Here is a 57,671-nt window from a genome sequence, read left to right as displayed (position 1 = left end):
TCGACTTCTTTGATGCGTTCGTTGTTTTGTTGAAAAAGTTGTTCGAGCTTGGTTTGAAAATCCATATTTTTCCTCCTCGATTACTGACTGCAAGCGGCATTTTTTATGCGTTTTGAAGGCATAAAAAAAGTCCCTCTTCAAAAGGGACGAAGCGTCGCGGTACCACCCTTGTTCATGGTCACACTGATCCATGCACTCAACAAGGTAACGGCCAGGCCGGAGCTTTCTAAGTGTTGCCACCTCAAAAGTCAACTCGGAAAGTGAAGACAAACATTTTGGTAAGAGACGTCTCGCAGTCTTATGAACGTCACTCCCTGTCTTACCAGCCTGTTTGGGCTTTCGTCATGGTTTTTATGTTTTTAGATAAAACAAGCTTAGCAAATTGAGCGCTGGCGTCAAGAGCTGATTTTTCAACTGGCGCCCGTTAATAAAGAAAAAACGCGTGAATTACGCGTTTTTTTGAGTCTCATTGGCGTGGCACTCTTCATCTGTAACCCAGGCATCGCCCCAAGCATGCGCCGCTGCCATCACTGAATTCAAAGCACGGCCTTTATCTGTCAGTGCATACTCGATTAACGCCGAATCCTTGTGCGTCAACCGATTAATCAAGCCTTCGCCCTCAAGTTCTTTCAGGCGCTCAACCAAAACCCGGTCTGAACAACGCGGAATCAGCTTCGCAATATCCTTGAACCGCGAATTGCCATTGTTTAATAGCACTTCCAGGATCAAACCGTTCCACTTCTTGCCTAGAATTTCAAACGTATGTTGAAATTTAGGACAAAGAGCGACTTGCTGACTTTGACAATCGGTTGTACTGGTTACTGTTGCATCCACTCTACTCACCTCATTATTCCCACTTACTTACATTTAGATAGTGCTAGCATACCACACTGGCAAAATATTACAACCCGATGTATAAGAAAGTCCAGACAAACTTGGTAAATTAGCTAATAAAGTAACTCACTAGGTTCGAATGGGACGGTCTTCCCTAAAAAAGAACCGCAGATAAATATCCGCGGTTCTCGTGTGGACGGTGGCAACTACCACCGTCATATCACGATCCTAATTTAAAGCTTTTAAGTGGGTGTGGATCGGATGCCGGAGCTTGTGCATCCATGGTACGACGACCTCATCCATCGCAGCATAATCATCAACTAGAGACACAACAAAACTTTCCTTGTATTTAGGCAAGCCAACTGTTGCGCCCCACATGTGCTTGATGATAATGTCTTTTTCCATCGGTGACAATTCGGTCAGCTTCTCAGCGTTCCGTAAAGCAATCCGGGGATGGATAAAGGCATGCGTCCCCAAGTCAAACTTGGTTTTGCGCCAATCATAGTAAAACAGATCGTGCAACAAGCCTGCTCGGGCGATCGCACGAACATTCAGATGCAGCCGTTTCCCGATCAGATAGCTCTGATAGGAAACACTGATCGAGTGCTCCAATCGGTTAGAATAATGATGTTGCGGGTGTTCTGCCAGTCGCTGAACCTCAGGCTTGGCCAATAAATCAGCCACATACCCTACATACTCAGCATCCGATTGCCAATCGCGTTTTTTGCTCAAGACATCTGCTCCTTTTGTGGTTTGATGAACACACTTATAGTATAACAGCTTCCACACCTAAAAGGCACCTTCATAATAGATTCTTAATCCCCAACTAGATGGAACATCATGATCGCCGCGGCGACCGCAACATTCAACGATTCCGCTTGGCCGCGAATAGGAATATATAAATTTGTATCGGTTTGCTTTAAAAGAACAGGATCCATACCGTTACCTTCGTTGCCGACAATCAACCCGAATTGCGCACTTGGCTGAATCTTGCGATAACTTTTAGCCTCCTCATTGAGTTCCGACCCATAAACCGGAATGCCGGCCCGTTGCAGTGCCTTGATAATCGGCATTAACTTGGCGGAAACGATGCGGACGTGGAACTGGCTTCCCTGCATGGCTCGCAAAACTTTAGGGCCAAAAGCATCTGCCGTTCCCTGCCCGAAAATTACCGTCTTAATACCGGCAGCGTCTGCCGTACGCACCAAAGTTCCGACATTGCCAGGATCCTGAATCGCATCTAACAGCAAAAATTGTCCGCTCAGCGGCTCAGGTAATTGCTCAGCCTGTCGGGGCATAACCGCAAAAATGCCTTGCGGTGTTTCGGTGTCACTGAGATGTTCCGCGACCGATTCCGAAATCTGGGTGATCTTGTCATAAAACGGCTTGAGCGCCCGGTCATCCAAATATTTTTCGGTTGCATAAATATCGTAAGGCGTCTGACCACTTGCCAGTGCCTCCTGAACCAAATGACGCCCTTCCAATAAGTAACGCCCGGCATCTTTTTGGTGTTTCTTAACGGTTAATTTTTTAGCGGTCTTGATTCTGTCATTCTTAGGTGATGAAATATATTCCATAAAATTCTCCTTCTGGCGCCAACGTTCGGCGATGCGCATAGTTGCCAACGCGTTCATTTTTAAAAATCAAACTTTAGTCCGTTGTCGCCTCATTCATAAGCCTTATGCTACACTAGTATGGACTGTGGAGAAAGCGCCGAGGAAGACTTTAGTACTTTTTCACAGACAGTTTTCTCACGAAACGAGCGCCTCCAGAAGCTTTCCGGTATTAAGGGCGCGTGATAGTAAGAAAGGAAGTGTCTTTTTGGTCAAACTTGCTAAACAAATCGTCGTCCGTGGCCGGGTGCAAGGCGTCGGTTTCCGCTGGGCCACGAAGATGATTGCGGATAATCTGAACATTAGCGGCACCATCGAAAACCGCTCTGACGGCTCTGTTTTTATTCAGGCAGCCGGCGAACCGCTTAATCTGGCAAAATTTGTTGCCCAGGTTAAAGCCGGCCCTAATCCTTATGCCAACGTTTCGACTTACGAAGAAAAACCACTGGAAAACATTCCTGACTTCCATGGTTTTCGCGTCACCGGTTGAATCCGTTCAGCCCATACAGTATAGTTAAACCCGATGACATTTTGAAGGGAAATTATTCATGCACAAGTCGAAAAAAGTATTTACACTAGGGATTGTGGGCTTATTGCCCTTACCATTAGCCGCGTGTGCTCCCACCACGAAACAAGGGGTCACGCTTAAACCGCCAACGGATCCATTCTTTGGCACTTTTTATAAAGTCATTGGGCTGCCACTGCAGCACTTGATGGAGTGGATTGCCGGGTTTGTCGGCACGACCAGCAGTTACGGGATTGCGATTATCGTCATCACCCTACTGGTCCGCTTGATCGTGTTACCGCTCATGTTACGGCAACAACGGACCATGACGGCTTATCAGGAAAAGCAAAAAATCCTCCAGCCACAACTGAAAATTGTCCAAGAAGCGACCAAAAAAGCCAAAACCCCGGAGCAACAATTAGCTGCCAATAACTACATGCGGAAAATTTATTCCGCCAACGGGACGAGTATGATTCCGTCCATGGGTTGTTTGCCGATGCTCATTCAGTTGCCGATTTTCTCAGGTCTTTACCAAGCCATTGCGTACTCACCGGAAATCTCGCGGGCAACCTTCTTTGGTATTCAACTAGGCCACTCCAATTTCATCGTCACAATTTTAGCCACCTTGCCGTATATTGTGGTCAGCTTGATCATGTTGCAGGGCGTGCCGCCGGAACAGCGAAAAGCAATGCAGACAACGGCCTTTTTGAACCCGATCATGACGTTTATTTTTTGTATGATGTACAATGCCGGCTTAGGTCTCTATTTTGGTGCTGGCGGCATTATCCTCATCGTTCAACAAGCCATTGTGACGTACATTGTAACGCCTAACATTCGCAAGCGGCTCGATGAGGAAATGGAAGAAAATCCACCAGTCATCGTCGTTAACGAACATACCTTTGATGACTGGGGTAAAGTCACTGCGACTGCTGGTGCGACAGGCAGCAGTCACCAGCCGGCAGATCCCGATGCCATCGACCATAACAAATTACGTAAGCGCAATGCCGGTAAGCAGCAACGACCACGCAAATAAACCTGTCAATTTCTTAGTCGTCCGTTTTCGCGGGCGGCTTTTTTGATACTGGAGGCGATTACGATAGCCGCTTTCATTACGTGTTAACGGAACCCAGACGTGGAAGGTGCGGTCAATCACTAGGGCACCGAAGGCTACTTAAATTTTTTGAACGTAAGACAATAAAAGAGAATGAGCCATAATTCATAGCCACGCTAAAAAAGATGAACGTACTCTTGTCGTTATCGAGAGTATGTTCATCCTTTGTTTCTATGGAGTAATTCGGTGAGACTATTTAAGATATGAGTGCCAAGGCGGAGCAATCGTAGGCCAGATGGGGCTCAGCTGTGAAATTGATGTTGGTGGGGCGCTTTTTGCCCCGCCTACATCAAGGCCGAGCTTAGAGACTCTGCCGGTTTTGCAGAGGCTCTAAGTCGTGCCCTCCGCTCTAGCTTCGCGTCGCAAGCCCCAGCTGGCCGGAGATTGCGGAGTTTGGCGCGGCCTGGAACCAATTGCTAAACCTTTTCTGTATCGTTCGGAATTTCTTAAACTGTTAATGATCTTACGGAATTATGGCTCAGCATCCTTTGCGTGAGAAACGCTAACAGCTTTCAGTCAACTTGGAAGTCACAAATTACTTTTAATCGTGGTATCGCTCTTTGGCGCAGCCGCTTGTTTGGCTTCTTCCTGAGCCTTAAGCGCCTTCGCTTTTGCTTCGGTAATGGTCGGCAAGTCGATTCGGAAAATAGAGCCGTGCCCGAGGGCTGAATCGACTTCAATTTGTCCATGGTAGCTTTCGATTAACTGTTGGGCGATCGATAATCCGAGCCCATTGCCGCCTTTTTCCCGACTACGAGCCTTGTCAACGCGGTAGAAGCGATTGAACACTCGCCGCCGATCCTTTTCGGCAATGCCTTCGCCAAAGTCCTGCACGGCCAAAGCAACACCATTGCCACTGCTTTGCGCCATTGATACATGAATCTCTTTCCGGTTAGTCGAATATTTGACCGCATTATCCATCAAAATAATCATGACCTGCTCCAAATGATTACGATACATGCGAACAAACGTCGTCTTCTCAAGATCATCATCCAAAGTAAATGTGAAGTCGGGATGGATCATCCGAAAATCAGCGACAACCTGCTGAACGGTTTTATGCACATCGACCACGGCATTTGGAAACTGAACATCCACCTGATCAGCCCGGGTCAAATCCAACATTTCCTGAATCAGGCTCTTCATACGGGTGATTTCCTGCAACGATGCCTTCAAGGACTCATCTAAGACCTCAGGATCATCCTTGCCCCACCGGTTCAACAGCTGCAGGTGGCCTTCCAAAATAGCAACCGGCGTCCGCAGCTCATGCGAGACATCCTGCACAAATTCACTTTGCTGATCAATGTAACGCTGAATGCGATCTAACATACCATTAAACTCAAGCACTAGATCACCAAGTTCATCATTACGTTTGAGCGCCGGTATTCGAACGGTACTTTCCGGCTCCTCATTCACGACATCAATAGCATTCGTGATTAATTTAATTGGTTTCAAGAAGCGCGTTGCCAAAATATAACCAATCAGAATCGAAATCAACACCGCTGCCAGGCTTAAGCCCACGATTAGTAACGTGATTTCGTGCATCGTTGCATGGAACGCCGTTAGTTTATTTGTTACCTGCACATACCCGATCAGGTCAGAAGTCGTGGCTGAATAAATCGGCGCAGTGCCTACCAGACCATTAAAATCGCCAATATGGCTCTCCTGCACTTCGGTACCATGAACCTTGCCTAACGTGATGGGTGTATCCCGCGACTGAAAAATATTCGTACGATCGCGTGAGAAAACCGACACACTCACATCAGCTTGCGCTAACTTTTGAATCACCGAATCGGAAAAAATCCGCTCACGTGATTCACTCGGTGCTGGTAACGAAGCTTGGTCAGACGCCGCTGTACCTTCCAACCGCGGAACAACCTGGGCAATGGTCAAATCGCCACTGACTGGGGAAAGTCGTTGGACGACAGTACTAAGCGTGTCCGTAACAGTTCGGCGCTCCTGATTCAACAGAATCTGTCGCATCGCGCCGTATAGGATCATCGAAAAAGTGACAAAAGTGACAAAAATCCCGACACCAACCGTTACGGCCCATTTGACCTTTAACGAGATGCGGGGACTTTTCTTCTTTTGCCCGGTACTTGTCTGTTTAATCGCCATTACGAACGCATGACATAGCCGGTTCCCCGAACCGTCTGAATATAACTTGGTTCACCCGGCCGATCAATTTTATTACGAATATAGCGGACGTATACATCGACAACATTCGTTTCAACATCGGAGTTGTAACCCCAGACTTTGGAAAGCAAGACATCACGAGCCAAGACCACGTTGACGTTCTCCATCAAAGTCAGAAGCAATTCATACTCACGCTTGGTCAGTTCGATAATGTCATCACCGCGGCGAACAACCCGGTTTTCCTTCTCGATCACAAGGTCGCGATATTTGATCGTGGTTTGTTTAGCGGTGTTGTTTTCGCCTTCGATACTAATTCGGCGTAACAACGCACGTAACCGGGCCAACAATTCTTCGATGGCAAATGGCTTGACAATGTAATCATCGGCGCCGTGATCCAAGCCACTAACACGATCAATCACAGAATCACGGGCCGTCATCATGATAATCGGCGTATTCTTAACCTGGCGTACCCGCCGGCAGACTTCAAGGCCATTCAACTCTGGCAACATCAAGTCGAGCAGGATAGCATCCCAATCTTCAGCCAACGCCGCCTCAAGTCCCGTGCGGCCATTGAAATGGACTTCCGTTTCGTAGCCTTCGTGTTTTAATTCCAACTCGACAAACCGAGCAAGATTTTTTTCATCTTCAATAATCAATATTTTACTCATCAGGGTCTCCTTATGCTTTCTTAGTGGCACCACACACGCAACGCAACTTTATTCGTGATTTCTCATTAAAAAACGATGCTAAGCTAGTTTAGCACAGTTTTCTCATTTTGGCTATAAGCCGCGCAATGATGGGCACAATCGCCGTTGGAAAAAGTTCGTTCGGTGGTTTTCTCATTTTTCAATCCGGATAGATTCTCATAAACAGGTCCACGCTCATACTTAACCGAGCTACCCACTCGCTCAGCACTTCTCTAATTTTATTTTCATAAGTGGTCTATCGCCAATTACCATTAAGTCATCAACGTACATCATTGGCTCAGCCTTTAACCCAAAAAGAGCCAATCCGGCATGTTTACGGATTGACTCGATCAATTGGTCATTAAAATTTTAAGCTTCGTGGTACCAACTATAGTGGAAAATCCCGTCGCGATCGGTTCGTTCGTAAGTGTGGGCACCGAAGTAATCGCGTTGCGCCTGGGTCAGGTTAGCTGGCAGCACTGGCGAACGATATGAGTCGTAGTAGCTGATCGCTGCGGAGAAACCAGGAACCGGCACACCGGCTTTAACGGCGAGACCAACCAGATCACGGACACTTTCCTGATAATTCTTGGCGATATTCAGGAAGTAATCGTCTAGCAAAAGGTTTTGCAAATCTGGCTTTTTGTTGTAAGCATCGGTGATGTTTTGCAAGAAGCGGGCGCGGATGATGCAGCCGGCACGCCAGATCTTTGCCAGTTCGCCATATTGAAGATTCCAGTCGTATTTTTCTGAAGCAAAACGCATCTGTTCAAAGCCTTGGGCGTATGACATCAGTTTACTGAAATACAAGGCCTTGCGAATCATTTCGATGGCTTCTTTTTTGTCGACTGAAACGTTGGCCACTGGCTTTGGCAAGACTTTGCTTGCTGCCACCCGTTCCTGTTTCATGGCACTGATGTAACGCGCATAGACAGATTCGGTGATCACACTCTGAGGAACGCCTAATTCAAGCGCTGACTGAGATGACCACTTACCTGTGCCTTTATTGCCGGCACGATCCAGAATCACGTCAACAATTGGCTTGTCGCTGCCGAGATCATCCTTACGCGTCAAAATGTCGGCTGTAATGTCAATGAGATAGGAGTCCAGTTCGCCTTTATTCCAGTCACTGAAAATGTCGGCAATTTCCTTAACATCCAAGCCAAGCAGGTTACGCATCAAATTGTAACTTTCAGCGATAAGTTCCATATCGCCGTATTCGATGCCATTATGCACCATTTTGACATAATGGCCAGCACCATTTGGCCCAATGTAAGTGACACATGGTGCGCCATCGTCAGCTTTTGCGGAAATGGCTTCAAGAATTGGCGCGACCAGATCGTAGGCTTCTTTTTGACCGCCCGGCATGAGGGAAGGACCATGCAGCGCCCCTAACTCGCCACCGGAAACGCCCATGCCGATGAAGTTAATGCCGGATTTGTCCAATTCGGCACTCCGGCGCATGGTGTCTTCAAAGAAAGTGTTCCCGCCATCAATTAAAACGTCACCTTTATCAAGCAACGGTAACAATTCTTTAATGACCGCATCGGTTCCGGCGCCAGCCTTAACCATCATGATAATGCGGCGCGGCTTTTCGAGCGAAGCAACAAAGTCCTCGATCTTATAACTTGGTACCAACTTCTTATCTGGATGCTCGTCAACAACCGCCTTGGTTTTACTTCCGGTTCGATTGTAGATTGCAACGGTATTGCCGCGGCTTTCAATGTTCAAGGCAAGATTCTTGCCCATCACAGCCATACCGACAACGCCGATTTGTGGTTTATCCATTACGGAAACCTCCTCATTAATTTCAACATTTACTCCATTCATGTTAGCAGAAACAGCCTTGATTTAACAGTCTTCAGAAGCCTTCGCAGGCAGGTAAAATGTATTATTTTCAAGTTCGCCAAATTCAGACTAAGTGACCAGGCAAATAAAAAAAAGCATTGCCCGACTTATGCCAGTGAGCACTGCTTAATTCATGATTAGAACCTAGTATCTGTTCATATTTTATCATTCAGGTTTGCCTGGTGCTTTTTAGCAACAAGCGTACCCATCACGATTCATCCTGATCCGGGAACATCCCCTTCAACTTTGCAAAGGGATTATCTGCCTTCTTTTTCTCTTCTGTCCGCTTCTTGTATTCATCTTCGGCGAGCACTTCCCATTCATCTCCGGCAGGCATATCACCGGTGGCTGCTTCTTCCGGTGTGAGCACCTGCATTGGGATGCTGAGCAACAGGTGATCTTCGACTGCCGGCAAAAGGTTCAGTTCGGATTCTTCGAGCGGCATGAGGATTTCGCCGTCTTCATACTGATCCGCATGGCCTTCATCGGTTAAATAGATTTCGCTGAAGGTAAAATTCTGCGGCATTGTCACTGGCTTCAGACTGCGGGTGGAAGGTACCACGAGCGTACCTGTCAGATTAACACTGACCAGAAAATCGCCGCGATCATACAACACATCCCCACTCACCTGGATGGGACTCACATCAAGAATCTCCGGATCGCGATCCTGCAGATCAGCCTTGACATCTAACGTGGTACTAAAGTGTAACGGTTGCTCATCATGTTTCATTAATTCCTGAATAGTCCATTTCAGCATGGCAATCCTCCTTAAAAATACATTCGAAAGCCCAGGACCTTCGGATAAAAATCGATTCATACGCCTCACATGAGTGGCGGTCGACCATAATTCTGTTCGACGCCGCCAATGGCTGTGATTAATCGATCCGCGCGATGGGTCATGGCCAAGACCCCATACGGTGCAAGCATATCAGCACTGACACGTGTGAGCAAGGGGTAAGCCAAGTGGTGTTTGACAGTGCGCAGATATTGCCGGCCAGTCGGTGTAAACCCAAGGACATGCAGTTGTGGCAAGTGCCGAGCTTTCGTGACAGCAGCGGTCGTCATATTCAGCGTGATGGCTAAGGCGAGCCGGCGTAATCGAGCATAGGTATAGCGCTTTGACTTAACCCGGTGCAAAAATTCGGTCATATCATGAGCACCATCAATCTGCTGGGTGAACCGATACTCCAACCCCTCTGCCATCGTCGCCACTTGCCGCAACTCAGCTAAATCAGCTGTTTGCAGGCGATATTTTAACCACGGGAAAAATTGCGACCAGCCATATTGCGGTTGCTCAGCATAAACCGAAATCAAATCTGCTGGCACAATACCTGTGACAGGCTCCCCTTCCCGCAAGTGTTGTCGCACCGCCGACGCACTGGCAAGATTGGCTTTGATCTTCTGGTCATCATGTCCAACACCCTGTCGGCCGAAAGGGTAAAGCTGCATCGGCACCTGTAATGCCAAAACCGCCTTGGCATAGCTCAAGCCCAACATAAAGTTTGGGTCCGTCTGCGTAATCCCCGCCACCTTTGCATAGGCAGCATTAAGCTGGGTCGCGTAAGTCTGCGTATAATCGGCAAAACCCGGGTCCGTGATATCAGTCGCCACTAATTGCCGGGCAAGATCTAAATAATCTAACTCAGGGTGTTCGGTACCAAATGCCAGTGCCGATACATGCAACGCTGCTAACGCCGACACACCGGCCTGGGCGAATTGATCGGCCGCTTGAACGGCACCGGTCACCGGTAATTCAATCACGATATCGGCACCATGAGTCAGCGCTGCCTCCGCACGTACCCACTTATCAAAAATCGCCGGTTCGCCGCGTTGCACATAATTGCCTGACATGACCACCACGACGACATCTGCGTGCGTTAAATTTCGCGCTTTAGCCAATGCAAAAGCATGGCCTGAGTGAAACGGATTAAATTCCGCAATCATGCCAACAGCTTGCATACGCACCTCCAGAATCGCCTTCGTCAGTCAAATCAGAATTCGTTTTTGCCTACCGCTTCTTGGCGTGAAAGAACCAGCGGGTACTCTTGGCCGAAACCGGTTGCGTCCCAAAATCAGCCGTGACTTCAACCTTTTCAAAACCGGTTGCCTGCAGCGCCGCCAGATAATCTTCCAGCGGATAAGTTCGCTCCTTGTGGGTTTCGGTTAGCGGCTTGTAGGCATCTAAGTCCTCGTCATAAATGAAAAACGTCAGATCGTGTTCGATACTATGCGGTTGTTCACCGACAAAACTGTTCCATAAAAAAGCAAAGTCATCGCTTTGATAATTGTACATATAGCCTGGGAAAACCTGATCCATCTGGTACAGCGAATGGGCATCAAAAAGAAAATCCCCGCCTGAAGGCAGCAGTGCCGCCACCTGGGCGAAGACATGCTTAACTGCATCAAGATCGGGCATATAGCAAATGGAATCATCAAAGCAGGTGACTACGGGAAACTTCGGCAAGTCATGTAAATCCCGCATATCGCCTTGGATCAACGTTAAATCGACATCGGCAGCAAGTGCTTTTTCTTCGGCCAACGTCAACATGTCATCTGACAGATCGAGATCGGTGACTTGATAGCCTGACTGTGCCAACAACACGGCGAGAAAACCCGAACCGCCAGCAAGCTCCAGCAAAGGCTGATTGGCTGACGCTACCCGCTGTTTAACGTAATCCCGCCACCGTAAATACAGTGACTGATCCATCAATTTGTCATAAACTTCGGCAAAAGTGGTGTAGATCATGCCTCGACCCACTGATCCACGTTGACAAGCGGGGCGCTTTGCCACAATTTCTCAAGGTTATAGAATTGGCGCTCTTCCGGCATAAAGACATGGACAACCACATCATTCAAGTCGATGAGCATCCATTTTGAACCTTTCTGGCCTTCGATTCGGCGAATATCGACACCGGCAGCTTCTTCTTTTTCTTCGATTTCATCCACAATCGCCTGTACCTGACGATCCGAAGTGCCGCTCATAATGACAAAATAATCCGCCAATAAGCTCACACCGCGCATATCCAAAGCGACAATATCCTCGGCCCGCTTTGAATCACCGGCTTTAACAGCAATTTCCAACATTGTTTTTGCGTCGACCATAAACTACTCCTTTGATAAAAATGCGTTATAAGTTAACAGTGTTTTAGGAAAGACCAACTTGCGCGCGCCGATCAGATACATCAACGTATTTTCCAGTTCGATACGGCTGGCCTCTTCCAGATTCGTTTCGGCAGCCTTGCGCGCCTTGGCTTCGACAGGCAAAGCCCGTTGCGGCTCAATAAAATCGCCGACAAAGATACATTCATCTAATGGCGTCATTTCCGGATCTCCGGTTGTATGCCGCGCGATCGCGGTCAAAACCTGCTTATCCGTAATCCCGACTTCGGTTTGGATAAAATGAACGCCGACGACCCCGTGCCAGACGCCTCGGCCATATTGCAATAAACTAGGATCAAAGCCATCTTCGACAATCACCCGTTTGTAGGTTTCAACCGGGATTTCTTTGCCATAATCATGCAATAAGCCAGCCAAACCGGCGCGATCAACGTCTTGATCAAACCGCTTGGCTAGTTCAATAGCCGTTTGTTCCACGCGCAGGCAATGCTCATAACGCGGTTCGTCCAGGCGATTGCGTAAGCGATTTAAGATTTCTTGGCGGCTTAAGCCGTGTGTCAAGCTGTCAGGGTACTGATGTTCATTCACGATATAATCCCTCTTTTTGAATATAGTCAATAACTGGGTCTGGTACCAAATAACGCAGGCTGCGGCCATTTTGCACCCGTTCACGCACCGCGGTCGAACTGATATCGATTAGCGGGGCATCGACCCATAAAATCGGATAGCGACTGGCCGGTGTATAACCGCGGCGCTTAACGCCCACGAAAGTCACAAGTTTGACCAGTTCATCAATATGAGCCCATTTGGGTAAATAATCGACCATGTCAGCGCCGATGATGAAGTAATAGTCGGTATCCGGATGCAGGCGGCGTAATTCCTGCATGGTTTGATAGGTATAACTAATACCGCCTCGGCGAATTTCAATGCCTTCCAATCCAAAAAGCGGATTGTCGGCAATGGCCAATTGTACCATGTTCACCCGGTGCCTTGCCGAAATTGCGGTTTTAGTATCGACGTGCGGCGGCTGATTATCCGGCATGAAATAAACTTTTTCCAAGCCGAGTTCGGTACCCGCTGCCTCCGCCATAATTAAATGGCCATTGTGAATTGGATTAAAGGTTCCGCCAAACAGTCCCACCTGCTTGCGACGATGCACACCTAGAATCTGTTCGCGCATCGCCACTGAGATGACTGGCTGAGTTAAGGTGACACTCTGCGTCTTTTCCATCGCAATCCCTACCGTGCGTTCACTTCAAGACTAATTCGGCGATGCTCGGTTTTGGTTGCTTCTTTGTAGACAATCACCGTGCGGCCGATAATCTGGGCCACTTCCAAGCCGGTAATCGCGGCCTGTAAAGTGTCGGCAACTTCCCGCGGGGTATCATCGGCGGTTGGCAGCAAACTGATTTTTACCAATTCTCGTGTTTCCAACGCATCTTTGACACCAGCGACAAACGCATCACCAAGGCCATTTTTACCAACTTGAATCAAGGGTTTGGTCGTCATCGCCAGGCTCCGTAAATAGCGTTTCTGTTTACCAGTTAACATATTTTTAAAACAACTCCTCTGATGACACTTTCGTCAACTTTGACTCAACTGCGGCCAGTCACATCGTTGCGGTCGTTGCGGTCGCAATCAAACTTAAATAAATGCTTTTCGCAATAGAACGTCCACACCTTTAGGCGCATAGCCGGCGATCGTAACGCCAGCCGGCACGGTAATCCAGCCAAGACCGGCAAAAACGAGATCCGACTTTTCCTTTGGGGTGAATTCAAACCGTACCAATGGCGGAAATTGGGCCACTTCATCGGCTTGCGGTGGTGCAAGCAGACCACCAACATGTTTATGATAAAAATCATCAGCGTTGACCAGCTTGGTGCGGTGCAACGGCAATTGATTATCCGTGTAGATCACGAACGACTGACGGCCGCCGCGAAGATAGTCGAATCGCGCCAATCCGCCAAGAAAAATTGTTTGTCCTTCGTTTAACTGATAGGTGGCCGGCTTGATCACCGATGTCGGGGATACCAGTTTTAAATCCTTAGGTCCCACAAAATGTGCCATCTGATGCCGATGAATAATACCTGGTGTATCAATCAGCGACTGGCCGTCATCCAGCGGAATCATAATCCGATCCAGCGTTGTGCCTGGAAAACGCGAAGTGGTGATCAGGTTCTCGACACCCGTTAATTCCTTAATAATTCGGTTAATTAGCGTCGATTTACCGGTGTTCGTGACCCCGACAACGTAGACATCGCGATGTTCCCGATATTTTTCAATGGCTGACAAAAGTTCATCAACGCCAAATCCTTTTTTTGCACTAGCTAACATCGTCGCAACCGGGCGCAACCCCTGTGCTTTGGCTTGTTGCTGTAACCAATTTTTTAACCTGTTCGGATTCAGTGATTTGGGCAGGACATCGGCTTTATTGCCCACCAAAATGACCGGATTATCGCCGACAAATCGATGTAATCCGGGAATCACACTGCCATTAAAATCGAAAATATCAATCACATTCACAATTAGCGCGTTACTCTCACCAATGGCGTTCAACAAACGTAAAAAGTCGTCATCCGTCAACGTGACTGGCGCAATTTCGTTATAATGCCGCAACCGAAAACACCGTTGACAATAAATATCGTCTTCAGTGTCAGCTTTAGCTAAAGTAGCGGCAGGCAAGTATCCGGGTTGTTTTGGATCCGTTGTCTGTAAAATAGCGCCACAGCCTATGCAGCGGCGCTCTTCATCATTTTTGATGGTGTCCATGAATGTCCTCCTGATAATTCAGCTGCCGTTTTTTCGCAAGTGCTTTAAAAACGAAGCCTTCAAAAAAACGATTGATCCGCGTATTCCACGCATCACTTTCGACCAGTGGCTGCGTGAGGATCGTGCGCACGCCGGCAAGGTTGCCAGCCCAGATATCAGTCAGGAGCTGATCCCCGACCATTACCACTTCCGAACGTTTCAAGTCTAATTCCTTACGTGCTTTGGTAATCCCCAGCGGCAACGGCTTCAATGCCCGCGCCACATACGCGACCTGAAGCTTGGCCATTGCCTTGTGGATACGATTAGCGTTGTTATTTGAGACGACAACCACTTGAATGCCACCTTTTTTCAGATCTGAAAGCCAGCGAGTCAGTTTAGCCGTACCTTCCGGATGATCCCAAGCCATCAACGTATTATCAAGATCCGTCAACACGGCTTTAATGCCTTGCTGTTTCAGACTGGCAGGCGTCAGACTGAAGATATTCGTTACCAGCCAAGTCGGCTCAAAAACTGCCACAAATCTTGTCCCCTCTCCGGTTGTTCATATCCTTATATTATAGCGGAAAAGATGCCTAAGCGCGAGGCCGTTTGCCTAATACGACAACGCATCCGGAATGAAAACGCTATTTTAAAAAGACGAAATAATCGCCTTATTGTTGCAAACAAGGTACGATGAATTTGAAATCAAACGCTCGCATTCCGTTATTAAGCCTGTTATACTTATTTTTAGTAAGTGTTTCGAAAATAGGAGGCATCACCATGACCCGTTTGCATCATGTCTCGCTTTTAACTGGCGACGCAACCGCGACCATTCACTTTTATACAAATGTTTTAGGACTGCGGTTGGTCAAAAATACGGTTAATCAGGAAAATATTCACGTCCGGCATCTGTTTTTCGGTGATTATCAAGGAACGCCTGGCAGTGTCGTGACTTTTTTCGTCATTGACCGGCTTGGCCACCGTTATGATGGACGCAATCAATTAGGTGGAATTGATTTGGCGATCCCGAGTGATTCTTTGCCTTTTTGGTTTGAACGGCTGCAGCAGGCCGGCTGTGTGATTTCGGAAGCTGCGGATCGTCTTACGTTGGTTGATCCTTCTGATACGCCGGTTCGGCTAATTACCTTCCAGAAGACTTTGCCAGATCATTTAACGGTTCCTAACGACATCCCCGGCAATCGGCAGATCACCGGCCTCATCAATGTTGACATCCCCGTTGCTGACCACGAAGCCGAGAAAGCCTTCTTCGACGCGATGCTAGGCCAAACCGCCGAACACGAACAGTTTAAGCTGGCAGCGGGCAACACTTTGACACTAAAACCGAGCCTGACTCACGATGTCAAACGGTTTGGCCGTGGCAGCATGGATCATTTTGCTTTGACCGTCGATCATGAAGAAGCGTTGCCGCGGCTGGGAACCATTGCCGCACAACATGGTTATGAAGTTGAAGAGTTTGCTGATCGCGGCTGGTTTAAAAGTCTTTATGTTCGTGACCCGGCGGACAACCGCATTGAATTCGCCACCCAGGCACCCGGCTTTACGTTAGACGAGCCGCTTGAGCATTTAGGTGAGAGACTGGGCCTGCCGCCAAAGTTCGAAGCGCGGCGGGCGACCATTGAAAGTTATTTTAAAACCAAAGGAGTGGATTTCCATGATTGAACATCCGTTACTCGGCATGAACCACGTCACCGCCATGGCAAGTGATCCTCAAGCCATTTTTGATTTCATGAGCAAAACGTTAGGCCTGCACTTGATTAAGAAAACGGTGAATCAGGATGCTTTAGACACCTATCACTTCTATTTTACCGATGACCAAGGCACTGCCGGCACTGACATGACCTTCTTCACGTTTCCTAATCAGGAAAAAGGCAAAAAAGGCACCAATATGATTTCCCGGGCCAGCTTCCGAGTACCAAGTGATGCTGCCTTAGATTACTGGCTCAAGCGATTTGCGGAAAAAGGGGTCGCAAACGATGGCATCAGCACGCAGTTTGATGCCAAAATTATTAATTTTCACGATCAGGATGATCAGCAGTTTCAGCTTATCTCCGATGAACACAATCACGGGGTCGCAGGCGGCACCCCGTGGAAACATAATGACGTGCCGGAAGAATTTGCCATCACCGGTCTTGGGCCGGTCACGGTTACCATTTTCAACCTCGGCCATATGCAATATGTGCTAACGGAAATTATGGGTTATACCAAGATCGCCGAAGACGGCAACTGGTCACTTTACGAAGTGGGTGAAGGCGGTCATGGTGCGCAGGTCATTCTGGAACACCGCGAAGATCTGCCGATTGCAGTTGAAGGCTTTGGCAACATTCATCATGCGGCCTTTTCAACTGACACCCGCGAAACATTAGGCACGTGGATTGATCGCATCAAGCAATATCGCCTGCCGCAATCCGGTTACGTGGATCGCTTCTACTTTAAATCCGAGTACTTCCGGGCAGCACCGCAAATTCTTTTTGAAATCGCAACAACCGGACCAGGCTTCTTACAAGACGAAACTTATGATGAAGCCGGCATCCACCTTGAGTTGCCGCCATTCTTGGAAAGCAAGCGTGATGAAATCGAAAAGCAGCTCACGCCAGTCAAAACCGATTGGCGCGGTCGTTAATTTGTGGAGGTAGTTATGGCTGAAGAAAACGTCAATTATACTTTTGTAAAAGGTGACCCCACCGTCTCCCCTTTGTTATTGCTACACGGCCAAGGCGGCAATGAAAATGATTTACTGCCGATTGGCAAATACCTGTCCCCCAACAGTCCCATGCTGTCGATTCGCGGACGCATACAGGAACAAGGAATGAATCGTTATTTTCGGCATTCGGAAAATGGCGGCTTTGATTTGGCCAATCTTGAGCAGGAAACCACTTGGCTTTTTTCGGTTTTAAACAAGCTTTGCCAGAAGTTCAACATTGACTATAACCGCTTTGTGGTCGTTGGCTATTCAAACGGCGCCAATGTTGCCGCACGCGCATTGTTGACGCGGCGCGATACTTTTCACACCGGCATCTTTTTCCACCCGATGGCACTTTCGACGGTTGATTCCCAGCAAGATCTACAAGATCTAAGTGATGTCAAAGTCTGGATGTCCCATGGCGATCAGGATCCGATCGTGCCGGCCCAGAACTTTAAGGTATTGACCACTTACCTCAAAGAGCAAGGGGCGGACGTGACGATTTTCCGGCACGGGCAAAGCCACAATTTAAATGAAGCTGAATTGGCAAATGCCAAATCCTGGTTGGCGAATAGTGGCCGACTGCAGGATTGGCAACGGAGGTGAATCCTATGCAACGTTTTGGGTTTGAGGAATATGGCAAACCAAGTGTTTTTAAAAGTATTGAAGCACCGGTCCCGGAGCCAAAAGCCGGACAAGTGCAGCTGCAAGTCTTGGGTTTTGGTCTGAACCCTTATGATGCTTCGCTGCGCCGCGGTGAACAGGCAGCGTTTCGAAAAGTTAAGTTCCCCGTGGTACCAGGGACGGATGTGGTCGGCCGCATTACCGAGCTAGGTGAAGGCGTCACTGATTTTGCGGTTGGCGATGTCGTTTTGAATTATCGTCCGATCGGCGGCTATAGTGAATTTGTAACGGCCTCGACCTCCAAAGTTTACAAAAAGCCGACTGCGCTAAGCTTTTTAGATGCCGCGGCGTTACCACAAGTTGGCTTGGCAGCTTTTAACATTCTTCACTATATGTTGAATCTTCAATCCGGAGAAACACTGGCTGTTGTCGGTGCCAGCGGTGGTGTCGGCGCCATCTTGGTGCAGATTGCCAAGTTTGAAAAGCTACACGTCATTGCCGTGGCTGGTGAGCAGCATCGCGAGTATCTGCGGCAGTTAGGTGCCGATCAAATCTTCAGCTATACCGACGATTTGCCGGAAGATGCAGCCGATGCTGTGGTCAATGCCGTGTTTGGTGCTGCCGATCATGGCGCTGCATTAAAACTCGTTAAGCCAAACGGTCAGTATGTCACAACCGCCTATGCCGATGTTGATCTCAGCAGCAAACCAGACGTGACCCATTTGCAGTTAAATCCGTCGAAGGACTACTCGGTACATGATGGCTTTGCCTATCTCACGGATGTCGCACAAAAATGGGGATTACAGGTTCGTGTCGCCCAAGCTTTCCCATTTAGTGTTGACGGTGTGATTGCCGGTCACGAAATGTTAGAAACCCATCACGCGCCAGGCAAGTTAGTCGTCATGCAGGATCGGCATGTCATCCACCCGATTCGCAAAGAGGTTAATCACCTGTAACACCATGGAAAATAGCTTGCGACCCGCCTTTTCCCGCCGTATGATAACAACATGCACGGAAAGGCGGAAAGATATGAAAATTGCAATCTATTGCGGTGCCAATCATGGCGTTAATCATGCATTTCTTCAGGCAGCTACACAGGTCGGTGCCTGGATTGCCGAGCGTGGTGATACTTTAATCTACGGCGGCGGCAAGCTAGGCTTAATGGGTGCGGTTGCCGGCAGTACGCTTCAACATGGTGGCAAAGTCATTGGCGTCATGCCTCAGGTGTTAGCAGATCGCGGTCTGGCAATGCCTGACCTGACGGATTTGGAAGTTGTCGCGGATATGGGCACCCGTAAGGCTCGAATGATTGAACTGGCCGATGTCGATATCGCCTTACCTGGCGGCCCGGGAACATTAGAAGAAATTACGGAAGCCATTTCTTTTTCCCGGATCGGATTAAACGCCAGCCCCACCATTTTATTTAATCAAAATGGTTATTACGAGCCGCTGCATCAGATGTACCAAACCGCTGTAGCTCAAGGATTCTTCGACCAGGATGCATTTGACAACCTGTTGTTTTCATCCGATCTGCAGGAAATCAGCACGTTCATCGCTAATTACCAACCGCTTGGGGTGCGCCAGTATCATTAACCGTCAAGCTGGTAGATGACTCATAAAAAAACACGCCGTTTCATTCAAAGCGAATGGAATGACGTGTCTTTTTATATGTAAGCGTAAACTGACGCAACTGAAACCTACGCCAGTCAACAGGTTACATGCTGATTAAGCCAAAGCCTTTTTAGCGGTATCCGCCAAAGCCTTGAAGCCGTCTGGGTCGCTGACAGCAAGATCAGCGAGCATCTTACGGTTCATGTCGACATTAGCGAGTTTCAAGCCGTGCATCAACTTGCTGTATGAAATGTCATTCATACGTGCAGCTGCGTTAATCCGGGCAATCCAAAGACGCCGGAAATCGCGCTTCTTGGCGCGGCGATCGCGGAATGCATAGCGATACGAAACCATGACCTGGGCACTTGCTGCCTTAAACAGTAAATGCTTGGCACCACGATAACCCTTAGCGAGCTTCAGTACCTTCTTACGACGCTTACGAGTAACTGTTCCACCTTTAACACGTGGCATTAGAATTCCTCCTCAAATCAAATCCGATAGCTTATTATTTCATCTGGCTGAGCATCTGGCGGATCCGCTTCATATCTGAGTGGGATACGAATGCTGACTTACGCAATTGACGACGCTGCTTCTTCGTCTTGCCGTGGAAACGGTGTGACGTGTATGCGTGACCGCGCTTAAGGGCACCTGATGCGGTTTTCTTAAAACGCTTTGCGGAAGCGCGGTGGGTCTTGAATTTTGGCATGTCTTTTTCCTCCTCTAAACATCAATGCGCGCACGACTACTTAAAGCCGTGCACGCCTTTGTAACATTCGCCGATGATTATTTATCGGCTCGCGGTGCAAGCATTAAGAACATGCTGCGACCATCCATCTTTGGATGAGTTTCAACAGTAGCAATTTCCTTAACGGCATCCGCCATCTGCTCAAGAACCTTACGACCAAGATCCTTGTGCGTAATTGCTCGACCACGGAATCGAACGCTCACTTTGACCTTGTCCCCTTTTTTCAGGAACTTCGTCGCGTTCTTAAGCCGGGTATTGAAATCTGCTTCACCAATGGTCGGGCTCAAGCGGATTTCCTTAATGGTGACAGTCTTTTGTTTCTTCCGAGCATCGCGCTCTTTCTTCTGCAGCTCGAATCGGAATTTCCCGTAGTCCATGATGCGGGCAACCGGTGGCTTGGCATTAGGCGATACTAAGACAACATCTAAGTTTGCATCCTCGGCAATGGCCAAGGCGTCACGCGTACTCTTAACGCCGAGCTGTTCACCGGTCTGGGAGATCAATCGAACTTCACGTGCGCGAATACTGTCATTGACTATCAGATCTCTTGCTATGGTTGTTCACCTCCGTGTGAATTTCAGAGAAAAAACAAAAACAGCGTGGCCGCAAAGACCCCCGCTGTTCATTAAATACCGAACTAATGAGCCTAGAGGTCTAAAGACGTGGGCGAGAAGCGGGAACTTCTGCTTTTTCTCAACATCAACTACTATACAGGAGCAACCTGCCTGCGTCAAGAGGGGCGCTATCGATGTTATCGTTGGTAAAAGGGCGAAAACTCACCGCTGACATATCGGCCGAGTTCATTATCGGTTGGACTGACATGAAATTGCTGGGTTTCCGGTAAATAAGCTTCCGCAAAACCAACCAGTGCGTGTAAATCAGCGTCTTTGTCAGCATCGACAACCAGTAGCAAACTCTGTGCGTCATCCGCACGCATCATCGTAACCAGATAAGCGGCGTGCACAGTTGGCATTTTTGGCAGGTATTCCCGCAGCTGCTCAACAAGATCAGCCGTTTCGCGAGGTGGCTCGCTAATTCGAACCGCCTCGCCATGTTTAGCCTGATCCGGTTTGGCCACATAAAATAAATTGGCCCGAGACAATACCATGTTTTCGTCATATGGATTGATGACCACGCCGAAAATATCGCGATCCTCGTATAGGAAATTGGCACAATCAGCAATCGTCGCAACCGCAAAATGATCGTGATCCGGGCTCTTGGCAAAGTTTGCCTGATCCGTAAAAATCGGTAAATAGTCATGCCCATTGTCATCAGTGAGCATCACCACAGTCGGGTCGCCTGTGCGTGCCGTCCCTACTGGCAACATAAACTTAGCACTTTTCAAGCCAGCATAAAAAGCCGCTTGCGTGTCATCATTTTGATCCGTTCTTAAAAGCCGCATTAGATGAATTAACTGGGGATTTTGAACTTGTGGCTCATTGGTCATCGTCATCTTCTCCTTTATTTTGCTGCTGGTTGAGGTTCATTTTATTGCGAAAACTCCGTAATTTTTTAGGTGAGCCGATCAGCCATGACAATAAAACGATGCCGACACTGCCGAAAACCGCAACGCCTTGAGGTTGAAATTCAATTTTGCCGAACCACCAATTGGCAATGCAATACGCGGCCAGTGCCGTTAAAAGCATCACGATCCCCATCAGCACCAGCAAACCGCGACCACGATGGGCAATGAGCCAGCGGCCGCGCTGACTGGGGGTCCGCCACGGCAACTTCAAGTAAACCAGTAGAACAACAAAATACAAGCTGGCTGCCAAAACTTTTGTGACGAAAAATAAAACGAGCCATGAAGCCCATAACGCAATAACCACCTAGTCACCCTTTCTTTGCTGTTTGTCGTAAATGTGTCCAGTGTATCATACATAAGTGAAACCAGTCAGATTCTGTGATAAGTTGAAAGCAAATCTCAAATTGACCGCGTTAACTTGAAGATTGCCAATGATTAAGGGGATATCTATGACAATAATTGATCTGATCAGACATGCTGAATCTGACATGACAGTCCATGATGATTTTTCTCGACCGCTTACACAAAAGGGATATCGTAAAAGTCAGCAACTCGCTTACAATCTACGGCAGATACCTTACAGCAAAATTTTTTCGAGCCCGTTTAAACGTGCAGTCGATACAGTTGTCCCCATCGCGCGCGATCATGATTTACCTATTCAAACTGATGACAGACTTGTCGAGCGAAAAATGCCTTCGTGGGTATCCGACTTTTCTGAATATGTTGCTCACCAATGGCGTGACCTGACATTCTTTAAAAGCCCTGGTGAGTCCATTCTTCAGGTTCAAAAACATTATCTTTCTTTTCTGTTCAGTCTGCCAGCTACTTCATTCGTTGCAATAGGCAGCCATGGAACAGCAATAAGCAGTGTCATTGAGTCTGCAATGCCTGGTAAGGGTGCTGATTTTTTCAAAAGCTTATCCTATGCAGCCGTAACTCGGCTTGAAGTCTCTGATCATCAAATCGTCCGTCTCGCTTCTTGGTCGGAAAATTTCAAAACATTTATTTCGATAAAATAGTTTTCGACTTCAATTCAATCTTACGCACCTGACCAATACGCTATTTGTGCAAAACAAAAGGGAGCCTCATCCAAGGGTTCCCTCTTTGTTCACTTCAACAAGCTATTTATCGCCTAAAACCTTCTTTGCCTCGGTGGGCTTGGTTTTGCCATCGCGACTGTAGTTCTTGACTTCGGCGACCATCGCGTCAATGAACATGTTACCGGCTTCTTCTTCGGTGTGCTCATCGCCGTAACGCCGAACCGAAACGGCAGCATCGTTGAGTTCTTTGTCACCGACAACGACCGTATATGGAATCTTCTTGGTTTGGGCTTCACGGATCTTGTAGCCCATCTTTTCATTCCGATCATCGACTTTGACCCGCAAGCCAGCGGCCAACATCTGGCGCTTAATGCGGTTGACATAGTCTAAGTGCAGATCATTGTTAACCGGAATCAAAACAGCCTGCGTCGGGGCTAACCAGGTCGGGAAGGCACCCTTGTAGATTTCGGTCAGATAAGCGATGAACCGTTCCATCGTGCCGACAATCCCGCGGTGAATCATGACTGGTCGATGTTCTTCACCATCTTTGCCGACATAGGTCAGGTTGAAGCGTTCTGGCAACATGAAGTCCAACTGGATGGTCGACATCGTTTCGTCATTACCCAAGGCCGTCTTGGTCTGGATATCCAGCTTTGGCCCATAAAAGGCAGCTTCACCTTCAGCTTCGTAGTAATCAAGATGCAGATCATCCATCGCACCTTTAAGCATGCTCTGGCTGCGGGTCCACATTTCATCGTCATCAAAATACTTTTCGGTATTCTTGGGATCACGGTATGAAAGCCGGAAGCTGTAATCGGTAATGTTGAAGTCTTCGTAAACGTCCATGATCAGGCGCAGAATCTTTTTGAATTCTTCTTGAACCTGATCCAAGGCAACAAAGGTGTGACCATCATTTAACGTCATTTCCCGCACACGTTGCAAGCCGGACAGTGCGCCGGACTTTTCATAGCGGTGCATCATGCCCAATTCAGCAATGCGCAGCGGTAATTCACGATAAGAGCGGATATGATGGTTGTAAATCTGAATGTGGCTTGGGCAGTTCATCGGCCGCAATTCAAGCATTTCACCATCGCCCATGTCCATTGGCGGGAACATGTCTTCGCGGTAGTGATCCCAGTGACCGGATGTCTTGTATAAGTCGAGGTTGGCTAGCACCGGCGTATAAACGTGTTCATAGCCGTCTGCGATTTCCTTGTCGATAATATACCGTTCGATCACCCGCCGGATTGTTGCCCCGTTTGGCATCCAGTAAGGTAAGCCAGCACCGACTTTAGGATCAACGAAGAAAAGATCCAAGTCGCGGCCGATAACCCGGTGATCATGCTCAGCGGCTTCCTGACGGCGTTTAGCATCATCCTCAAGGCCTTTTTCACTCCAATAAGCCGTCCCGTAAATCCGTTGCAGCATCGGATTGCTGCTCTTGCCTTGCCAGTATGCGCCGGCAACTGATAATAGTTTGAAATGCTTCAGATCTTTGAGACTTGGTAGCAGGACCTTTTCTTCAAAATCAACAAAGTCGCCGAGCTTGTAACCCTTAATCGGATCACCAGCAGCTTCGACCAATTGCTTCTTGAAAGGATCATCTTTGAAGCGGGCAAAGGCATCGGCACGACTGAGAACAACCGGTTCCAAAGCAGCGTTGGCCTTAATGATTTCTTCCATTTTCTTTTGAACCGTTGGCAAATCATCGACACTCACCTGGCCATCTGCCCGATCGGTATCGTAATAGAAGCCATCCTCGGTCGCTTGACCCTGCCCAAAATGAATATCAGGATACAAAGCTTTGAGTGCTGCAGCCAAAACAAACGCAGCCGTTTGCCGGAGAACCGTCAGCCCCTCAGCATCGTCTTTAGTCATAATCTGCAGTTTGCCAGAATGGGCAATCGGTTCGTCATAGGCGATCAACTCGCCATCCAACTTGCCGGCAACCGCCTTTTTGGCCAAACTATTACTGATGCCTTCTGTAATAGCTTTCACCGTTGTACCATCTGGAAATTGTTTAACATTGCCATCTGGAAACGTAATATCTAATGCCATAAGTAAGCTCTCCCTTGTTGTTTTTTCGAAGAAACCATCCGTTCACCGATGCAGAGACCTGTGTGAGGACCTTGGGTGCAATGACCAAGGCACTGCGGCTTTCCGCTTTCGATAACGCGTTCGCCAGCCCAGAAACCTGCGTGTAAGGACCTTGGTCGCAATGGCCAAAGACCGGCCATCACGCCCAAGGCCACTTACACTCCGGTTTCTAACCGGGCTGGCTCACGCTCACAAAAAAATCGCCCCTAATATCTCCTAAGAGACATCAGGGACGATTTGTGATCGCGGTTCCACCCAGGTTGCCGACAGTCTTGCTGCGGGCCACTTCATTAACGCGTAACCTGCGCAACTGGGCCTTTCGGCAATCTCGAGAAGTGGTTCGGATCAGATCTTGCAAGACTTTCAGCCGCGGCCTTGCTCTCTGTCGGATGATCCTTTATTGCTTCCGTCTTCGATAGCTACATTGAACCACATTGCGCGGCTGGGTGCAAGCGGTTTTCTGAAAATTGCGTTATTCTTTTTTGAATCGCACTTAATTAGCCAACGGATTACGGCGATTTTCTCCGCCAACCGTTACTTCCTTAGCGAGAAAACGAATCCGCTCCATGATGCGTTGGGCTTTTAGCATCTCGGAATTGCCGCGGTCAGTTCCGGCCAAAGATTCGGTTAAATCGGCCATGCTTTTGTTGGAGCTAAAGAGCGTCGGCATTTTTTCCTGCATGCGATATTGCAAAATGATGCCAAGCACATCGTCCCGCACCCAGGGACTGATACTTTCGGCACCAATATCATCAAGCATCAGCACTTGCGCGCGTTTGACACTATCGATTTTTTTCAACACCGTATTACTGCCAATGGCACTTTTCATTTCAACAACAAAGGTCGGGACATGAATCAGCGTTGTGGCAATGCCGCCTTTGCTGGCAAGATCATTGGCAATGGCGCCTAGCAAATAGGTTTTACCGACGCCAAATGGGCCGCTTAGATATAAACCTTGATGAAATGTTTTGGGATCGGCGACCACTGCCAAGACAAACCGATTTGCGGCCAAAAGCGCATCTACGCGCTCATCAGTCGGATCGTAATTCGTTAGGCTTGCATCGTGAATATCTTTAGGCATATTAACCGAGGTCACCAGCGACGCCTGCTTCGCCTCTTCATCAGCCGCAAGCTTTGCATCTGTCGGCTCATACGCAACATCAATCAGCCCGTTGGCAACGACCAGCGTAGGTTGATATCCGGGTGCCAATGGTAATTCACCACGGGCAATCTTGTTACGCTCACTGACAAATTCATATATTTTGGCCGTGCCGCGATCAATCGCATCATCAGCCAAATCTGCCTCGTGTTGCTTAAGGAAGGTCTGGACATCAGGATCTTGCAAGGCTGCTTTGACCATCTTAAAATACCGCTCCCGCCACTGTCGAGAGTCCATTAACATTGCCAAGCGTTTGCGCATATCTTCCATTACTTCGTCCCTCCCTTATCACCGAGTTGCCGTAACTTTTCCAGCTGAGCAGCCAACGTCTGACGATCTGCCTCACTGACTTTTTTCTTCTTGGGTTGATAGCCTTCCTTAGCCCAATCTGGCAGCTTCTCCTGCCGCACGCCTTTGGTTGGGCTTTGAAAACGCCTTTTTCCGGTGGCTTTTTGCTCTTCAAACGTATGAATTTGCTGCAACGCTGCTTCCGGGCTCGTCACATTGGCCTTCAACCAGCTGTTGGCAATGGCATCCATCAAGGCTTGATTGATACTGTCATTTGTTCGGAGAATATAATCAATCAAAATATTAATCGTAGGCGCATCAAAAACGTTGCGTTCACTCAGGCTCTGTACCGCGCGCAATTCATTATTGGCTGGATACATCCGGTCATTCTTAGCCTGTTTGGCTGCGGTTAAAAACTGGCGCGGTGGCATACTTTTCGCTCTTTTTAGCAGCGCCTCGTCCGCACTGGCCACTTTTGGCGGTTTGGTTGCTACTGGTTGCGCCTTGGTTTGTGGCTGCTGACGGGTATAACTTTGCTCAGCCAGCCGCCGAAGCGCATTCAAGTCAATTTTACCGGTCATCACATCGGTTGCGCGACTGATCAGCCGCGCAAAGTCAGGCGGTTGAATCCCGTAAAACCCAGCGATTTGATACAACGCCTCTTGATGTTTAGCTAATTGACCTGACTGAATATTGCTGTTGGCTAACAGCGATTGCAGAAGTTCCCAGTCATAGCCTTCGCCATTACCAAGTCGTGGTAACTGAGGCTGATTTTGATCCATTGCTTTTTTGGCCGCAACCACCGCACTTGGTTCCCCGCTTAGGTTGTGGTCAAAGCGAAACACATCCAAAAAGTTTGCTGTGATCTCCTGCCATTCCGGGCGGCGAACCGGTTTCAGACTGAACTGCGCAACCAATTCGTCATACCGCTTTTCACCGACCTTGTCATACAACAGTAAACCCAACAAATCGTCTTTAAAAAAGGCATCCGGCCGCACTGGCGGGTAAAGCTCGTAGGCATAATAGCGTCCAAGTGAATCAACTTGCGTATAGGTCCGCAATAAGCCAACTGCTTCCAGTTTGACGCGGGCCACGAAAAGTTGATCAATATCGATATCCAGCAAGTCCAACAGCCAGAGTTGTGGGCGCCGATCCGTCACCAAAGCGCGGTCTTTGACCTCCTGCCATAGACTTAGATAAAGCGCCATGGCAATCGGCCCCACGAGCGGTTGATAAAGCGAGATGGCGATCTTTTCATCAAAGTCGCTAAAATAACCGGCCTTGGTCAATACAAAGCCTGCTTGTGGCATAAACGTATCCGGACGCTGCATCGCAAATTCACCTCTTTTCAGACAACGGACCTGAGACAACTGCCCCAGGTCCGTTTGTTTCGCAATCACTATTTCTTAGTCTTTTCCTTCTTCATCATATCCTGAAGCTCTTGCATGAAGACGGACATATCTTTGAACTGCCGATATACACTGGCGAAGCGAATATAAGCCACGTCGTCAACATCTGCTAGCTTGGACATAACATACTCGCCAATGGCTTGACTGGAAACTTCATTTTCACCAATCGCCCGCAATTGGTTTTCAACCGAGTCAACGATTCCTTGCATTTGCTCCATGGTGACCGGTCGTTTTTCTGCCGCCCGGATCAGTCCTTTCAGAATCTTCTCACGATTGAACTCTTCTCTGGTACCGTTTTTCTTAATTACCAATAACGGGGTTTGCTCGACTCGTTCAAAAGTCGTGAAGCGAAACCCGCAATTCTCGCATTCGCGTCGGCGTCGGATCGCCCGACCGCCGTCTGTTGGACGCGAATCAACGACCCGCGAACTATTATGATGGCAATGGGGACATTGCACGACTCCACCTTCTTAATCAAAGTTTGATAGCTTATTATAGCACGCGCACGCCGCTTATGATAGGTGCTGCAGCTGACGAATCAAGGCTTTTGCCTGGGCGATGGTTGCTTCCGGTCGCCCATTATTATCGATAACAAAATCAGCCATAGCCGCTTTTTTCGCCAAAGGTATCTGTGATGCTATCCGTTCCTTGGCTTCGGCTTCTGTCAGACCATCTCGGGCCATCAACCGGTCCAACTGAACCTTGGGATCAACGGTTACCACGGCAACACCATCGAATGCATCGACATAATCGGCTTCGTAAAGGAGTGGAATGTCACCAATCACAATCGCAGCACCGCCGGCTTTTGCCTGGGCTAATGCTTGATTAATCGCCGCGCGCAAGTACGGTCGATTAATTTGGTTCAGTGCCTCTAAACGCCGCGGTTGGGAAAAGACAATCTCACCAAGCTTGGCACGGTTAAGCTTACCATCTTCGCGCAGCACTTGTGGCCCGAACGCCTGAACGATACGGGCGAGTGCTGGCCGTCCGGGTTCGACAATCCGGCGGGCAATCACATCTGCATCCACGACTGGAAACCCAGCTGCTTTAAAAACCCGGCTTACCGTTGATTTGCCCGATGCAATCCCACCTGTCAAGCCTAATAAATAGGTCATGCCGGACGCCTCCTTTGATGCAGAGGTTGGCAGTGGGGACAATAGTGGGTGCCGCGTTGGCCGACTTTGATTTTAACAATGAGTGTGCCGCACCGATCACAAGGCGTCCCTTCCCGATCGTAAACATGCAAGGCATCTTGAAAAGAGCCGCGGTTACCTTCTGCATCAACATAGGTATGAGCGCTGGTGCCGCCAGCAGCAATGGCCGCATCTAACTCCTTGATAATATTATCATGTAAAGTGTGGATTTCTTTTTTGGTCAGCGTATCAGCTGGCTGCAGCGGGTTCAAGCGACTGAGCCATAAAACTTCGTCTGCATAAATATTACCGATGCCGGCAACAACGGTTTGATCCAATAAAACCGACTTGATCGCTTTATGATGGCGTTTTAGTTTTTGGGCAAATGCCGCCTCGTCAAACGTCGCAGGGGTCGGCTCCGGCCCTAATTTTGCCAACGCCGGTACTGATTGTTCCTGACCAGTGTGAATCAAGCGCATGCGGCCAAATTTGCGTAAATCCCGGTAGCGCAGTTGGCTCCCATCCTGGAACGTAAAGGTGACATGATCGTGCTTGTCAAATGGTGTATGGGCATCACTAACAACGTAATAGCGGCCTTCCATGCGTAAATGGCTGACAATCGTTTCGCCGTTGTTCAGCCGAATCAACAGGTATTTCCCGCGGCGATCAATCGTGGTGACAGCAGCGCCCACGACCTCTTTTTGAAAAGTCGGTAAGCCATTAATCAGAATTTTCGCCCAATTCGTACTAATCGCGGTGATCCGTTTGCTTTTGATAAGTGGCAATAATGAACGGCGAACCGTTTCGACTTCAGGTAACTCTGGCATTCCCGATCTCCTTATTTCGCATCAAACCAAGTCGGGCCGTAGTGGCTATCGACTTTCAATGGCACGTCCAATTGTACGGCAGAGTCCATGATTTTAGGCACGAGCTTGCCAAGCTGCTCCATTTCCGCAGTTGGGGCTTCAAAAATAAGTTCATCGTGAACCTGCAACAGCATTTTGGCTTGCAGATGGGCATCGGCTAATGCTTGTTGCATGCGAATCATGGCAACTTTGATAATGTCCGCTGCACTGCCTTGAATCGGCGTGTTCATCGCGGTCCGCTCGGCAAATTTCCGTAAATTAAAGTTACGTGAATGAATTTGCGGCAAATAGCGGCGGCGATGGAACAGTGTCTCGACGTAACCGTCTTCACGTGCCTTTTTAACCATATTGGCCATGTAATCATGAACCTTGGGATACTGTTCGAAATAACCATCGATAAAGGCTTTCGCTTGCTTGCGGGAAATCCCGATGTTCTGTGCTAACCCATAATCACTAATACCGTAGACAATCCCAAAATTCGTCGCCTTGGCCTGCCGACGCATATCCGGCGTGACTTGATCCGGTGAATCCAAGCCAAAAATTTTCATCGCAGTGTTGGCATGAATATCAACGCCATTTTTAAAAGCTTGTTGCATATTTTCGTCACCGGAAATATGGGACAACACGCGTAATTCGATTTGCGAATAGTCCGAGCTGAAAATCTGCCAATCAGGATGGGACGGCACAAACGCCTTCCGAATAATTTTGCCTTCGTCTCGCGCTGGAATGTTTTGCATATTCGGATCAACGGAACTTAAGCGGCCAGTCTGGGTTAATGTCTGCAAGTAACGAGTGTGAATCTTGTGATCCGGCATTTGCGCCTTCAATAACCCCACAACATACGTCGAATTCAATTTCGACCAGCCGCGATAATCCAGAATGTCTTGGACAATCGGGCTGGCAGATTTCAGCTCGTTTAGGACATCGACACTAGTGGAGTAACCTGTCTTGGTCTTTTTGATGACCGGCAGATTCAGCTTTTCAAATAGGATTTCGCCCAGTTGCTTCGGCGAATTCAGATTGAACTTGACGCCGGCCTCACCATAAATCTTTTCTTCCAGCACCTTGATACTTTGTGAAAATTCTGTGCCCATGTCTTTTAAAGTCTGGGCATCAAGCGTGATTCCCTGAATTTCCATTTCTGCCAACACCCGCGCCAATGGCATTTCCATGTCCGTGAAAAGATCAGTCTGTTCCTGCTTAGCCAGATCTTCGGTTAGGTCGGGCCGTAACGCAAAAAGGGCCATCGACTTGCGGGCAAATTGAGCAAATAGCTTTTTATCTTCCGGAACCTGACGCTTGGCTCCTTTGCCATAAACATCTTCATCCCGCGGTAGATCGTGATAATCATGGTCTTCGGCGATTTTGCCTAAATCATTGCTATTTTCGTCCGGATTGATCAAGTAAGAAGCCAATAAAACGTCAAACGCAATGTCCGGTAACTTTAATCCTAAGCGATGGGCGGCCACAATGTTGCGCTTGCCATCGAATACCGTCAAATCCCGTTTCGAATCACCTAGCCACTTGGCAACTTCCGGAATCGTCAGCAAAGAAACGTCCGTGCTGACATAGGTTTCGTCTTTCGTGCCAATAAAAAAGCCAATCTGGTCAGCAATATGATAATTGTCGTCCAACATTTCGATTTCAAAAGTGAGGGGGTCCGTGATTTTCGTCAATGCCAGAATGGACTTATCGTCTAACACCGAAAAATGAACCGGCTGCGTGGGTTTAGCCACATCCCCGCCGATCTTTTTCAATAACGAGTTCATGTTCATCTTGGTATAAAATTCCCGCAATTTAGCTATGTCAGGCCCGGAATAAGTGACGTCAGCCAGGTCGATTGTGACGGGAGCATCGCGATCAATCGTGGCAAGTTGCTTACTGAGATAAGCCTTATCCTTATCATTGATCAGATTCTCTTTCAACTTGGACGTTTTCATCCCGTCAATATTCGCATAAAGGTTGTCAATGCTGCCATACTGCTTCAGCAACTTCAATGCGGTTTTTTCACCGACTTTGGTAACCCCAGGATAATTGTCAGAGGTGTCACCCATTAAGCCTTTCAGATCGATGATTTGTGTCGGCGTAATTCCCAGCTTTTCTTTAACATGCTCCGGCGTATACGCTTCAAGTTCATTAACACCTTTGACGGTCACCTGTACCGTCGTCTGATCGGTGGTCAACTGGGTCAAATCCCGATCACCGGTCACGATCGTTGTCTGCCAGCCAGCGTCATCTGCCCGCTTCGCCATGGTTCCGATAATGTCGTCAGCTTCGTAATCTTTTAATTCATAATGCTGAATGCCCATATCGTCAAGCAATTCTTTGATATACGGCAGTTGTTCCAATAACTCGCTTGGTGTCTTGGCTCGGCCACTTTTATAATCAGCGTACTTCGCGGTTCTAAACGTCGTCTTACCGGCGTCAAAGGCAACCAGCGCCGCGTCAGGTTGAACAGACTTCAAAACAATTTCCAGCATGTTGTTGAACGCGTAAATCGCATTTGTATGCAGCCCATCCTGATTGGTGAACCGGTCGAGCTGATTGTATAAGGCAAAAAAAGCGCGAAACGCAATCGAGTTGCCGTCAATCAGCAATAATTTAGTTTGACTCGTCATATATGAGCTTCCTTTTCTTCTCAGACCACCTCTGAAGATGTCATGAGTTAATTGTCACAATCATTGTACCAAATTCTGAGTTTCTGTGGCGCACGGTTCACATTTGGTGCGCGCCCCTAGCCTTAGGTTTGGACAGAAAAAAAGCTGGCGCTTGGCCAGCTTTTGATTGCATTTAATTATTATTGTTGCCAACGCCCAGAATCTGCAGAATGGCGGTGAATAGGTTCAGGAAATCCAGATAGAGCATCAACGCTCCGACAACAGCTAGGGAATTTTCTGAAATTGCCGCCTGACCGTCACTGCCGGTTGTCAGGTACAGGTTCTTTAAACGTTGCGTATCCCAAGCGGTCAAGACGATGAAGATAATCAAGATTGCATAGGAGATCAGCATCTGCAGACCATTCGAACCCATAAACATGTTGACCAAGGACATGATGATCACGCCAAACAACGCAACAAAGGCAATGTTGCCAGCCTTGCTGAGATCACGCTTGCCAAAATGGCCAACCATCGACATGACGAGGAAGACCACCGCCGTTGTTGCCAAAGCAACTGCCATGTTCGAAGTCCGTGCGACCATTGCAACCATTGCAAAGGTAAAGCCAAAGCTTGCGGACATCAGATAAAACATCAACGTTGCATAACCCGCACTTGCCTGGGCGCGTCGTCCGGTGACAAAGAAGGATAAAATCAGCGGCAAAGCAAGCATAATCCAGAAAACAATCGGATGTGCCCCTACAAAGTTCGTATAATCTGTTTTAAAAGTAACTCCAAGTAAATAACTGACGAGCGCCGTCACAACCAGCCCGCTTCCCATCAACGTGTAGATGCGGGAGAAGAACTGTGTTAAGCCGGCCTCGTTCACAACGCGGCGTTCTTGCATATTGCGTTCATTCCTTTCAACTATCTGTATCTATTATAACTGCTATTGTAGCATTTGTCAGTCCGTCCAACGACCGATCTTATCTTGTGCCACTGGGCTTGACGGCCGATAATGCTCTCAATATCTTGAAGTGCAGTAATTTGATTGTAACGTTTAATGACGCAGATAAACAGCAAAAAGCCTCCTCATTCACTCTAGAACGAGTGCGAGGAGGCCTTCTTTCTTAACTTACGGCAATAATTTTCAATCTCATTCAGGCAACTTCGTCATTGAACAGAGTTGGTAAGTCAGGTTACCGTTTTCGGCGGCAAATTGACTGAATTTTCTTGAATCCGACATAAAGACTGATGCCTAACACAATGCCGCCGATGAGAATCAAGTACCACGGTATCGACGCTGCTGGGGTCTCTGGTTTAGATAACGCGTGTAACTTATCGGCATCTTTCTTGGAAATGGTAAACGTCCGCGTCAGGTTCCACGTGCGCCCGCCTCCCTTGGCAATCAGCTTAAGTCGATATTTTCCCGGTATCAACGGTCCTTTATCAAGATTCAACTTGAAATTAAAATTGGAGTTCGGCGCCATGTTGATGCGACTTTTTTCGGATCGATAAAGCGCTTTTCCCCCTGACTGGCGATAAAGATAACCGTTCACATGCAAATTGCGTAGGATAGCCGCTTCAAAGTTCTGGATGTTAGCCCGAATTGCCGGCTGGCCGTGGTCGTTATCCGCCGCCACCTGCCGCAATTTCAAATCCGGTACGACCGGCTGATCGGATTCTGACAACATTAAGCCGACTGCATAAACATAGCGATTGGTTACAGCACCTTTTTCGTTGCCTTTATCATCAGGCTTGGCCTTGAACTGTAACCCGCCAAGCACCGTTCCTGAGAAAGGCTTGGCCGGCATTTTTAGGTGAATCTTAACCGTTTGTTGGCTCAAGGCAGGAATCGTCACTTCAGCCGGCAACGTCACAATGTCCTGCAGGTTGACCGGTAAAGTCGAATCAGCCGGTTTAGGAGACTTGCCGTATTCAACGACCCCGTTATCATTGGTGAAAGCTGAGTGGGCAGCCAGCAAAACTGTCAAAGGTGCTGTGTTGCGGTTTTGAATCACGACCTCTAGATCCTGCTCCTGATTCGGCGAGACCCGCAAATCAAAATATGTCTGACTTGTATCCCGCTGGTTAGCCGGCAAAACCGTTTTAACGGTAAACCCGGCTTCGTCGGCAGCCAACACCTGTTGTGGGTGCACGCCAATCCAAAAAACAACCAATCCTAAAACCAAGCTCAACAAAAGCCCATTTTTCCTAATCATTCTTCGTCTTGAAACCAGCCCAAAAGGTTAGTTGCCGCGCCAACACTAAGCTTGTCAGACGCCGCTATTTGCATTGGGTCTTATCCTTTCTTTAAAGTTAATCGATCCGTACCCTTTTTCCGACCAAACATTAAACTCGCAATTAAGAGAATGCCGCTGCCCCAAACCATCAAACCATTTTTTATCAATTCGTTTAGGTTAGGCAGATATCGTTCATTTCCACTGTCAGCACGCGATGACGGCGATCCAGATTCGGTCATTTTCGCGCTCATAAGTTGTTGCGGCTTAAAGTCAGGCAATGGCAACGTTTCATCATGTAAATCGGATGCGTCAACAACGATCTGGACGCGCGCTTCGGTTTCAAAGGTTGCTGACGCCGCAACTTGCCCAGGTTGACTGTTCACCAAGAAGGCAAAAATGAGGAACAAGCCTTTGATACCTTTCTTCATCATCTTAACTAAATCGGCGCACTGGTCAGCGTCCATGTCAACTTGGTGGTAAATTCAGCTGACTTCAAGCCCTTCGTCGTGTAACTTTCAGCCGGAACGGTCAATGACACACCTTCCCCTGCCTTAGCCGGATTAAAAAGGTTAATAAAGGTTCCCTTGGCGACATCCTTGTCGTTGACCGCCAAAACGTCAGTCGCTTGGCCGTCACCCATATAAACTTTAATGGCTTTACTTAGGCCAAAATGGTTGCTGGCATCCCGAACTTGGCCATCCACAACGCTGCTTTCCAGCAACGTGATGAAAGCATTCTTCAGCTTGACCGTATTCCCTTGGCTATCCTTTTCCTCTGATTTAAGATCGGATGCCGACAAGCTAACCTTCCAAGCGTCTGCTCCTAACCGCTTATCCGTCACCTGGAAGCGATTAGGCACCGAAATCGTTTTGCCATCCTGGCCTGTCCACTGATCAGGTTTGGCATAAACCGTTGTGGCAGCATTTGGATCCAGCTTTAACTGGCCAAAATCCAGCTGCGACACATAATCTAACGTCAAGCCTTCCCCGCCAGCGTTTTTGGTGTTGTCGCCATTAGCCACCGTACCTGGCGTCTTGTCTTTTGGGTCAAGTGGATTTAAAACCCTGGTCGGCGCATCTGACTGCATAATTTTGACGCTGCCGTCGGTTGTCACCGTGCGGGCGTCGTCGGCATGAACAACCGCTGAGTTCGCTGCCATCCCCACCGTCAACGCTGCAAGCGCCATGAACTTTAATTTTGTGTGTGTCTTCATTTGTCATCTTCCTCCTGAATAAATTCTTTACTTCTTAGACTGGCGTGTCGCCTAACGTCCATTGCAATTTAAAATCATACGTGTCAGCCGAAAAACCAAACATGTTTTCCGGTATGCGGAGTAGCAATCCTGCTTGTGGGTCATAAGTAAAGCTATGATCGATTTGTGCATTGGAAACTTTCTTAATCCGTTGATTCGTACCCACTTTCAGCGGATATTCATGTGCATCTTCACGGAAAAACAATAGCGATTGCTTAACCATTCGCTGCTTGCTGTCGGTCAATGGCGACTGTTGTTGAACATCTAGGGTCCAACTTGTCTTTCGACTCCGACCATCTCTGACTTTAATCGTCATGGTTGATTGATCGCCTACTCTAGGAACTTCAATCCGTTTCCCGTCAATCCGAACACTACCAAAATCAATCACTTTAGGCATTTGAACAAAACTGAGACTGCCTTCGGTTACTTCAATTGGAATTTCGTAGACATAGGCAATTCGTTGATTATTCTTGGCGACGCTGGCTTGGCTGACTTTGAGTTTGATTTTCTTTTTCCCAACCGTCTTTAAGTCAGGCATGTCGATTGACTCAACCTTCACTGACGTCTGTTGCTTGGCAACTTCACTTCTAACAACCTGTTCGACCTTCGATGGATCCGTATGGTTTTCAAATGTTAACGCTGGGAAAACCATTTGATTTAAATCTAACAATCGATAACCTTTATCGGTGACTTCAAACAGCCATTCCTTTTTATTCAGACGTTTGGGCATATTTTGGGCAACCCCGTCTTGCATCCAACTTACTTTGTTTTCAGCGTGTTCCACGGCGAGCACGTCGCCGGGATTAGTTGGGGCGATCCGGTTCTTACCCCATTGATCCAGTAATTGTTGCTTTGGCGTGTCGCCTGTTGCGGTCATCTCGGCAGCAAGTTGTTTTTGGTCGTAAATCGTCAACATAGCACCGCCACTTGCGTAAAGTGCCACGTTTAAATACTGCTCTTTGGGGAAACGATTGTGCACGGCATGATTGTCAGCATCAAGGCCATCCGTTGCCACGATTTGCCACTGATTCTGTTCCTTGACAAGGGCCATGACACCGCCAGCAGTACGAGGGGTCATTTCGTAACCCTTAATGGCAATCGCATGACCATACCCGACTTTCATAGTGTTGGTCGACAAGACGCTCCCGGTGCTGGCATCAAAACGCATCGTCACATCAATGGGATTACCAATTTTGGTCAAGCGTTGATTCTTAGGATTCAACAGCTTATCAATGGCTTGCGGCCGATTAATCGAGAGTTTCTGATCACCCCACTTGATGTCGCGGTCATCGTACTCTTTAGCCGACGCAAGCATCGCACCTAATTTCTCCATCGTGACCGTTTCACCTAAATTAAAGGTGATTGGCCGAGTCGCAAAAGTGGCTCGCTTCACGACTTGAACCTGCACATCATAGGTGGCTTCAACTTCTTTACCACTCATTAATTTTTCGGAAACGACTACTTTTGCCGATGCTTTGCCGACTTTACCGACGTCAGGGTTACTTTCATAACGTTTGATTGTCAGCTTGGCTTTGGATGGTAATTTAAAAAATTCACTCAGCCGCAGATCCATTTCATCTTGAGTGGCGTGAACAGGGATATTGACGTTTTGTGGTTTTAACTGATTCACCTGCAGTGGTCGATAACCTTTATCGGTAATTTCAAAATAAAGCTCCTTGGGGCGATTAATCGCCGCCAGTGACTGTTCTTTCGAATCTTGAGTATAACCAATTTTACCTGCTTCATTGGCCGCGATGATGACATCACCCGGTTCGACCGGCAATTCACGATTGTTGCCCCACGCATTCAGAAAGTCTTGTTTCTTAGCATCACCATTAAACCAGTTGAGTGGTTCTTTTGACAGGTTCTTGGTGGTTGCCTGTTTCATATCAACATGGGCAATCGCGGCGAATGGTTTCCCCTTAAACTGGTCATTGAGTGGGTCATTGTCATTGGAAGCACCGGATGTAGCGATGACTTTTAAGCCGTCATCATTCAACAACCCGTATGCACCACCGGCATCACGCGATTGACCAGCTTCGTCACCCTGGCCACGAATAACAATGGCGTTACCATAAGTTGCCGTTGCTGTCTGCGTGGATTGAATGTGACCCGTATTCGAGTTGAATAGAAATGGCGCCGGCAACTTCTGGAACAGCACGTCAATCCGCCTATTATTGGCATTCAGCTTGTCCTTTATTGCCTGCGGTAGCACCAATTCGATTTGATCATCCACCCACGCAACCGGGGTACCGTCAAGTTGGTTGGCGCTGACAAACATGCGTTTTAAATTTTTCGCTCGCCACTGTTCACCTAGAACAAAATGACCGTCCCTAGCTTTAATATCGCCAGCCGGAATCACATTTAATTCGACTTCATAATCAAAATCCGCAACGCGATCTTCTTCTAACACTTCAAAAGTTCGGACGAATGCTTTGGTTTTACCGGGCTTGCTAACATCCGGTCGGGTTCTAAACCGCTTAGCAACGATATTGTATTTAATGCCGAGCGCTTTAGGGAACGTTGCATCCAATTCTGCATCGGTCGCGTTTTGTGGCACATCGACAACTCTGGTTTCAAGCTGGTTCACTTTCATCGGTTTAAACCCTTGTTTCGTAATTTGAAAGAAAACTGCTTTCTTAATATTGGGATATTCAGCTTCCGACAACGTATGCACCTGTGAATCTTTGGCATAGCTGATTTTTCCTTCAACATTTTCCACTTTAATGATGTCGCCCAGTTGAACAGGTTGCACGCGATTTAAGCCCCACTGATTCAAAAAGTCCTGCTTCCTGGTATTCCCGGTTGCACCCGCGGTATTGTCTTGAAAAAAGCCTAAATTCAAAAATTTGTGATCCCGCATCGAAATATATTCAAACCGACCATAAAATTTGTCCCCAAAGTTTGAATTGATTTTTCCATTGTCACTACTACCGCCAGAAGTGGCAATCACTTTTAAAACCCCATCCGGATCACTGTCAACCAAGGACAAAACGCCCATGGCATTACGATTTGTCGACGTTTCTCGGCCATTAACAATAATGGCATTGCCATATTTGGCAGTTGCCGAGCCAACGCCCGTCACTTTGCCTGTGCGTGAATGAAACAACAAATCAATCTGTTGCTTGTTGTACAACACGTCAATTCGCTTATTGGGTTCATTCAAACCCATTTGCCGTGTCGCGCTCTGGACCTTGTCAGGAATTGTTGGCCAAATATTCGAATTGGAATATGGGACACTGGTGCCATCAGCTTCATAAGCACCCTTCATCCACCGCGATCTTGTCTGGGTACTAAAATACTCGCCTAATGTAAAAACTGCATCCTGTCCCTCAATTCTTGCCCCGGACAGTAGCAGTCTTGCTGATAAGGCTGGGCTGGCCGTTTTGCTTAAAGGCACCATCGCTGGTTGCTTCAGCTTGCCATACTGTGTAGTTCCGGTCTTACGGTGATCAGCGGCTTTAACCGTATTCGCAATCCGGTCTTTAAACTGCATTTTTGGATTGCCTTGCTCCTCAAACGCCAAAAATACGCAACTGACACATACACCGGTAAACAGCGCTAATAGCACGAAACACCATCTTATGTGCTTTGACGGCGCCTTTATCACTCCTTTCATAATTTCCAATTGTGTAACACTGAATGTTACAAAAACTAATTTTATAGATCTTGATGATCTCATAAATTTCACATTTTTGGGTATTATGAATTTTGGAGTCTTAAATTTCGACTTTTGTATTGCTTTTATATTTATCACATATATTAATTTCTTCTAATTAATTTAAACAATTTTCCTTTATGCGTACGCAGTTTGAATGAATCTGGTTATATTTTATAAATGCTAAATATCTTTTTAAGGACTCATCTAAATATCACAAATCATTAATCAAAACACAACTAAGATTCGCGCTGCCTTTTCAAAATTACCTTGGTATGGCCGACTGCTCGCAAATAATGCTGCTTAACAAAGATTTGATTTGATCAATATCGTATGTTGTTGCAACTTCATTGATTTGGTAATAATATTTAGCAGCCACTCTGGCTGACGACAATTTGGAACTGGTAATCAGTAAGTCATATGTCATCGGTCGTTCCGCAATTTCGAAGACGATTGAGCATATGCCCGCCAATGCCAGCTTCAAGCGAGCCATTAACGCAGATGTCACTAACCAGTCGCCATGCAGGAGAAGGCCGATTCGAACCGGTTTAGCGATTTGAACATGGGTCACCATTAAAAGCCGCAAGTAATGCTGCTTTAAAAAAAGCTGCTTTGCAGGCTCAGCACAGCAAGGGTCACCCTTGGCTACGACAGTGACTAGCTCACTTGCCAAGGTTTCTAAGTGTTGTAGCTGCTCACCGCTGATTGCGAACAAGTCGGACGACTGAGTCAATAGCCTAAAATCTCCCTGAAAAAACTGAATTCGGTGGTGTAATTGATTTAAGGAATAGTGTATGTGGATCTTGGAAGTACCTGAACAACGTATTTCAAATCCCGTATTGATTTGGCGTAACGTCGCCATAAAAGATTGATTCCGCTGCTGCACACTTGGCAAGGCCAGTGCTAGATATTTTTCAACGTGATGAAGGTCAGTTGCTGATAAATCAATGATGTCCATCGAACAGACAAAAATATAAATGTTATAGACTTCAAATTCATCTAGAGCCAATGCATATTGTTTGGCAATATCAAATAACCAATTTCTAATCATCTGATAAAGCGGGTTTGTTTCCAGCTGCTGCAGTGTTTCTTCCGGGATACCCGTAAATTTTTTATTACAAGTAAAATGGCGTTTAAGCGCAATATCCAGCCAAACGCAAAGCTTGATTTCGCCATGAGCGGAAAATTTAACTTTTGCTTGTGCTTCGAATCTCCTGATGTAGCGACGAACCGAAAAAGTCCGTGTCAAGGCTGCAAGCTCTTCGCTATCATAACTATTTAAAACCAGTTGATAATATAAATAGCGAATTTCAACCTCCGAGCCAACCAACGTGCCATTTTTAATTTTGATCGCGTTGGGCCGCAACGCGTCATTCAATTGTTTGATTTTGCGAAACACAGCTGCTTTACTCATGTACAACTGGGAAGCAAACTCGTCAATCCGACACTTGCCTTTTTCCAGCAGCGCCGCCAAGATTTGATATTCCTTTGACTGTCGTAAAAGTTTCCGATACAAGTCATCAAACAAAACCGGTTTTTGCGTTTCCAAAAAGAGCCTGCGCCCTTTCCCTTCGTTGCATTGCCTAACCTGAGCTGCTTCATCAAATGTCTGCAGCCGTTGTTGCAAGGATGCCACAGTGGCAGCAAGTGTACTTGGTGTCACCTGTAAATTTTCAAGTAATCGTGGGTAGGAACAGCCATGTGTTCCCGCTGTCAAAAGTAACTGTAACAGCTTCACATCTCTAGCTTCGTTGCTTTCAATGAAATCATACAGATCCATGCTATTCGCCTCGCGATCTTGCCATCGGACTGTTCTAAGGAATCGTTCATTAATATTTAATCATATTAACATGATGACGCTATCATGTCAGGCTGCTTTTTGTTCTTTTACTGCCTTATCGACATTAGATGACCACTTTTGTAATAAAAGTAATCCTAGTACTATTTTTAGCCAAACAAAAACCCAATATAAGCAATCTGTCTTTTTCTCAGATACAGCGCTTATATTGGGAAGCATCAACAATGAAATTGATGAAATTAGTTGATCGACATTTTAGTCATTTAGTGAATGATTCTTCATTGAGCAGTGACTCATAAGCTTTTTCGTACTTTTGAATATCGCCGGCGCCCATGAACACAACAACCGCGTGATGGAACTTAAGCAGCGGCCGCATATCTTCCTGATGGATCACCGCAGCGCCTTTGATTTGGGCCACGACGTCCTCTGATCGAATGTTGCCATTTTTTTCACGCGCAGAACTGAAAATCGGTGTCAGGAATGTCTGGTCGGCCTGGCTCAGCACTTGAACATACTGTGGTTCATAAGCTTTGGTTCGGCTATAAGTATGGGGTTGGAAAACCGCAATGATCGCTTTATCAGGATACTTTTGGCGGGCCGCATCCAGCGTGGCCTTAATCTCATTGGGGTGGTGGGCATAATCATCCACGATGATCATATCCTTGAGATCCTTTTCGGCAAAGCGCCGTTTGACGCCACCGAAGTTTCCCAGCTCACGGGCAATCAACCCGGCATCAAGTTTCTCCATATGCGCCACCGCAACGACAGCCAACGCGTTAAGCACACTATGTTCACCAAACAACGGAACAAAGAAATGACCGATCAGCTGATCGTGGAAATACGCATCAAAACTGCTGCCTTTAGTCTCGCGATCCACGTTCCGCGCCTGAAAATCGTCCCGATCGCTGGTGCCATAATAATAAACCGGCACTTTGGCCTTTAATTTGCGCAGCCATGGATCATCACCCCAGGCAACGATTGCTTTTTGAACTTGGTTAGCCTCGGTTTCGAATGCATCGTAAACATCTTCAAAGCCGTGATAATAGTCGGGATGATCAAAGTCGATGTTCGTCATGATCATATAATCGGGATGATAGGCCAGAAAATGCCGCCGATATTCGTCTGCTTCAAAAACAAAGAATTTTGAATCGCGCACCCCTTTGCCGGTACCATCACCGATCAAATAACTGGTTTTGGCAACACCACTTAACGTGTGAGCCAGCAACCCCGTTGTACTGGTTTTGCCGTGGGCACCGGCAACCCCGATGCTGGTATAACCCTTAATCAATTGGCCGAGGAACTCATGGTAGCGATAAATGGTCAGCCCCATCGTCTTGGCCTGTTTGATTTCCGGATGATCGTCGGTAAAACTGTTGCCGGCGATGACGGTATAGCCTGGCTTCAAATTGGCAGGATCAAATGGCAGCATGGTAATCCCGGCGGCTGCCAAACCTTTTTGGGTAAACGTGTACTGGGTGATGTCACTCCCCAGCACTTTGTGGCCTAAATCATGTAACACCAATGCCAATGCGCTCATTCCTGAGCCTTTGATACCGATAAAATAATAGGTTGCCTCTGTCATGACGATTGTTCCTCTTTCTTTGCTTGTGTGTAATAAACTTCACGCGGTTTGGCGCCTTTAGCTGCTGACACCAGATGCCGAGCTTCCAGCGTATCAATGAGATTCGCCGCGCGATTATACCCGATTGAAAAGACGCGCTGCAGTTTAGATGTCGAAATGTGGCGCTCACCGGCCAGGTAGTCCAAAACATCGGGCATAAGCTCATCTTCATGGGCATTGCTGGCTTCGGCTTCAGCCGACTTGACAAGTCCTGCTGGATCAAATAAGTACCGCGGTCCTTGCCGTGCCTTTACATAATCCACAATTTGGTCGATTTCCCGATCAACGAACGTACCTTGCAGGCGAATCGGCTGACTGGCACCGTTACCTAAGTACAACATGTCGCCGCGGCCTAAAAGCCGTTCTGCGCCAGCGGTATCGATAATGGTCCGCGAGTCAATTTGACTGGCGGTCATGAAGGCGATCCGTGTTGGAATATTATTCTTAATCGTACCGGTGATCACATCAACACTAGGACGTTGCGTGGCAACCAGTAAGTGAATACCCGCCGCGCGCGCTTTGGCGGTGATCCGGGCAATGTCGTCTTGAATCTCGCTGCCAGCCGCTAACATCAAATCCGCCAACTCATCAATGATAATGACCAAATACGGTAACACTTGGTTATATTCCTGATGACGTTTAGCCTTCGCATTAAACTGTTCCAGATTACGAACACCAGCCGCTGCCAGCTTCTTATAACGATCATTCATCGTGGTGACAACCCACTTTAACGCCGCGCTGGCAGCTTTAGGATCGGAAATAACCGGCGACACCAGATGTGGTAAGCCATTGTATCCAGCCAGCTCAACGGCCTTAGGATCAATCAAAAGTAAGCGCACTTGCTGTGGCGTGGCTTTATACAACAACGAAACCAGCAAACTATTGATAAAAACCGACTTACCCGATCCGGTCGCACCGGCAATCAATCCGTGCGGCATTTTGGCGAGATTCGTAACAACTGGCTGACCAAAAAGATCAACCCCAAGTGCAATGGTCAATGGCGATTTTGCCTGCTGAAAGGCTGGGGTATCGAGCACTTCCCGCAGCATGACCGGTCGCGGTTTCAAATTGGGGATTTCGATGCCAACCGTATTTTTCCCGGGAATCGGAGCTTCAATCCGGATGTCTTTGGCCGCTAATGCCAGTTTAAGATCATCGTTCAAGTTGGTGATTTTGCTAACCTTGACCCCGCTTGCCAAACTGACCTGAAATTGCGTCACTGTTGGCCCAATCGTATCGGCGACCACATGTGCGTCGACGTTAAAGGCTTGAAGTGTTTGATCGAGTCGTTGGCGCTGTTGCTGAACCCAGTCACGCTGGGCTGCCTGATCAGCCACAACTGGCGGCGACAGTAAGCTTAATGGCGGGATAGTCTCTGTGGTGGCATCATCATCTGCGCTAACCGCTGTAACGGGGTGCTCCGAGGCTGTCATTGACGCAGGCAGCCCGGCTGTCCCTGATTGCAAATGTGCTGTAGACGCCTCGCTTGCGCCTCGTGCTTCCGGTATTGACGGCGCTGACCGTGCACTTTCGGCATCCTTGCTTGCCAACGACTTGGCCTTCTGTGCTGCTAACGCCTTGCGTAGTTTTTTGGCTTCGTGCTTGCGTCTTAACGCTTCGATTCGGGCAGCTTTGCGGCTATTAGGCCCATGCGGTTTCGTCTCTTGTCCGACATTGGCGGATGGCGTCTTCGGCATTGATGAAACTTCCACTGACGGTGCAGGTTTAACGTCTTCTTCAGTCGTGGCTTGCACCTCTGCGTCAGACGTCGGCTGCGGCTCAACTGGTTTAGCAGCTGCTGCTGCAACGGCATGCGGCTTCTGCGGTTCGCTTGCCTCATGAACAGCCGCGGCTGGGTCGCTGGCAACTGGCTCGGAAGCAGTAGTTGAAGTTGTCGCTGACGCCCCTTCTTCTTCGCTAACAGATTCCGATGGTGTCACCGCAATGGCTAATGAATCAGCTTCAATCTGCTTACTTGGCTTGGTGCCATGACCCACAAAAAGATAAACACTTTGCTCATCCGGCCTTAAAGCAGTCGCGATCTTCTGGTAGTCAATCCGCTCTTTTGGCAGGGTTCGGACCGTACTATTCGGTGTTGTGAGACTCGCAATTCGATCGCGATCATGGCTTGGCAGCGGATGGCTCATGGCCCGCAAATCTGCCTGCGCTTCTGCGACTTTTCGCGGATTCACCGGTTTTTTCGGCGCGTGCGCCAGCTGCGGTGGCAAGTGATATGGCTCGTCTTGCGGCTGCTTCCATTTCGAATTCGTTAATTCGGATTCAGGTGTTGGCAAGTTATTTTGATGTAAAAATGCCGGCCCATCATAATGTGCCATGATTGAATCCCCTTTTTATCGTGTTTTTACAGTGTCTCCATTTTAGCATACGCGCCGGTTCCCCGAATCCTTGATCTATAAAAATAATCTTTTCATCATAACGCGCTCACAAAAAATCGACCCAAGAGGCATTGTACTCCTGAGTCGATTTACAACCTACTTTAAACAGATTCCATTATGCTTGCGCAGCCACCACAGCCGCGGCTTTTTTGGCATCAAACGGAGTACCGGCAGCCAGCTCATCCGGCATCACAAGGATACCGCGGCGTTGTGGGGCGCCGGGAATGGCCAATTCACGGGCACTGCTGATCATGCCGTAAGAGGCAACGCCGCGCAGTGAACCCGGCCAGATAATCTTACCATCTGGCATCATGGCACCAGGCAGCGCGACCACGACCGTCTGCCCTAAAGCAGCGTTGGGGGCACCACAAACAATCTGCACTTGCTTCTCACCAATATCAACCTGCGCCACATGTAGATGGTCAGCATCAGGATGGTCCTTGAAATCGACAATTTTGCCAATCACAAACTTTGGCTTGTCATCTGCTTCAAGCTGACCCGGTAACCCAGCTTCTTGAATAGCAGCATTTAGTTTTGCCACTTGTTCTTTGGTCAACTTAACCTGACCTTTGCCTGTTAAAGAACCCAGCCACTGACTCACCTTGAAAAAGTTATAGCCGATCACCTGGTTTTGGTCATTTAAGATCGCCACAACGTCCCCATTTTGCTGGGTCGTCTGTGTCGCTGTATCCGGCCCTGTGATCGCAATTAACGTATCACCGAATGCTGATTGATTATAACTGGTAATAAGCATGTGAACCTCCAAAATTAATGCAAGCCGTTGATGAAGTCCTCGACTTGTTGTTTTGTTTTACGGTCTTTATTAACAAACCGGCCGACTTCCTTGCCGTCATTAAAGGCAATAAAGCTCGGAATGCCAAAGACCCCCATGTCCTGGGCAACTTCTAAATTCTTATCACGATCAACCGCGACAAATTCATAGTCTGGAAAATCTTTTTCGATTTCTGGCATTGCCGGTTTGATAAAGCGGCAATCCGAGCACCAATCTGCAGAGAAAAACAGCATCTTCTTCCCCGGCTTTTTAACCTCATCCAAAATTGCTGTATTCGATCCAAGTTCTTTCATAGCCAACACCCTTTCGCTTACTATTTAAAAGTAACTATAACAGGAAAACCGCATTGGTGCAATGTAACTTCATATTAGTTACATTATACTTAAGTTAGATGTTTAGCCACAAGCCGACAACTGAAAAAAGACATAGCATCTTTTGCGTTAAGGAGGGCTATCATGCGAGTTTCGAAATTAAGATCGTCTTTTGCTGTCTGGTTAGCAACCGGCATCATCACAGCGGGAATATCGGTGCTAATTCATCACCGACTTTATTACCGAACCATCCCTAATCGGCTCCTAGCCAACGTTAAAGCCGGTTTCGCAAACCGCGGAACCATTGAGAACAGTTGGATTGCCATGTATCCGACAACGATTGAAACGCCTGGTCAGCACCATGTTCGGTTTTATACAGGTGGCCTGACGATACGTCACCACCATACCCGCCAACAATTTGAATTTGCGGTACAACCTGATGGCCATTTATGGCGACTCCACCAACTTCACTTGGTGGAAAACTAAAAATGCGCGACTAACTCGTAAATCCGGCCGCCGTCAGCACTGAACTTCTCCTCATACTCGGTTGGCACATTATCGGTAACGCGCTTGTCGTGATGAAGATCAAGCGACACGAGGTCAAAGGTCATGCCAAAGTTATTCATGCTCACCAACGAGTATTCAAAAAGCCCCTGATTATCCGTTTTAAATTGCAGTAAGGCGTTTGGCTTCATAATCGCTTGATACTGCCGCAAAAAGTCGCGATAAGTCAGCCGTCTTTTTTCGTGTCTGGTTTTTGGCCACGGGTCGGAAAAGTTCAAAAACAAACCGCTAATTTCACCGTCAGCAAAATAATCGGTTAAATCGGCGCCGTCGCCTAAAACGAGCTGAAGATTAGGCAGTTTTAACGCCACCTGCTTCTTTAGAATCATGGCAATGGCTGCTTCCTGCAATTCCAAAGCGATGAAATTATAGTCCGGATGGGCTTGAGCCATGGCAACAATAAACTGCCCTTTGCCAGACCCGACTTCAAGATAGAGTGGCTGGTCTTGAGCAAATCGTGTCTGCCACTGACCGGGCATTTTTTCTGGCCGTACGAGGATCATCTCAGGATGAGCCTCAATCAATGGTTTAGCCCATGTTTTGTTACGTAATCGCATTGGTATCGTTTCCTTATCTTTGAGTATTGTTTAATGCGGTGATTTTTTGAATTAACTTGCGTGTTTGTTTAGGGGGCGGTGGTTGCCGTAACGCGTTTGCTGGCGCAGAAGCCTGCGCGTGTCCGGCATTACGCTCTCCATAACGCGTTCACAGTCGCAGAAATCTCCGTGTAAGGACCTCAAACCTAAATGGCCAAAGCCCAGCCATTTAGGTTTGAGGCCACTTACACTCCGATTTCTAAGCGCTCCTGTTCACGCTCAGCTCTCCATAACGCGTTCGCCGGCGCAGAAGCCTGCACATAAGGACCTTGAACCTGAATGGCCAAAGACCAGCCATTCAGGTTCAAGGCCACTTATGCTCCGGCTTCTAAGCGCGCCGGCTCACGCTCAACAAATCAAAAGACCCGCGACAAAGCCATTTTGCCACAGGCCTTTTGATTTGCTACTTGTTGCACCACTTCAATGTGTGGATTGCAGTACCTCGAACTGGCGCAGGGCTTTTGCCACTTCATCCGATCGCTGATGCAACGCAGCGGTCTTCATATCGCTTAATAAATGCAGGTCACTGTACCAATAAAGCCGATGTTGCAACTGATCATCCATGTTTGCCCCATAAGCTGCTAGGAACGCCGGCCACGTGTCGTGGTTGCCGTAATGTGCCATGACATCGGCAAGATCATAGGCCGGATCGCCAAGTGCTACTTGCTCCCAGTCGACTAAATAAAGCCGGCCGTTTGCTCGCAGCCAGTTTTTGTGATTCAAGTCGCCATGGCAAACACTTTGTACGGTTACCCGCGGCACCCAGCGTTGGATCTCCGCCAGTGCCTGCTCCACCCGCGGTTGAGCCGCAAGATTTTCGGGAAAGTTCTGCAACAACGATTGGCGTAACTGATCAGGATCTAACACTTGACCGCCGACTTGGCGAAGCATTCGCTTTAATAAGCTTGAGTGGTGTACCTTTGCTAACATGCTGGCGACGACCGGCTGCATCATTTGCTCGCGAGTCAACGTTTCGCCGTCTAACCATTCTTGTGCGGTTAACACATCGCCGGTACTGACCCGGCGCGTCCATAGCAACCGCGGGGTGATGTGTTCAACTGAAAGTGCCGCAAGAAATGGTGAAGCGTTACGTTTAAGGAAATACTTTTGATTCGCATAAACCCCAAGAAACGCACTTCCGGTGGAACCGCCCGCAGGTTGCAGGGACCACCCGGCATCTAATTCAAACTCCATAGGCACTACTCCTTATATCTGGCCGCAGGAATGGTTCTAGTCATCAAAAAGACACTCCCAGGCGCTCGTGCGTCCACGTTTCATATTACTAAGTTGCGATTTGCCCGTCAAGACTGATTGCCAATTGTAGCTACCCTGACGAAATACGCAGGCTTTTCATTTTCCACCGAACGTTTTTGTTTTGACTTGGAGCTGTCAGCCAACCAGGATTAAATCATGACGTGATGCTGTTTTAACCGCATGCGCGCATACCAGCGGGTAAATGCCCAGACAAAAAGTCCGCCACCGATGAAGATTGACCCGGCTGCCAACCATTGCAACCGAACAAGTGTCACAAGCGTAAATGTCAGTACTTCAATCAACAGCAAAACCGTTAACAGCTGCTCAAACGCAGCCGGCTTCTGCTCAGGCGCCACGGGATACAAATGCACAAAGACAATATCATCATACTGATAATAAAACGGTAACAGTTGGAACCCGACCATGTAAAGAAACAAGATGGCAAAGCCCAGCACCAGCCACCACGGTGACAAAACGGCCACGATCACGGCACCGATGACGAGTAAACGCACATACAAACCAAGGTATTCGCCGCCGCGCAAAAAGCCACGCAAATACAGGAATAGCCATGTCGTTGCCTGCTGGGGCTTGACCAGTTTCAACAAGCCATCCAGATATCGGCGCCGATGGACACTGTTGGCTAAGCCAGGGACATCGGTAAAGAGATTGTAAAACCGATACACCCGTCCCATGCGTGCCTCTTCCAAGCTAATTAAAGCGGAAAAATTCAAGCGGCCTTGGTCAAGCACCGATTTTAACTGCCATCTAAAAATAAGGTTCAAGATTAACGCTACTAAAAGCGTCATGGCAGGATGAAGGTAAAATCCGCCAAACAAGGCGATGAACGCAATGCTAAGCAGTATAAGCCGCTGGTGATGCCAGCGAATCGGCAGGCGGTACCGCTGTAAAAACTGCAACCACAAATCAAGATCTTTAAACAACCACGAGGACACGAGCAATGCCATCGTTCCGCTTGCCGGATCCTGACCAAGCTGCGCAAATAACGGCCACATCGCTAAACTCGTAAATGTCAACAAGACGCCAGGTAGGATCATGCTATAATGGCGTGCCTTCAACAAATAAGCTTTAAAGGCTTCGGCTTTTGGCAACAAGAAAATTTGATCCGGTGCTTCCGCAAGCGTGGCCAGCTGACCAAGGCTCAGAAAGCCGGTGAAAATCAGAGCCAGTCCTAAAGCAAGCCATCCAGAAGGTTGCAAGGTTTTAACAATTTGACTATATGCATAAAGCGCACCGCCAAACAAAATCAGCAAAATCAAAACGAAATGATCGTTAAACACCAACCGCAAATATTTTTGCTGTTCTTGTACGTGTTGACGGAGACGTGTTCGCCATAACTGGATCATGCTTTTTCCTCCGTCATCTTCATGTAAATGTCATCCAGGCTGCCGTCCTGCAAACCGAATTGTTGCTTCAGGGAGGCCATGTCGCCGGTCGCCCGCACTTTTCCGGATTTGATCAACACAAACTCGTCAGCATACTGCTGGGCGGTTGCCAGGATATGCGTTGACATGAGCACCGATGCCCCTTGCTGCTTTTTAGCCGTGACGATGTCCAAAAGATCATGAATGGCCAGCGGATCAAGACCGGTAAACGGTTCGTCGATGATGAATAGTTGGGCATGCGTCATAAACGCCGCCACTATCATCACCTTTTGCTGCATACCTTTTGAAAATTTAGCCGGGAACCAGTCCAGTTTGTTGTCAAGGCGGAACCGTTCCAGCATCGTATCGGCTTCGCGCCAAGCTGCGTCTTTATCGAGGTCGTAAGCCATGATCGTCATGTCAAGATGCTCGCGAAGCGTCAACTCCGGATAAAGCACCGGAGTTTCCGGTACATAAGCTAGGCTGGCACGAAAACCGGTTGGATCGGTATTTAATGTTTTACCGTCTAAGTCAATTGTGCCGGCTTGGGGCGTCAGTAAACCAATAATATGTTTAATCGTCGTCGATTTACCTGCCCCGTTAAGACCGATTAACCCGACAATTTTGCCTGAAGGTACCGAGAAGCTGACATCTTTGAGAATCGTTAAATTGCCGTAACCGCCAGTGAGTCCATCAATTGTTAAAGTCATCTTACCAGTCCCTATCTGTATAATTTCAGTTAGGGATATGATAGCATGAAATCAAGGTTTCTATTAACAAAAGCGTAAGCAGAAATGAGGCAAGAACATGATTGATTGCATTTTTTGTAAGATTGTTCGTAATGAGATTCCCAACGTTCCGGTTTATGAAGACGATGTCGTGAAGGCGTTTTTGGATATCACGCAAGTCACGCCGGGCCATACGCTAATCGTACCTAAGAAACACGTTCCCGATATTTTTGCCTATGATACTGACCTAGCCGCCGCAGTTTTTGAACGGGTGCCAAAAATTGCCCGGGCGATTAAGGCAAGCAACCCGGCCATCAAAGGCATGAACATCTTGAACAATAACGGCAAAGTTGCTTATCAAAGCGTCTTTCATTCACATATCCACTTGATCCCGCGCTACAGCGATCAAGACGACTTCGGTATGCATTTCGGTGACCACAGTGCTCAGTATGATAATGCCAAGCTTGAGGCCGTTGCCGCCAAAATTCGCAACCAGCTGGAGGCACAAGCATGAAATTTCGTCACGGCTTTTTATTAGGCGCGGTTGCCGGTACGATCTATGGAATATTAACGGCCAAAAAAACCGGTCCGCAACGGCAACAGGAGATTGCTGCTTATTTTAACGGCGTTGCAAATGGCGTCACCCAAGTTCGCCAAAGCATCAACCACCTCAGTGAGACGCTAACGAACTTGTCCGCTGAAGTTGATCAAACGCTCAAGCCAGCCATGAAAGACATTACCAACAGCGTCGAAACTTTCGAATTCGAAACGGCACCGCGTACGGACGCGATCCAGGAACATCTCGATAAGATCCATGAGGCAGTCAGCGATCTTGGCACCAAAGCACCGACGTTTACAGCAAAACCTTAACCAAAACATTGAAAATGGCGTAAGCAGTTGTCGCCAAGCCGTGACGGATTATTGAAAGTTATGTGAAGATCGGCGTATGGCGATAAGTTATGGTATAGTAGACGGCAGTGTTAAACAGAAACTTTTTAGATTAGGATGTGTGATTGCATGAAAAAATGGATTCTCGGCGTTGTTGGCTTGTTTGTAGCAGTGACCTTAGCAGGCTGTTCAAGCGGCACTGTTGCAAATATGAAGGGTGCCAAGATCACCAAAGATGAGTATTATAACGCCATGAAGAAGACCACCACCGGTCAAGCGACCTTACGTAACATGATCGTTTTAAAGGCGTTAGAACAACAATACCCGAACAAGGTGTCAGACAAAAAGGTCAACAGCCAGTTCAACAAGCTGAAGAAGCAATATGGTTCTTCATTTGATTCAACGCTTGAACAAAACGGCTACACCGAATCAAGCTTCAAAGATCAAATCCGGACAACGTTGTATTCCGAAGTTGCTTTAAAGGACATGAAGAAGCCAACCACGAAGCAAATTGAAGCCCAGTGGAAGAAGTATCAACCCAAGATTCAGGTACAGCATATCTTGGTTAAGACCGAAGATGAAGCTAAACAAATCATTTCCGATTACCAAAAGGATCCGACCGAAAAGAATTTCGAGGCTTTGGCTAAGAAGAACTCTATCGATACAGGTACCAAGAATAAAGGTGGTAAGTTAACTGCCTTCGATAACACGGATACCAGCTTGGATTCAACCTTCAAGACAGCTGCCTTCAAGCTCAAAAAGCCTGGCGATATCACGACAACACCGGTTAAGACCCAATATGGGTACCATGTCATTCGTGCCATTTCCATCGGCAAGAAAGGTACCATGAAGGAACACAAGAAGGATCTGGAAAATCAGATTTACACTTCATGGCAGAGTGATCAGACCGTGATGAACGGTGTTATTACCAAAGTCTTGAAGAAGGCTAACGTTTCAATTAAGGATAACGACCTTAAAGACGTTCTTTCAAGCTACCTGAGCAGCGGCTCAAGCAGTTCAAGCACTTCCAACTAAAACCTAGCCCAAATAGGATAACAAAAGGCTCGCGGACGTGGCGCGAGCCTTTTTGCGTACCTTCAGTTTTTAGTCATGCTTGCTTAATGACATCAATGTGGATCCGGAAATGTCTGACCGTTCGTCGGCCGATAAAAGCGCCGGTTGTCCATCCCAAAAAGCCGTTCGGTAAACGTCCCCGGATCAACATGCTGGTAAGCGGTGGTCATCATATTGATAGAGGCATCCATCTCATCCAGCTCATGCAGCACTTGCGCCTCTAATAACTGCGGGCGAACCGGTGAGCCATATTCAAGCAATCCGTGATGGGCCAAAACCACATGCCGCAACAGCAACATATCTTCCCCATTGATGTCGATTTTAAGCTGATGGGCAGCCAGCACAATTTGCTCGTCAATCAAGACAATGTGCCCGATTAAATTCCCGGGTACTGTGTAATCGGTCGAAATCGGTCCGCTTAATTCGATGGTTTTGCCTAAGTCATGCAAAATGGCCCCGGCGTATAGCAGACTTTTATTTAGACTCGAATACTGAGCGGTGACGCTTTTGGCCAACCGCAAGATACTCAACGTGTGAAACGCAAGCCCGCCAGCAAACGCGTGGTGATTCGACTTGGCAGCCGGATAGCTGAAGAATGCTTTTTTATGATCGTTAATCAATTTGCGGACGATGCGATTCCAGTTGGCGTTGGTGATCTCAAAAATAAAGCTATTCAGCTCTTCTTCCATGGCATTAGGCGCTTCCGGTGCCCGCTCGACAAAATTCTTGGGATCGTTGCCCTCCTCCTGTGTTGCAAGGCGCATTGAATAAATCTTGATTTGCGGATTACCTTGGTATAGTTCACGTTTCCCGGATAGCTGAACCACCTCACCCGCTTTAAACTGGGCAATATCATTAGCGGTGGCATCCCAGAACTTCCCGGAAATATGGCCGGAGTTATCCTGGAAAATCATCGCAATAAATTTTTTGCCATTCTTGGCTACGCGAACTTCAGCCGATTTAATCAGCACGGGAAGCCGTACATCCTCTTCATTATGGTAATCAAAAAGCCGTTTTGCCACGGTTGTCACCTTTTCCTTTACTATACAAGCTAACTAAATCATACCGATGTCGGTCCTAAAGTACAAGGAAGGTCTCAATTGTTCATCGTGTGTCGCCAAAATAAAAAAGCCCCAGAGAGAACGCTCTCCGGAACTTTTTCTAGTGCAGGTTCCTAAACGGATTCAGCACCTACACTGACCCAGTTAACTGATTAAGGTTTGCTTTGATAAACATCAATAATCGGCTGGGAAATAATTTTATTCAGTTCGTCCATCATCTGTGACAGGCCTTGTTCCTTGGCCATCAGGTTTTGGATCGGTTGGATGTCGCGCATCTTGTCGCCAAGTGCCTGCAGCGATTTCACTTCTTCATCCGTGAAATCCTGTCCCTGCATTGACTTTTGCTGCATCTCGTATTGCTTTTGCTGAAACTGTTGGAACAAGCCGTAAGCAACGGTGTCCAGCTTCAACAAGTCAAATGCCTTCTTGAGATCCTGAAATTCCTGAGTGGTCTTGATATCTTCCGCCATCTGATTAGCGGTGTCGTAAACGTTTGCCATACTTTACCTCACTTTTTTGAGCCTATTTGAACCAGCCCTTGATATTATCATACCATTTTCCCACAGTTTGCTTGGCACTGTCTATGCCTTTATCGATACCATCTTGAATTCCTTGCCAAATATCGTCATTTTTTTCTGGTGTCTGAATACTTGCCATTTGTGCCGCATCCTTGGTATCAAAGGCGGTTTGCGGGGTATTGGGCATTAATTTGGACATTTCAAGCTTGAACAACGGTGCTACGCCAGAAGTGCTTGTGCCCTGCAGGAAATGCTGACTGTCGGTTGTCGGATAACCGATCCAGGTCGCATTGACGATATCCGGTGTATATCCGACAACCCACTGGTCTTTTGTACCATAGCCCCAACTGCTTGGCACTTCGGTACTGCCGGTTTTCCCGGCAATGGTGTAGCCGGATGGTTTGGCCGTCGATCCGGTGCCTTCGTTGAACGTGCCAATCATCATGCTGGTCATTTCCTGCGCCACTTTTTTGGAGATGATCTGACGGCTTGGCGGGTTCGAATTATCGACCACCGTCTGGCCCGTCGCGTCGACAATTTTGCGGATAAAATGGGTCGTCGGCAGCTTACCGCCGTTGGCAAACGCCGCATACGCCCGCGCTAACATGAGCGGGGACACCCCATTTTTCAAACCGCCAAGTGCCGCTGCCAGGTTCTGGTCGCTTGATTTGAGTTGAATGCCGAAACGATCAAGACTGGAAACCCCTTTTTGAACGCCGATTTTGTTTAACAACCATACTGCCGGCGCATTAATCGAATCTGCCAGCGCCTTATACATCGGCACAGTGCCCAGATAAGTTCCCGTGGCATTGGTCGGCGTATATTGATTTTTGCCATAACTAAGCTTTTCGTCTTTCAAAATCGAATCGTAATGGTAGCCATTTTCCAATGCGGGCGTGTAAACCATCAGCGGCTTAATCGTCGAACCGGGTGAATTGCGCAGCTGGGTGGCATAGTTAAACCCTAAGAAGGTATGCTCACCGCGATTGCCCACGACTGCGCGCACACCACCGGTTTTGGGATCCAAGATGATGGAGGCACCTTGAACCTGTTTACCATCCGCAGCATCGGCCGGGAATGCCCAGTTCTGCTCAAAACTGGTTTGCAGGTTCTGCTGATACGTTTGATCTAAGTTCGTGTAAATCTTATAACCTTTGTTCAGAATGTCATCGACACTAATACCTTCACTCCGCGCTTCTTCAATAACCGAATCGAAATAAGACGGATATTTCTGCGCATTAGCCGTTGAAAAGGCATCGACAACCTGCACCGACTGGGCTTTAGCCGCATTGGCCTGAGCCTGGGTTAACTTATGGTTGTCGGCCATCAGTTGCAAAACAACGTTGCGTCGCGAAATGGCGTTGTCTTTATGGTCAGCAGGATTGTAGTAACTGGGATTCCGCAGCATCCCTGCTAAAATGGCCCCTTCACTGGCATCCAATTGACTGGCATTTTTGCCAAAATACCGTTTCGCCGCATCCTGCACGCCCCAAACACCATTGCCAAAATACGCATTGTTGAGATACATGGCAAGGATATCCTGCTTGGAGTAAACTTTATTCAGCTGAATGGCCATGAACAATTCCTGCGCCTTACGCATGATCGTCTGTTTCTGCGTCAATAACGTATTTTTGGCGAGCTGCTGGGTAATCGTACTACCACCACCCATAATCTGACCGTGGTGGATAACATAATTGAATGCAGACCGCAGAATCCCTTTGATCGAAAACCCGCCATTGGTATAAAAAGTTCGATCTTCCGTTGAGATCACCGCATTTTGAACCTGCTTACTAATGTCGTTTAACTCAACATAGGTCCCTTTTTGGCCATACAATGTCCCTGCTTCTTCATTGTTATCATCATAAATGACCGTTTTGGTTTGCAAGGTACTTTTAATATTTTGAACATCAGCGGTTTTGGCTTTATAAGTAAACCAGGCAGAGAACACCAAAATGACCGTTAGTCCGACTAAAATCAGCCAACGAATCACCTGAAACCGGCGGAAAAACCACCGAATGCCCTGCCAGACACGTGATAAAAATTCCATGCCTGCCCTCCTATTGTGAATCTTATTTATTGTAGCATAGCTAGGCGCTACCTAAATCCCGGCTTCAGGTTTTTAAGCAAACTTTATGGTCAAAGGAAACGAGGAAAACTTTTGTTATTTCAAACCATTGCCATTGCAAAAACGCATGCGAGTCTGCGTGATCAGCTTCAATCCTGGTTGATTCCCCGCAAACGGCAACATCAGATGCGCGTTGCTCGATCGATCCAGGTAAATGGGCATTATCGGCATTTTAACGAGCCAGTGGCCACCGGTGACCGTATCGCCATGACTTACGACGAACCGATTCGCCTGGCCTATGTGCCGGAAACGCCCCATCTCGATATCCGCTATGAAGATGACAACTTACTCATTGTCGACAAACCTGCAGGCATGAAAACCCATCCGAATCAGCCGGGAGAAACCGGCACCTTGATGAATCAGGCTGCTGCGTATTTGGTTCCTCACCCAGCGCTGATCACGCACCGGCTGGATATGGCGACTAGCGGACTTTTAGTCATTGCCAAAAATCCGCTTGCACAAGCCATTATTAATCGGCAGCTAGCGGCAAAAACCATGCACCGCGACTATCTTGCGGTGGTTCAGCGCGGCATCCCCAAAGAAGGCCGTATTGACGCACCAATCGGCCATGATCCGCAAGACAAACGCAAGCGGATGATTCGTCTTGATGGTGCCCCGGCCGTCACCCATTACCAACGGATTGCGGAAACGGCGACAACTGCCACCGTTCTTCTTCGCCTGGAAACCGGCCGCACTCACCAGATCCGCGTCCATCTCGCCAGTATCGGCTATCCAATCATCGGTGATCCTTTATATGCACCGCCAAGTCATGAACCGCGGATGCGCCTGCACGCCTATCGCGTTCGCCTTACAAAGCCGCTTAGTGGCGAACAACTCATCGTCACGAGTCCGGTGCCCTTCTAGACAATCGATAGGGCAGAAAACCGTGGCTGGAGCATAATTCATGGCCAGATCATAAAAGCGAACGCATTTTCAAAATACTGAAAAATGCGTTCGCTTTTTGTTTCGTCAAAGATAATTTGACAGCAACTTTAGGATATTAGTGCCAAAGCGGAGCAATC

At 47.8% G+C, this 57,671-nt stretch carries 57 protein-coding genes and 2 pseudogenes (1 of these 59 only partly in view); 13 read left to right on the top strand and 46 right to left on the bottom strand.

What is annotated here, in order from left to right; genetic code table 11:
* The 4 genes from pheS to LACZS1_RS07125 form a co-directional block, all read right to left on the bottom strand.
* Positions 1-65: the 5' end (the start) of a phenylalanine--tRNA ligase subunit alpha gene (gene pheS, locus LACZS1_RS07140; RefSeq protein WP_070650466.1), read on the bottom strand. Its footprint begins 982 nt before the window's first position; 65 of the gene's 1,047 nt are visible here — the first part of the coding sequence; it begins with the start codon at positions 63-65; the stop codon falls past the left edge of the window.
* 382 nt (positions 66-447) lie between these two features.
* Positions 448-834: a winged helix-turn-helix transcriptional regulator gene (locus tag LACZS1_RS07135; RefSeq protein WP_010487928.1), complete on the bottom strand. Its 387-nt coding sequence runs from the start codon at positions 832-834 to the stop codon at positions 448-450.
* Between the two features lie 228 nt (positions 835-1,062).
* Positions 1,063-1,566, bottom strand: coding sequence for an HD domain-containing protein (locus LACZS1_RS07130; RefSeq protein WP_005684434.1), 504 nt, complete (start codon positions 1,564-1,566; stop codon positions 1,063-1,065).
* A gap of 83 nt (positions 1,567-1,649) precedes the next feature.
* Entirely contained in the window at positions 1,650-2,411 is a 762-nt protein-coding gene (locus LACZS1_RS07125; protein ID WP_070650467.1) for a TrmH family RNA methyltransferase, read from the bottom strand.
* Positions 2,412-2,655: 244 nt separating this feature from the next.
* On the opposite strand from LACZS1_RS07125, the gene LACZS1_RS07120 reads away from it, so the two are divergent.
* Together LACZS1_RS07120 and yidC are read left to right on the top strand one after the other, a co-directional pair.
* Positions 2,656-2,937, top strand: coding sequence for an acylphosphatase (locus LACZS1_RS07120; RefSeq protein ID WP_025013374.1), 282 nt, complete (start codon positions 2,656-2,658; stop codon positions 2,935-2,937).
* Between the two features lie 58 nt (positions 2,938-2,995).
* Positions 2,996-3,985: a membrane protein insertase YidC gene (yidC, locus tag LACZS1_RS07115; RefSeq protein ID WP_070650468.1), complete on the top strand. Its 990-nt coding sequence runs from the start codon at positions 2,996-2,998 to the stop codon at positions 3,983-3,985.
* A 606-nt stretch (positions 3,986-4,591) separates the two neighbouring features.
* Here the strand turns inward: yidC and LACZS1_RS07110 are convergent.
* From LACZS1_RS07110 to LACZS1_RS07055, 12 genes are all read right to left on the bottom strand, one after another.
* A complete protein-coding gene (locus LACZS1_RS07110) occupies positions 4,592-6,178 on the bottom strand; it encodes a HAMP domain-containing sensor histidine kinase (RefSeq protein WP_172493460.1) in 1,587 nt (528 codons plus the stop codon).
* Positions 6,178-6,864, bottom strand: a complete 687-nt coding sequence (locus tag LACZS1_RS07105; RefSeq protein WP_003565833.1) for a response regulator transcription factor — start codon at positions 6,862-6,864, stop codon at positions 6,178-6,180. The genes LACZS1_RS07110 and LACZS1_RS07105 overlap by 1 nt, the downstream gene beginning before the upstream one ends.
* A gap of 387 nt (positions 6,865-7,251) precedes the next feature.
* Positions 7,252-8,670, bottom strand: a complete 1,419-nt coding sequence (gene gnd, locus LACZS1_RS07100; RefSeq protein WP_010487912.1) for an NADP-dependent phosphogluconate dehydrogenase — start codon at positions 8,668-8,670, stop codon at positions 7,252-7,254.
* Between the two features lie 268 nt (positions 8,671-8,938).
* Entirely contained in the window at positions 8,939-9,487 is a 549-nt protein-coding gene (locus LACZS1_RS07095) for a YceD family protein (RefSeq protein ID WP_070650470.1), read from the bottom strand.
* A 65-nt stretch (positions 9,488-9,552) separates the two neighbouring features.
* On the bottom strand, positions 9,553-10,689 hold the full coding sequence (locus tag LACZS1_RS07090) for a nucleotidyltransferase (RefSeq protein WP_070650471.1): 1,137 nt from the start codon (positions 10,687-10,689) through the stop codon (positions 9,553-9,555).
* Between the two features lie 49 nt (positions 10,690-10,738).
* Entirely contained in the window at positions 10,739-11,476 is a 738-nt protein-coding gene (locus tag LACZS1_RS07085; protein WP_070650472.1) for a class I SAM-dependent DNA methyltransferase, read from the bottom strand.
* On the bottom strand, positions 11,473-11,832 hold the full coding sequence (gene rsfS, locus LACZS1_RS07080) for a ribosome silencing factor (protein WP_010487900.1): 360 nt from the start codon (positions 11,830-11,832) through the stop codon (positions 11,473-11,475). The genes LACZS1_RS07085 and rsfS overlap by 4 nt, the downstream gene beginning before the upstream one ends.
* A gap of 3 nt (positions 11,833-11,835) precedes the next feature.
* The gene (gene yqeK / locus LACZS1_RS07075) at positions 11,836-12,435 is read right to left on the bottom strand and encodes a bis(5'-nucleosyl)-tetraphosphatase (symmetrical) YqeK (protein ID WP_070650473.1); all 600 of its coding nucleotides are present in this window, start codon (positions 12,433-12,435) and stop codon (positions 11,836-11,838) included.
* Positions 12,428-13,078 (bottom strand): nicotinate-nucleotide adenylyltransferase, encoded by a 651-nt coding sequence (locus tag LACZS1_RS07070; protein ID WP_010487897.1) that lies wholly within the window; start codon positions 13,076-13,078, stop codon positions 12,428-12,430. The genes yqeK and LACZS1_RS07070 overlap by 8 nt, the downstream gene beginning before the upstream one ends.
* A gap of 8 nt (positions 13,079-13,086) precedes the next feature.
* Positions 13,087-13,398, bottom strand: coding sequence for a YhbY family RNA-binding protein (locus LACZS1_RS07065; RefSeq protein WP_010487895.1), 312 nt, complete (start codon positions 13,396-13,398; stop codon positions 13,087-13,089).
* 93 nt (positions 13,399-13,491) lie between these two features.
* The gene (yqeH, locus tag LACZS1_RS07060; protein WP_070650474.1) at positions 13,492-14,616 is read right to left on the bottom strand and encodes a ribosome biogenesis GTPase YqeH; all 1,125 of its coding nucleotides are present in this window, start codon (positions 14,614-14,616) and stop codon (positions 13,492-13,494) included.
* Positions 14,597-15,133, bottom strand: coding sequence for a YqeG family HAD IIIA-type phosphatase (locus tag LACZS1_RS07055; RefSeq protein ID WP_010487891.1), 537 nt, complete (start codon positions 15,131-15,133; stop codon positions 14,597-14,599). The genes yqeH and LACZS1_RS07055 overlap by 20 nt, the downstream gene beginning before the upstream one ends.
* Before the next feature lie 242 nt (positions 15,134-15,375).
* Here LACZS1_RS07055 and LACZS1_RS07050 point away from each other — a divergent pair, with 242 nt between their 5' ends.
* From LACZS1_RS07050 to LACZS1_RS07030, 5 genes are all read left to right on the top strand, one after another.
* The gene (locus tag LACZS1_RS07050; RefSeq protein ID WP_070650475.1) at positions 15,376-16,275 is read left to right on the top strand and encodes a VOC family protein; all 900 of its coding nucleotides are present in this window, start codon (positions 15,376-15,378) and stop codon (positions 16,273-16,275) included.
* A complete protein-coding gene (locus tag LACZS1_RS07045; protein WP_070650476.1) occupies positions 16,268-17,236 on the top strand; it encodes a ring-cleaving dioxygenase in 969 nt (322 codons plus the stop codon). The genes LACZS1_RS07050 and LACZS1_RS07045 overlap by 8 nt, the downstream gene beginning before the upstream one ends.
* 15 nt (positions 17,237-17,251) lie before the next feature.
* Complete coding sequence (locus LACZS1_RS07040) at positions 17,252-17,902, top strand: alpha/beta hydrolase (protein WP_070650477.1); 651 nt, start codon at positions 17,252-17,254, stop codon at positions 17,900-17,902.
* Between the two features lie 5 nt (positions 17,903-17,907).
* Positions 17,908-18,876 carry an NADP-dependent oxidoreductase gene (locus tag LACZS1_RS07035; protein WP_070650478.1) on the top strand — a complete coding sequence of 323 codons (969 nt, stop codon included), beginning with the start codon at positions 17,908-17,910 and terminating at the stop codon, positions 18,874-18,876.
* 73 nt (positions 18,877-18,949) lie between these two features.
* Positions 18,950-19,513 (top strand): LOG family protein, encoded by a 564-nt coding sequence (locus LACZS1_RS07030; RefSeq protein ID WP_070650479.1) that lies wholly within the window; start codon positions 18,950-18,952, stop codon positions 19,511-19,513.
* Positions 19,514-19,645: 132 nt separating this feature from the next.
* Here LACZS1_RS07030 and rplT read toward each other — a convergent pair whose 3' ends face one another.
* From rplT to LACZS1_RS07005, 5 genes are all read right to left on the bottom strand, one after another.
* A complete protein-coding gene (rplT, locus tag LACZS1_RS07025; RefSeq protein ID WP_025013361.1) occupies positions 19,646-20,002 on the bottom strand; it encodes a 50S ribosomal protein L20 in 357 nt (118 codons plus the stop codon).
* A gap of 34 nt (positions 20,003-20,036) precedes the next feature.
* Positions 20,037-20,237 carry a 50S ribosomal protein L35 gene (rpmI, locus tag LACZS1_RS07020; RefSeq protein ID WP_070650480.1) on the bottom strand — a complete coding sequence of 67 codons (201 nt, stop codon included), beginning with the start codon at positions 20,235-20,237 and terminating at the stop codon, positions 20,037-20,039.
* 77 nt (positions 20,238-20,314) lie between these two features.
* Complete coding sequence (gene infC, locus LACZS1_RS07015; protein WP_171024638.1) at positions 20,315-20,830, bottom strand: translation initiation factor IF-3; 516 nt, start codon at positions 20,828-20,830, stop codon at positions 20,315-20,317.
* Between the two features lie 197 nt (positions 20,831-21,027).
* The gene (locus tag LACZS1_RS07010) at positions 21,028-21,723 is read right to left on the bottom strand and encodes an enhanced serine sensitivity protein SseB C-terminal domain-containing protein (RefSeq protein WP_049172141.1); all 696 of its coding nucleotides are present in this window, start codon (positions 21,721-21,723) and stop codon (positions 21,028-21,030) included.
* Entirely contained in the window at positions 21,713-22,105 is a 393-nt protein-coding gene (locus tag LACZS1_RS07005) for a hypothetical protein (protein ID WP_070650481.1), read from the bottom strand. The genes LACZS1_RS07010 and LACZS1_RS07005 overlap by 11 nt, the downstream gene beginning before the upstream one ends.
* 145 nt (positions 22,106-22,250) lie before the next feature.
* On the opposite strand from LACZS1_RS07005, the gene LACZS1_RS07000 reads away from it, so the two are divergent.
* Positions 22,251-22,820 (top strand): histidine phosphatase family protein, encoded by a 570-nt coding sequence (locus LACZS1_RS07000; RefSeq protein ID WP_070650482.1) that lies wholly within the window; start codon positions 22,251-22,253, stop codon positions 22,818-22,820.
* A gap of 102 nt (positions 22,821-22,922) precedes the next feature.
* On the opposite strand, the gene thrS is transcribed toward LACZS1_RS07000, so the two are convergent.
* The 18 genes and pseudogenes from thrS to LACZS1_RS06915 form a co-directional block, all read right to left on the bottom strand.
* The gene (gene thrS / locus LACZS1_RS06995; protein WP_010487873.1) at positions 22,923-24,899 is read right to left on the bottom strand and encodes a threonine--tRNA ligase; all 1,977 of its coding nucleotides are present in this window, start codon (positions 24,897-24,899) and stop codon (positions 22,923-22,925) included.
* Positions 24,900-25,431: 532 nt separating this feature from the next.
* Positions 25,432-26,367 carry a primosomal protein DnaI gene (dnaI, locus tag LACZS1_RS06990; RefSeq protein WP_070650483.1) on the bottom strand — a complete coding sequence of 312 codons (936 nt, stop codon included), beginning with the start codon at positions 26,365-26,367 and terminating at the stop codon, positions 25,432-25,434.
* Complete coding sequence (locus tag LACZS1_RS06985; RefSeq protein WP_070650484.1) at positions 26,367-27,716, bottom strand: replication initiation and membrane attachment family protein; 1,350 nt, start codon at positions 27,714-27,716, stop codon at positions 26,367-26,369. The genes dnaI and LACZS1_RS06985 overlap by 1 nt, the downstream gene beginning before the upstream one ends.
* Positions 27,717-27,784: 68 nt before the next feature.
* Positions 27,785-28,252, bottom strand: a complete 468-nt coding sequence (nrdR, locus tag LACZS1_RS06980) for a transcriptional regulator NrdR (protein ID WP_005687991.1) — start codon at positions 28,250-28,252, stop codon at positions 27,785-27,787.
* Between the two features lie 54 nt (positions 28,253-28,306).
* Positions 28,307-28,909 carry a dephospho-CoA kinase gene (coaE, locus tag LACZS1_RS06975; protein WP_070650485.1) on the bottom strand — a complete coding sequence of 201 codons (603 nt, stop codon included), beginning with the start codon at positions 28,907-28,909 and terminating at the stop codon, positions 28,307-28,309.
* Positions 28,906-29,754 (bottom strand): bifunctional DNA-formamidopyrimidine glycosylase/DNA-(apurinic or apyrimidinic site) lyase, encoded by an 849-nt coding sequence (mutM, locus tag LACZS1_RS06970; RefSeq protein WP_070650486.1) that lies wholly within the window; start codon positions 29,752-29,754, stop codon positions 28,906-28,908. Before mutM ends, coaE begins: the two co-directional genes overlap by 4 nt.
* A gap of 11 nt (positions 29,755-29,765) precedes the next feature.
* Positions 29,766-32,411, bottom strand: a complete 2,646-nt coding sequence (gene polA / locus LACZS1_RS06965) for a DNA polymerase I (RefSeq protein WP_070650487.1) — start codon at positions 32,409-32,411, stop codon at positions 29,766-29,768.
* 172 nt (positions 32,412-32,583) lie between these two features.
* Complete coding sequence (locus LACZS1_RS06960; protein WP_070650488.1) at positions 32,584-33,294, bottom strand: Bax inhibitor-1/YccA family protein; 711 nt, start codon at positions 33,292-33,294, stop codon at positions 32,584-32,586.
* Positions 33,295-33,586: 292 nt separating this feature from the next.
* On the bottom strand, positions 33,587-34,609 hold the full coding sequence (locus LACZS1_RS06955) for a WxLIP family cell surface protein (RefSeq protein WP_070650489.1): 1,023 nt from the start codon (positions 34,607-34,609) through the stop codon (positions 33,587-33,589).
* 80 nt (positions 34,610-34,689) lie between these two features.
* Positions 34,690-35,061: a hypothetical protein gene (locus LACZS1_RS06950; RefSeq protein WP_141753051.1), complete on the bottom strand. Its 372-nt coding sequence runs from the start codon at positions 35,059-35,061 to the stop codon at positions 34,690-34,692.
* Between the two features lie 5 nt (positions 35,062-35,066).
* The gene (locus tag LACZS1_RS06945; RefSeq protein ID WP_070650491.1) at positions 35,067-35,843 is read right to left on the bottom strand and encodes a WxL domain-containing protein; all 777 of its coding nucleotides are present in this window, start codon (positions 35,841-35,843) and stop codon (positions 35,067-35,069) included.
* A 34-nt stretch (positions 35,844-35,877) separates the two neighbouring features.
* On the bottom strand, positions 35,878-39,378 hold the full coding sequence (locus LACZS1_RS06940) for a cell surface protein (RefSeq protein ID WP_070650492.1): 3,501 nt from the start codon (positions 39,376-39,378) through the stop codon (positions 35,878-35,880).
* Between the two features lie 427 nt (positions 39,379-39,805).
* The gene (locus LACZS1_RS06935; RefSeq protein ID WP_070650493.1) at positions 39,806-41,320 is read right to left on the bottom strand and encodes an AcpB/EbpR/MafR family transcriptional regulator; all 1,515 of its coding nucleotides are present in this window, start codon (positions 41,318-41,320) and stop codon (positions 39,806-39,808) included.
* 277 nt (positions 41,321-41,597) lie between these two features.
* Positions 41,598-42,920: a UDP-N-acetylmuramate--L-alanine ligase gene (murC, locus tag LACZS1_RS06930; protein WP_070650494.1), complete on the bottom strand. Its 1,323-nt coding sequence runs from the start codon at positions 42,918-42,920 to the stop codon at positions 41,598-41,600.
* Positions 42,917-44,422, bottom strand: a pseudogene (locus LACZS1_RS14200) (DNA translocase FtsK); the annotation flags it as partial. The gene murC and the pseudogene LACZS1_RS14200, both read right to left, overlap by 4 nt.
* Before the next feature lie 87 nt (positions 44,423-44,509).
* Positions 44,510-45,295 (bottom strand): annotated as a pseudogene (locus LACZS1_RS14195) (DNA translocase FtsK); the annotation flags it as partial.
* Positions 45,296-45,470: 175 nt separating this feature from the next.
* The gene (gene ytpR, locus LACZS1_RS06920) at positions 45,471-46,109 is read right to left on the bottom strand and encodes a YtpR family tRNA-binding protein (RefSeq protein ID WP_070650496.1); all 639 of its coding nucleotides are present in this window, start codon (positions 46,107-46,109) and stop codon (positions 45,471-45,473) included.
* A gap of 14 nt (positions 46,110-46,123) precedes the next feature.
* Entirely contained in the window at positions 46,124-46,441 is a 318-nt protein-coding gene (locus LACZS1_RS06915; RefSeq protein WP_010487858.1) for a thioredoxin family protein, read from the bottom strand.
* Between the two features lie 162 nt (positions 46,442-46,603).
* Between LACZS1_RS06915 and LACZS1_RS06910 the strand changes: the two genes are divergently transcribed.
* The gene (locus LACZS1_RS06910; protein ID WP_070650497.1) at positions 46,604-46,945 is read left to right on the top strand and encodes a small secreted protein; all 342 of its coding nucleotides are present in this window, start codon (positions 46,604-46,606) and stop codon (positions 46,943-46,945) included.
* Here LACZS1_RS06910 and trmB read toward each other — a convergent pair.
* The 4 genes from trmB to LACZS1_RS06890 all read right to left on the bottom strand — a co-directional run bounded on the left by trmB (position 46,942) and on the right by LACZS1_RS06890 (position 50,965).
* Entirely contained in the window at positions 46,942-47,580 is a 639-nt protein-coding gene (trmB, locus tag LACZS1_RS06905; protein WP_070650498.1) for a tRNA (guanosine(46)-N7)-methyltransferase TrmB, read from the bottom strand. The genes LACZS1_RS06910 and trmB overlap by 4 nt on opposite strands.
* A 459-nt stretch (positions 47,581-48,039) precedes the next feature.
* Entirely contained in the window at positions 48,040-48,813 is a 774-nt protein-coding gene (locus LACZS1_RS06900; RefSeq protein ID WP_070650499.1) for a phosphotransferase family protein, read from the bottom strand.
* Positions 48,814-49,022: 209 nt separating this feature from the next.
* A complete protein-coding gene (locus LACZS1_RS06895; protein WP_070650500.1) occupies positions 49,023-50,237 on the bottom strand; it encodes an ABC transporter permease in 1,215 nt (404 codons plus the stop codon).
* Positions 50,234-50,965 (bottom strand): ABC transporter ATP-binding protein, encoded by a 732-nt coding sequence (locus LACZS1_RS06890; protein ID WP_070650501.1) that lies wholly within the window; start codon positions 50,963-50,965, stop codon positions 50,234-50,236. The genes LACZS1_RS06895 and LACZS1_RS06890 overlap by 4 nt, the downstream gene beginning before the upstream one ends.
* Before the next feature lie 97 nt (positions 50,966-51,062).
* On the opposite strand from LACZS1_RS06890, the gene LACZS1_RS06885 reads away from it, so the two are divergent.
* The 3 genes from LACZS1_RS06885 to LACZS1_RS06875 all read left to right on the top strand — a co-directional run bounded on the left by LACZS1_RS06885 (position 51,063) and on the right by LACZS1_RS06875 (position 52,906).
* Complete coding sequence (locus tag LACZS1_RS06885) at positions 51,063-51,497, top strand: HIT family protein (RefSeq protein WP_010487852.1); 435 nt, start codon at positions 51,063-51,065, stop codon at positions 51,495-51,497.
* A complete protein-coding gene (locus LACZS1_RS06880; RefSeq protein ID WP_070650502.1) occupies positions 51,494-51,853 on the top strand; it encodes a YtxH domain-containing protein in 360 nt (119 codons plus the stop codon). Before LACZS1_RS06885 ends, LACZS1_RS06880 begins: the two co-directional genes overlap by 4 nt.
* Before the next feature lie 147 nt (positions 51,854-52,000).
* Positions 52,001-52,906: a peptidylprolyl isomerase PrsA gene (locus LACZS1_RS06875; RefSeq protein ID WP_010487850.1), complete on the top strand. Its 906-nt coding sequence runs from the start codon at positions 52,001-52,003 to the stop codon at positions 52,904-52,906.
* A 92-nt stretch (positions 52,907-52,998) separates the two neighbouring features.
* Here the strand turns inward: LACZS1_RS06875 and LACZS1_RS06870 are convergent, their stop codons facing one another.
* The 3 genes from LACZS1_RS06870 to LACZS1_RS06860 form a co-directional block, all read right to left on the bottom strand.
* Complete coding sequence (locus LACZS1_RS06870) at positions 52,999-53,967, bottom strand: 3'-5' exoribonuclease YhaM family protein (RefSeq protein ID WP_047107552.1); 969 nt, start codon at positions 53,965-53,967, stop codon at positions 52,999-53,001.
* Positions 53,968-54,158: 191 nt separating this feature from the next.
* Complete coding sequence (locus LACZS1_RS06865) at positions 54,159-54,506, bottom strand: YlbF family regulator (protein ID WP_010487847.1); 348 nt, start codon at positions 54,504-54,506, stop codon at positions 54,159-54,161.
* Positions 54,507-54,528: 22 nt separating this feature from the next.
* Complete coding sequence (locus tag LACZS1_RS06860; protein WP_047107554.1) at positions 54,529-56,571, bottom strand: PBP1A family penicillin-binding protein; 2,043 nt, start codon at positions 56,569-56,571, stop codon at positions 54,529-54,531.
* Positions 56,572-56,682: 111 nt separating this feature from the next.
* On the opposite strand from LACZS1_RS06860, the gene LACZS1_RS06855 reads away from it, so the two are divergent.
* Positions 56,683-57,513 (top strand): RluA family pseudouridine synthase, encoded by an 831-nt coding sequence (locus LACZS1_RS06855; RefSeq protein ID WP_070650503.1) that lies wholly within the window; start codon positions 56,683-56,685, stop codon positions 57,511-57,513.
* Positions 57,514-57,671 lie beyond the last annotated feature (158 nt).

The sequence above is a fragment of the Lacticaseibacillus zeae subsp. silagei genome, from assembly GCF_030770335.1.
Lineage (GTDB): Bacteria > Bacillota > Bacilli > Lactobacillales > Lactobacillaceae > Lacticaseibacillus > Lacticaseibacillus zeae.
Note: the sequence above shows the minus strand (reverse complement) of the source record. Positions and strands in the feature narration are given on the sequence as shown.

Bases quoted from the DNA above. Each gene is read 5' to 3' on its own strand.
- LACZS1_RS07125 (WP_070650467.1), bottom strand. From the start codon at position 2,411: ATGGAATATATTTCATCACCTAAGAATGACAGAATCAAGACCGCTAAA.
- yidC (WP_070650468.1), top strand. From the start codon at position 2,996: ATGCACAAGTCGAAAAAAGTATTTACACTAGGGATTGTGGGCTTATTG.
- LACZS1_RS07110 (WP_172493460.1), bottom strand. From the start codon at position 6,178: ATGGCGATTAAACAGACAAGTACCGGGCAAAAGAAGAAAAGTCCCCGC.
- LACZS1_RS07105 (WP_003565833.1), bottom strand. From the start codon at position 6,864: ATGAGTAAAATATTGATTATTGAAGATGAAAAAAATCTTGCTCGGTTT.
- gnd (WP_010487912.1), bottom strand. From the start codon at position 8,670: ATGGATAAACCACAAATCGGCGTTGTCGGTATGGCTGTGATGGGCAAG.
- LACZS1_RS07095 (WP_070650470.1), bottom strand. From the start codon at position 9,487: ATGCTGAAATGGACTATTCAGGAATTAATGAAACATGATGAGCAACCG.
- LACZS1_RS07090 (WP_070650471.1), bottom strand. From the start codon at position 10,689: ATGCAAGCTGTTGGCATGATTGCGGAATTTAATCCGTTTCACTCAGGC.
- LACZS1_RS07085 (WP_070650472.1), bottom strand. From the start codon at position 11,476: ATGATCTACACCACTTTTGCCGAAGTTTATGACAAATTGATGGATCAG.
- rsfS (WP_010487900.1), bottom strand. From the start codon at position 11,832: ATGGTCGACGCAAAAACAATGTTGGAAATTGCTGTTAAAGCCGGTGAT.
- LACZS1_RS07070 (WP_010487897.1), bottom strand. From the start codon at position 13,078: ATGGAAAAGACGCAGAGTGTCACCTTAACTCAGCCAGTCATCTCAGTG.
- LACZS1_RS07065 (WP_010487895.1), bottom strand. From the start codon at position 13,398: ATGTTAACTGGTAAACAGAAACGCTATTTACGGAGCCTGGCGATGACG.
- yqeH (WP_070650474.1), bottom strand. From the start codon at position 14,616: ATGGACACCATCAAAAATGATGAAGAGCGCCGCTGCATAGGCTGTGGC.
- LACZS1_RS07050 (WP_070650475.1), top strand. From the start codon at position 15,376: ATGACCCGTTTGCATCATGTCTCGCTTTTAACTGGCGACGCAACCGCG.
- LACZS1_RS07045 (WP_070650476.1), top strand. From the start codon at position 16,268: ATGATTGAACATCCGTTACTCGGCATGAACCACGTCACCGCCATGGCA.
- LACZS1_RS07040 (WP_070650477.1), top strand. From the start codon at position 17,252: ATGGCTGAAGAAAACGTCAATTATACTTTTGTAAAAGGTGACCCCACC.
- LACZS1_RS07035 (WP_070650478.1), top strand. From the start codon at position 17,908: ATGCAACGTTTTGGGTTTGAGGAATATGGCAAACCAAGTGTTTTTAAA.
- LACZS1_RS07030 (WP_070650479.1), top strand. From the start codon at position 18,950: ATGAAAATTGCAATCTATTGCGGTGCCAATCATGGCGTTAATCATGCA.
- rplT (WP_025013361.1), bottom strand. From the start codon at position 20,002: ATGCCACGTGTTAAAGGTGGAACAGTTACTCGTAAGCGTCGTAAGAAG.
- rpmI (WP_070650480.1), bottom strand. From the start codon at position 20,237: ATGCCAAAATTCAAGACCCACCGCGCTTCCGCAAAGCGTTTTAAGAAA.
- LACZS1_RS07010 (WP_049172141.1), bottom strand. From the start codon at position 21,723: ATGACCAATGAGCCACAAGTTCAAAATCCCCAGTTAATTCATCTAATG.
- LACZS1_RS07000 (WP_070650482.1), top strand. From the start codon at position 22,251: ATGACAATAATTGATCTGATCAGACATGCTGAATCTGACATGACAGTC.
- thrS (WP_010487873.1), bottom strand. From the start codon at position 24,899: ATGGCATTAGATATTACGTTTCCAGATGGCAATGTTAAACAATTTCCA.
- dnaI (WP_070650483.1), bottom strand. From the start codon at position 26,367: ATGGAAGATATGCGCAAACGCTTGGCAATGTTAATGGACTCTCGACAG.
- LACZS1_RS06985 (WP_070650484.1), bottom strand. From the start codon at position 27,716: ATGCAGCGTCCGGATACGTTTATGCCACAAGCAGGCTTTGTATTGACC.
- coaE (WP_070650485.1), bottom strand. From the start codon at position 28,909: ATGACCTATTTATTAGGCTTGACAGGTGGGATTGCATCGGGCAAATCA.
- mutM (WP_070650486.1), bottom strand. From the start codon at position 29,754: ATGCCAGAGTTACCTGAAGTCGAAACGGTTCGCCGTTCATTATTGCCA.
- polA (WP_070650487.1), bottom strand. From the start codon at position 32,411: ATGACGAGTCAAACTAAATTATTGCTGATTGACGGCAACTCGATTGCG.
- LACZS1_RS06960 (WP_070650488.1), bottom strand. From the start codon at position 33,294: ATGCAAGAACGCCGCGTTGTGAACGAGGCCGGCTTAACACAGTTCTTC.
- LACZS1_RS06955 (WP_070650489.1), bottom strand. From the start codon at position 34,609: ATGATTAGGAAAAATGGGCTTTTGTTGAGCTTGGTTTTAGGATTGGTT.
- LACZS1_RS06950 (WP_141753051.1), bottom strand. From the start codon at position 35,061: ATGATGAAGAAAGGTATCAAAGGCTTGTTCCTCATTTTTGCCTTCTTG.
- LACZS1_RS06945 (WP_070650491.1), bottom strand. From the start codon at position 35,843: ATGAAGACACACACAAAATTAAAGTTCATGGCGCTTGCAGCGTTGACG.
- LACZS1_RS06940 (WP_070650492.1), bottom strand. From the start codon at position 39,378: ATGCAGTTTAAAGACCGGATTGCGAATACGGTTAAAGCCGCTGATCAC.
- LACZS1_RS06935 (WP_070650493.1), bottom strand. From the start codon at position 41,320: ATGGATCTGTATGATTTCATTGAAAGCAACGAAGCTAGAGATGTGAAG.
- murC (WP_070650494.1), bottom strand. From the start codon at position 42,920: ATGACAGAGGCAACCTATTATTTTATCGGTATCAAAGGCTCAGGAATG.
- ytpR (WP_070650496.1), bottom strand. From the start codon at position 46,109: ATGCTTATTACCAGTTATAATCAATCAGCATTCGGTGATACGTTAATT.
- LACZS1_RS06915 (WP_010487858.1), bottom strand. From the start codon at position 46,441: ATGAAAGAACTTGGATCGAATACAGCAATTTTGGATGAGGTTAAAAAG.
- LACZS1_RS06910 (WP_070650497.1), top strand. From the start codon at position 46,604: ATGCGAGTTTCGAAATTAAGATCGTCTTTTGCTGTCTGGTTAGCAACC.
- trmB (WP_070650498.1), bottom strand. From the start codon at position 47,580: ATGCGATTACGTAACAAAACATGGGCTAAACCATTGATTGAGGCTCAT.
- LACZS1_RS06900 (WP_070650499.1), bottom strand. From the start codon at position 48,813: ATGGAGTTTGAATTAGATGCCGGGTGGTCCCTGCAACCTGCGGGCGGT.
- LACZS1_RS06895 (WP_070650500.1), bottom strand. From the start codon at position 50,237: ATGATCCAGTTATGGCGAACACGTCTCCGTCAACACGTACAAGAACAG.
- LACZS1_RS06890 (WP_070650501.1), bottom strand. From the start codon at position 50,965: ATGACTTTAACAATTGATGGACTCACTGGCGGTTACGGCAATTTAACG.
- LACZS1_RS06885 (WP_010487852.1), top strand. From the start codon at position 51,063: ATGATTGATTGCATTTTTTGTAAGATTGTTCGTAATGAGATTCCCAAC.
- LACZS1_RS06880 (WP_070650502.1), top strand. From the start codon at position 51,494: ATGAAATTTCGTCACGGCTTTTTATTAGGCGCGGTTGCCGGTACGATC.
- LACZS1_RS06875 (WP_010487850.1), top strand. From the start codon at position 52,001: ATGAAAAAATGGATTCTCGGCGTTGTTGGCTTGTTTGTAGCAGTGACC.
- LACZS1_RS06865 (WP_010487847.1), bottom strand. From the start codon at position 54,506: ATGGCAAACGTTTACGACACCGCTAATCAGATGGCGGAAGATATCAAG.
- LACZS1_RS06860 (WP_047107554.1), bottom strand. From the start codon at position 56,571: ATGGAATTTTTATCACGTGTCTGGCAGGGCATTCGGTGGTTTTTCCGC.